The sequence below is a fragment of the Glaesserella sp. genome, from assembly GCF_041817755.1.
GTDB lineage: Bacteria > Pseudomonadota > Gammaproteobacteria > Enterobacterales > Pasteurellaceae > Glaesserella.
On sequence record NZ_JBGYBX010000034.1, the window covers coordinates 1 to 47,677 of the forward strand.

Genomic DNA, 47,677 nt, shown 5'->3' on the forward strand with positions numbered 1-47,677 from the left:
CAAGATATTGAGCAAAAAAGTAACCGAGATATGGCGTTTTTAATGCAACAAATGGAATGCCGCTTGATAATGGCGTTCAATCGGTTGTTTTTGTTTTGTTTCTAAATTTATCACTTGATTACCGTTTAAATCTGCAATCTCAGCTTGCCAATTTTCGCTACGCAAGCCGTGGTAAAAGCTGGCAATATCTGCGGTTAATGCCCAGCCAATAAATTGTGAATAGTTTAAGCCAATGCTTTCCCACTTCTGTTTTTTAGGATGAAAATAATGGACTAAACCGACTTTTTCGCCTAATCCGCCACCATTCACCGCAAAATAACCACCAATGGCATCGTCAGCAATTAATAAATGAAACGGTCTTTCGCCCGATTGTTCAAAGGTTTTACCAAAATTCCACTCAAACAAACCGCGCGGCAGTTTCTCATTACCCGAACCTAAAATGCGTAACCAGCCGTGATCGATTAAAATACCGCCCGTTTCATAAATCACCGCACCCAGTGGCGTACTTGTCGGTAACTGCATCCCAACTAATTCCGCCCCTGCATTTTCCACATCTCTCGGCAGAATTTCATAATGGTTATTGGCTTGCTTGAACCAATCTTGCATAATTGTCCAAGCGGATTTTTGTTTATCGTTCAGTTCTTCGAGGGTTTTCATATAACTTATTTTTCTATGTAGGGGCGGGGTTTATCCCCGCCCGAAAACATTAAATATATTAGTGGGTGGGGATAAACCCCACCCTACGGATTTTTAGAACTATCAAAGTTGAACTATTTCCATTTTGGAAATGGTTAAAACTCAAACAACTTCTCTTCTACTCGTTCAACTTCTACCAATAATTTTTTAATAAAACGAAGTTTGTCGTTAATGGCTAATGCGTCCGCCCATTGTTGTGCATTGAGAGCTTGCTCAAGTTGTTGCAAAATGGCTTTTTGTTGTTTCTCAATCTCTTGGGTGAAAGCGGTGAGATCCGCTTCGTTTTTTGCGATTTCAATACTTTCTAAGGTTTCACGCCATTCCATTTGTTGCATTAAAAACGCCATATCTCGGTTACTTTTTTGCTCAATATCTTGCTGTTCACCCGTATGAATGGCGATGATCGCTTCCGCACGCAAAATCGGATCTTTGAGAATATGCAACGCATCATTAATTTCCGCCGATTTCTGCATTGCTAAACGATGTTCTGTCGCAGAACTTGCCGCAAAATTATCGGGGTGAAGCGATTTTTGTAAGGCTAAATAACGCTCAGAGAGTTGAGCGTTATCTACTTGGAATTGCACTGGCAGATCAAAAAGCGTAAATGGATTTGACATCAGAACCTCTTAGACGTTAAAACTTTCACCACAACCACATTCGTTTTTCACATTTGGGTTGTTGTACTTAAATCCTTCGTTTAATCCTTCTTTGACAAAATCTAACTCTGTGCCACTGAGGTAAACGAGGCTTTTTTCATCTACGATAATTTTAACACCGTGTTGTTCAAAAACGTGATCGTCTTCATTTAATACATCAACAAATTCAAGGACATAAGCTAACCCTGAACAGCCCGATGTTTTGACACCAAGCCTTAAACCAATGCCTTTGCCACGGTTTTCAAGGAAGGTACGAACACGATCTGCTGCGGTTTCTGTTAGGGTGATACTCATTTTTTCTCCTTGTGAATATAGCTAATTTTAAAAAGATTTCATTCACCTGATACGATAAAACCTTTTTAAAATTAACAATAAACGAAAACGCAAGCGGTCAGATTTTGCAAATTTTTTGCAAAAACCAACCGCTTGTTAAATATTACTTACCGTTTTTCTCTTTGTAATCTGCAATCGCTGCTTTGATTGCGTCTTCTGCAAGAATTGAGCAGTGTACTTTTACCGGTGGTAATTCAAGCTCTTCTGCGATGTCGCTGTTTTTGATTGCTTGTGCTTCATCTAATGATTTGCCTTTTACCCATTCAGTGATTAATGAACTTGATGCAATTGCTGAACCACAACCGTACGTTTTGAAACGTGCATCTTCAATGATACCTTGTTCGTTTACTTTAATTTGAAGTTGCATTACGTCACCACACGCCGGTGCGCCCACCATACCTGTACCGATATCTGCTGCTTTTTTGTCGAATGAACCTACGTTACGTGGGTTTTCATAGTGATCAATAACTTTATCGCTGTATGCCATATTTAAATTCCCCTATTATTAATGATGCGACCACTCAATTGAGTTTAAGTCGATACCTTCTTTGAACATATCCCAAAGTGGTGAAAGTTCACGTAATTTGGTGACTGCTTTTTTCACGATTTCGATAGTGTGATCGATCTCTTCTTCCGTTGTCCAACGACCGATTGAGAAACGGATTGAGCTATGTGCTAATTCATCGTTTAAGCCTAATGCACGAAGTACATAAGATGGCTCTAAACTTGCAGAAGTACAAGCAGAACCTGAAGATACGGCGATATCTTTTAATGACATCATCATTGACTCACCTTCAACGAAGTTAAAGCTGATGTTCAAGTTGCTGTCTACACGTTTACCTGCTTCCATTGTACCATTCACATACACTTCTTCCATATCTTTGAAACCGTTGTATAAACGGTCACGAAGTGCTTTGATACGAGGCATTTCAGTTGCCATTTCTTCTTTTGCGATACGATATGCTTCACCCATACCGACGATTTGGTGAACAGGTAATGTACCTGAACGCATACCACGCTCGTGACCACCACCGTGAATGATCGCTTCTAAACGCACACGTGGTTTACGGCAAACATATAAACCGCCGATACCTTTTGGTCCGTAAAGTTTATGGCTTGAGAAAGACATTAAATCTACGTTTAATGCTTGAACGTCCACAGGGATTTTACCCACTGATTGCGTTGCATCCACGTGGAAAATGATTTTTTTCGCACGGCAGATTTTACCGATCTCTTCGATTGGTTGAATCACACCAATCTCATTATTCACGTGCATCACTGATACCAAAATCGTATCCGGGCGAATTGCAGCTTCTAATTTAGCAATATCCACTAAACCTGTTGTTTCAGGCTCTAAATAGGTCACTTCAAAGCCTTCACGCTCTAACTGACGGCAAGTATCTAATACGGCTTTATGTTCAGTTTTAACCGTGATGATATGTTTACCTTTGGTTTGGTAGAAATGTGCCGCACCTTTAATTGCAAGGTTATCTGATTCGGTTGCACCTGAAGTGAATACGATTTCACGCGCATCCGCACCGATTAAATCCGCGATTTGATTACGGGCTACATCAACCGCTTCTTCTGCTTCCCAACCAAATTTGTGAGAACGAGATGCTGGGTTACCAAACACGCCGTCCTTTGTCATATATTCCATCATTTTTTTTGCAACACGCTCATCAACAGGCGTGGTTGCGGCATAATCCAAATAAATTGGTAATTTCATTGTTACTCCTAACTAAGAGATTTTTATAAGATTAATGGTGATGATCGTGGCAGTGAGAGGTCTCACAATCGTGATCGCTATTTTCTTCAACTAATTCGGCTAAAGTAATGGTATGTAGATATTGCTCAATTTGGTTCTCTAAACGCTCCCACAAAGAATGGGTCAAACAGCGACTATTTTTGCTGCAATTTCCACTTCCTTTACATTTGGAAACATCGACACTTTCATTGACGGCAGCAATGATCATACCGACATTGATCTCTTCAGGCGTTTTACCCAATTGGTAACCACCACCCGGTCCACGTACACTGTGAACAATTCCTTCTCGACGAAGCTGGGCAAAAAGTTGTTCTAAATAGGAAAGTGAGATTGCCTGACGATCAGAGATATCTGCAAGACTCACCGGAAGGGACTTGCCATGTAAAGCAATATCCAAAATTGCCGTTACGGCATATCGACCTCTTGAGGTTAATTTCATACTACATCCTTATTTAAGAATGATTAAGATTTGATAACAAGAATTTTATATATCCTACTAATTTAGTCAAGTATTTTAACTTATTAGAATGAAAGGTTTTATAAATGGATTGGGACATGAAAAGCAAAATATTTGGGATTCTAAACTATTTTTCCTTAAACGAAAAGAAGCTTGCGCCCATTTTTAGTGAATCATGTGTCATATAACAGAAAAGGTCTAAACCAAATGTGATTTAGACCTTATTTAATTTAGTATCAATTAATTATATTGATACTGATAGAAATCGTCTTGATTTGATGCTTTATGTCTCACTCCATTGAGAATAAACCCATTCACTTGAACACCTGCTCGCGCAAATACATCTCGAGCTTTTTCTAACTCTTTCAGAGTTGTTTTCTCAAAGAAGCCTATGAGGAATGTCGTTCCAGCATGACGACCGATAATCGCAGCATCTGTAACCGCAAGGATCGGTGGCGTATCTACAAGTACTAGATCGTATTTTTTAGAAGCCCACTCCAATAGCGATTCAAAACGGCTGCTCGCCAAAAGCTCTGATGGATTTGACGGAGTACTTCCTTTCAAAATAACATCAAAATCGCCAAATGGTACTTTTTGTACAATCTCTTCAAACGGAATACCTTTCGACAACCCCTCTGATAATCCTACACTTCTACTGACGCCCAATATTGCTCCCATATAACTCTTACGTAAGTCAGCGTCGATCAATAGTACTTTCTGCTCTGCTTTAGCTACAACATTAGCAAAATTAGATGCGATAAAGCTCTTGCCTACTTCCGGAGAAGTACCTGATAACATGACAATATTATTCTTCGCCTCTAACATTGTAAAATGTAAACTCGTTCTTAAGCTACGAAGAGCTTCAATCGACATATCTGTCGGCTCAGACTCAGATAACAATTGCGGTTTACTTTGATTACCTTTCTTGAACATAGATATATTTGTTGAGATTTTATCTTGAGTAATCGAATATGGGATCGTTGCATACGTTTGTAAGCCTATAGATTCCGCTGCGCTGGTACTTTCAATACCACGACTAAATAACACCTTAATAGCTACAACTGTTACAGAAAAAATAGCGCCTAGCATTAAAGCAAATATCACAACTAACGCTTTCTTTGGTGCTATTGGATTAACTGAAGACTGAGCAACATCTAATATACGAACATTACCGACAACCCCTGCTTTAAGTACATTAAACTCCTGCGCTCTATTTAAAAGCTGAACATAAATTTGTTGATCTACTTCTAAATCACGAGTTAAACGAACAATTTCCTTTTGTGTATCCGGTAAAGTTTCCATTTGTTTTACTAAACGCTCCCTTTCATCTAATAATACTTTACGTTGTTCAAGTAAAGAAATATATGTTGGATGTTGCTTAGTATATTTTTGAGAAATATCGCTCTCTTTAATTGTCAATTCATTTAAATCTGCTTCTAACTGAACCAATGTATCAAGAAATGATTTTGTTTCCAAATTTAAATCAACCGAACCATTTTTTTGACGATACTCGTTTAAATTATTTTCAGACTCGGCAAGTTTTTCCCTAATTTCTGGTAAACGTGTTTCTAAAAACGCTAAGCTTTTAGAGGCCTCTTCTGAGCTCCTTGCAATATTTTGTAGAATATAATTCTCCGAAATATTTTTGATAATTTGTTTAATTTGTCGCTGATTTTCACCATTTAAACTGATATCAATAACACCTGTTTGCTTACCTCTTTCAATAACTGAAAGTTTTTGTTGTAGACTTTCGATTGCTTCTAATTTATTAATCTTAGTGATATTAAAACGTTGACCAACATTACCTTTTAATATACTAACTTGGATAGCAAAATCATTATTTTCATATTTTTGATTAATGTTTCCTTCTAACAATAAACTATTGTTTTTATCAAAAAGTCGGTATTGTTGAATTGTTGGACCGATTTCTAATACAACACGTTCAAAACCTTCCATAGGCTCAAAAAGAGGTATGGATAATTCCACAATCTCTCCAGATAAACGGCTTAATCCTTTACCAATTAAAGGTATTGCATAATCTGCGCTAATCTTTGTATCCAAATTCAATTCTTCAACTGTTTTCTCCAAAATCATACGAGATTTCATAACTGTAATTTCAGTATTTGCTGAAGCATCTTGTTCGGAAATACTTGAAAACTCTTGAAAAATCCCACCAGTATTTTTTTCTTCAACTTGAATTAAGGCATTAGCGGTATAAATCGGTGTAGCTAATAAAGCATAACACACACCTAAAAATGTAAATAATAAAGTACTGGATATGATAAACCATTTATAATCCAACACTGCACCAAACAGTTTGGATAGATCAATACGATCGTTATCTTTTTCTTGAGACATTCTTTTTACCTTTAAAAGTTACTATAATTTAGATTTCCAACCTTCAGTTGCTTGTTCCATAAGTTTACAGACAGCTTCAAATATTTCTGGACTCTGCCTATAAGGATCGGGGATTTCCTTTTGTAACCAATGCCCATAAAGCATGATTTTACCTCTTGATGCCGGAGAAATATTAGCCACAACATCAATATGCTTATTTTCCATGACTAAAATTAAATCCGCATTCAAACAAAGTTCTTCAGAAAGCTGTTTCGCTACATGCTGCGTTAAATCTAAATTTGCTTTAGATGCCGTTGCAATCATTGTAGGATCTGCTGCACATCCTTCTAAACCACTATTTTTTGTGGCAATCCCTGCCGATTCTATTTGTTTATTTGGAAAAGCTTTCTTAAACAACTCTTTTCCGAGGGGAGAACGACATATATTCCCCATACAAACAATCAATATATTCCTAAACATTACCAGTTCTTAACTCTTAACATACTCTCAGTCAAACCATTAAACCCATCAATAGTCGGTACTACTTGTGAAATTACACGATTCCAGCGAGTAACCGGCGCTGTCGTAACATAGACTACATCATAAGGTTTCAAGAAGAAATCGGTTCCCAAAATATAAGATGTTGGATTCGTAACGTCTAGCTGATAAATATCTGCAATGGTTTCAATAGATTGACCATTATCCAATTGTGTAAATTTCGGTTGACCTCTGTGAGCACGAATAACAAAAATACCCGTAGCATCTGCAGATAGCTTATCAATACCACCACTTGCCGAAATCGCTTCCATTAACGTCATCCCATTTCGGTTGATCGTAAGAAATTGAGGTTGAGTAACTTCGCCTACAACAAATACTTTCTGCGTATCATTACTCGGAACATGCACAATATCACCATCGGTTAATAAACGGTTTTGAGTTAAATCACCACGCTGAATGAGAGCTTCTAAAGAAACAACCTCATCTCTTCCGTTTCTTGTAATTTTCACATTGTGCCAATCTGCATTATCAGCTAACCCACCGGCTTTATTAATAGCATCCAATAGTGTCAAAGGAATATTACTGATAAATTGCTGCCCTGGAGTTTTTACTTCTCCTGTTATATAGGTCTTTTGTGATTTATAGGATACTACAGAAACCTCAACTTGAGGACTCACAATATAATTCGCTAAACGACTGGTTAATCGTTCACGAATTTGTCCGACTGTCAGCCCGGCCACTTTAATATTGCCTACATAAGGATAAAAAATTGTTCCGTTTGCATGTACTTGGTTACCTGACTCTGCAGCAGAACGATATGAGCCGGCAGGAGTCGTCAACTCAGGATGATCCCAAACCGTTACATTAAGAACATCACCAATACCAACAACATATTGATAAGCGTTTATTTGTCGATCTAACTCTGCATTAGCCTTAGCCGTTGCTCTAATTGGCGCTAATGTCTTCAGAAGCTGAGGTGTAATAAAATAAGCGTCAACCGCTTTTTCTGTATCTAATTTTTCCCCTGTAACCTGTACATCTTTAGATCTCACTGGGTTATAAGAGCTAGGAAGGAAAATAGAGCATCCACTTAACGACAGAGAAATTCCGGTACACAAGAAAATTTTAGTTAATTTTTTCATAATCAATCATTCAAGGTTTGGTTAATAATAAAAATTTTGATAACGTTGAGGAATTAAGCCTGTTGCATTTTCCAAACGAAATCTTCAAGGTCACTAACCGGATTATAACCGGCTGGAGCCTCTAAAAGTAAGGTACGTATTTGTTCGCATTGATTTCCTACACTTGCAATACTTAATTTATCAAGTAATATTAATAACTCAGTAAGTGGTAAATACCCTTCTTGAGCCGTCATAATGCGTTGATGAGCCGTTCCCTCGACATTATCATCACCAATTAACAATTCTTCATACAGTTTTTCACCGGGTCTCAACCCCGTAAATTTAATCTCAATATCGCCACTAGGATTTTTATCATCTTTCACAGTCAATCCTGACAAACGAACAAGATTTATGGCTAAATCCACAATTTTTACCGGCTCTCCCATATCTAAAATAAAAACATCTCCGCCTTTTGCCATTGCTCCGGCTTGAATAACTAATTGGGCTGCCTCAGGAATCGTCATAAAATAACGAATAATACGAGGATCGGTAACAGTGATAGGACCGCCTTGCTCGATTTGTTTTTTGAATAACGGAATAACTGAACCAGATGAGCCCAACACATTCCCAAATCTTACCATTGAAAATGTAGTTTGATTCAATACACCATCAATCACATTTCCTTTTTCTTTGGCTAATGCCTGTAAACAAAGTTCAGCGATACGTTTTGTCGTTCCCATCACATTTGTCGGTCTAACCGCTTTATCAGTTGAAATCAATACAAAAGATTTTACTTGTGCCTTAATCGCCGCTTTAGCTGCATAAAAAGTACCAAAAATATTATTCTGAACTCCTTCTACAACATTATACTCAACCATCGGAACATGTTTATACGCTGCTGCATGATATACCGTTTCTACATTGAACGTTTTCATTATTTCCAATAATTTGGATAAATTCTGTACACTACCTAATAATGGGATAATTTCAATTTTACCAAATTGCTGTTTATCACAAATTTCATGTAGCTCTTTTTCTATTGAGTAAAGAGAAAATTCAGACACTTCAAATAGCAAAAGCTTGCGAGGTTTGTTTTTGACAATTTGTCGACATAACTCAGAACCAATAGAGCCTCCTGCACCAGTAACCATCACAATTTGATTTTTAATATTTTTACTAAATAATTCAGGAATCGGTTCAACAGGATCTCGCCCTAGTAAGTCTATAATATTCACCTCTTTCATATCGGAAAGATTAATTTTCTCATCTACTAATTGGGCTAATCCCGGAATTTCCATAATTTTAGCAGAAGATCCCGAAAGAAATTGAATAATTTCATTCCGCCTTTTTCTTTCTACCGAAGGTAATGCGATTAAAACCTGATCGATTTCATATCGCCTGATAGCTGCTAACGCTTTATTTGCCGAGTACACTTTTAAACGACCTAATCGCGTATTCTGCAAATTTTGATTATCATCAATAAAAAATATGGGGATATGTTCCTGAGAACGGAACAATAGCTGTGCAATTTGTTGCCCCGCAGCTCCTGCACCATATATTGCAATACGTTTACGAGGAATATCGGAGTGCATAACATACCGGACAAAGAAACGAATAACCGAACGGCTTCCCCACACCCAAGCAAACATAAAGAAGCCGAACATTAACGGGATTGAAGTAGGAATAAACGCAGTCGAATATTTTCCTAAAGAGAATAAACTCAAGATAGTTATTAACGTTGCTATTCCGAGTCTTGCAATGAGAGCCTCAGTAAATCCTCTAAGGACAAAATGATATACACCACAAAAAGCAAGACTAATAACCGCTAAAAGCGATACCCAAATTTCCCCATATGCCAAATCCGGAACCACCTCAGCCTTGAGATCAAATAAACGCAACGCATAACTAGCCCAAATCAAGATAGGAAAAACGATCAAATCCATAATTCCTAACCCAATTTGTTTAATGATCCTCGAGGAATACATTAATGAAGTAAAAAATGAACGTAACATAGCAAAACCACTATTGTGATAATTGTTCAATAACCTTTGAAATTGCCGCGACGGTTTTCTCCAAACTTTCCTGGCTTAATGTAGGATGCACCAAGAACATCAAACTGGTTTCGCCAAGCTGTTTTGCATTTTCTAAACGTTTTTCCGGTCGCCAAGGCGTATTATCAAACGCTTTTTCTAAATAGACTTCCGAGCAAGATCCGCTATAACATGGGATCCCCAATTCATTAATGCTATGCATAATACGATCTCGGGTCCAACCGGATGGTAGCTGCTCACTATTCACTTGCACATAACATTTATAAGCCGCATGCACATACTCTGCTGGTGTTTTATGAACAGTAAAGTACGGTGAGTTTTCAAAGGCAGCCAAAATGAGAACCATATTCTCATTACGCTTTTTCGTCCACTCCGACATTTTTCTTAATTGAATACGTCCAATCACCGCTTGAATTTCCATCATTCTCCAGTTTGTACCGAAAGAATCGTGTAACCAACGGAAACCTGGAGGGTGTTGCTTATTATAAACGGTATCATAGCTCTTACCGTGATCTTTATATGACCACATTTTATCCCACAAATCTTTATCGTTTGTTGTAACCATTCCGCCTTCACCACCAGTTGTCATAATTTTATCCTGGCAGAAAGACCATGCGGCAATATGACCGATAGAACCGGCAGATCGTCCTTTATACATTGCCCCATGAGCTTGAGCGCAATCTTCAATGACATATAAACCTTTTTCTTCCGCCAATGCCATAATCGGATCCATATCACACATTAAGCCTGCCAAATGGACACAAATAATAGCCTTAGTATTCGGTGTTAATACTGCTTCAATTGTGCGACGTGAGATATTTTGAGAATCCAACTCGACATCCGCGAATATAGGATTCGCTCCGGCTGTTACAATAGAGCTTGCCGATGCCAAAAAAGTACGGGAAGTCACAATTACATCGTCTCCGGCACCAATATTAAGCGCCTTCAATGCCACATCCAAGGCTACTGTACCATTGGTTAGTGACACGGCATATTTTGTTTGTGCAAACTCTGCAAATTCTTTTTCAAATTCACGGCATTCCTGTCCAGTCCAATAATTCACTTTATTCGAAAGAAGTGTCTTGGATACAGCATCCGCTTCTTCTTGTGTAAAAGACGGCCATGGTTCTAAATTTGTATTTAACATAAACTTCCCTTAAAAAAATCATACGTTGATAAATTGATATATCTCATCCCAGTTTAAGATGACATGTTGTGGTAAATAAATTTCGTCCAAATCAAAATTCTGTTTATGAATATTTACACCTCTGTCCTTTAAACATATTGTTTTCCAACCTAATTTCTTAGGAGTAATAAAATCTTTTTTTACATTATCGCCAATATAAGTATATTCATTACAGTTTAATGCATTTTCAACTTTTAAAAAATTAGATTCATTAGGTTTCTCACTGCCAATCTCCTCAGAAATAATAATCTCACTCATATAATCCAGCAAACCAAGTGCCTTTATTTTATTTCGTTGAGAGATCGACCTTCCATCAGTAATAATTGCAAATTTATATGAGGAACCAACCGCTTGTAAAAAACGTTCGACACCATCATACAATTTAATATCCGGCATATGATAACGGTACCAATTTAATAATTGTTCTAATGTTAATTCCGGATGCAATACAAGAATATATTCAAATACATTCCTACCAGATTTATATATTGAAAGCATATTCCTATATAATTCATCTGCATTTTCTTTTGAAATTTGAAGTGAAATATAATGATAGCCTGATTTCAGAAAATCATATTCGGAATACAATGTATCATCTAAATCAAAAACAATTGCTTTATTCTTCATAATCATGTACTAAGACTTCTGCATCATAACGCAACATCAAGAGATTATTTTCCCAATCATCATAATCTGTCACGATTTCATTAAGCAAATATTCTTGGATACACCAACGCGGATAATTTGCACCGGCTAAGTAACTTAGAGGATATCCGCCACCAAAACGAGGATTAATTTCTATCCCTAAAATTTCCTCTGTATTTTTATGGCAAAATACTTGAACCGTTAAACACCCTATTGCCCCTTCAACAAAATTAAGTTTATTTTTAAATTCACGAACAATACTATTTTTCTTCGTAACACCTTTATTAATCTCACCTGCACGGACAAAAATGCGTTTCCGAGGAACAACACATTTCAGTTGAGAGAAGCGATCAAAATAGCAATCAACGGTAAATTCATCATACGCTTCAGGTGATATATATTGCATGAACATCAGTTTTTCATTGTTTAAATGTTCTGCCTTAATATCCGAAGAACTATAAGCAATAAAAATACCTTTACTTAAACTTCCATCGAAGGGTTTTGCGAATACAGGATATTGCAAATTCTCTTTTGTATATTGTCTTGGAATATTTATCCCATAATTTTCAAATAAATGATTAGTTAATCTTTTATCTCTACATTTTTCAATAAAAGAGAAGTCACTGACAAGAAGTGTAATACCTTTTTCCGCAAAAACAGATTTATAACGACTTAATACTAATAATTCCGTATCTATTGTCGGAACAACTAATTTTATATTCTGTTCTATGCATAATTCTAATAATGCCGGAATATAATTTTCATCCGTCACTCGAGAAACTTGAAAATAGCCGTCCGAAACATGGCAAGCCGGTGCTAAAACAGGGTTGAGATCTACACTCAATACTTTGGATTCCGGAAAATATTGCTTTAGTTCTTTCTGAAACGCTTGAACTAAAGAGACACGCTGACCTGCTGAGGTAATGAGAATATTCATATTATTCCTTTTTCGTTCCTTCAAATTTTGGCATGGTTGCATCACCAGCCGCATTAATATCATCTTTTGCTACAACCTTTTTAACTGTTTTCCACAAAATCTGAATATCCAAGCAGAGTGATTGGTTTTCCACATACCAAGTATCTAATTCAAATTTTTGTTCCCAGCTAATTGCATTACGACCGTTAACTTGCGCATATCCTGTAATACCCGGTCTGACATTCTGACGCTTACGTTGTTCCTCGTTATAAAGTGGAATATACTCCATTAATAACGGGCGGGGGCCGACTAAGCTCATATCACCTTTTAAGACATTCCAAAGTTCAGGTAATTCATCCAAACTTGTCGCTCGTAACATTTTACCAAAATCAGTTAAACGCTCCGCATCCGGCAAAGGATTACCTTGAGCATCTACAGCATCTTTCATGGTTCTGAACTTAATCATTTCAAATGGCTTTCCATCCAAACCAGGTCTAATTTGACGAAATAAGACCGGGGAACCTAAATTCTTTTTCACTTTATATGCAATAAAAACATACAACGGGGAAAGTAAGATTAAACCGCATAATGAACCAATAATATCAATGACTCTTTTAAGCATTTTTACACCGTTTTTTACTTGTTATTCAATAAATCGTTATATACACTTAGTGTTTTTTTCGCCATTATTTCACTTGTAAACAACTCTAAGGCTTTTTTCTGCCCAGATTTAGAAAAACTAATTCTTTTTTGAGGATTCGATATCAGATCATTTAAATATCCGCTGAGTTGCTCAATATTTTCATTTTCAAATATATACCCTGTTTTACCATGCTCTATCTGTTCATGCGCTCCCCCGGTATTACTTCTAATTACACAGCATCCCATCAACATTGCTTCAGCAACAACTAATCCAAATCCCTCCGAACGTGCAGGAAGAACCTTGATATCAATCATTGGATATATTTCCATTAATGGTTGAAATGGTATAATTTTTACCATAGACTCCAAGTTCGTCTCTTGCATTTTTTGCTTTATTATTTTTAACCCACTTTCAGCTGAAGATCCTACGAATACTACTTCTATTTTTTCTTTTATTTCTTTAGAAAGACCAGCTATTGCGTCTAATAATATATCATGTCCTTTTCTAGGATATTCAAAAGAAGCCACTAACCCTATAATAATCTTATCCGTAGAGATACCGTGTTTAACTTTAAAAGCTCTTTTTTCTTCTTCACTTACATTCCGATAATACTTATTTTTTGAAACCCCATTATGAATTAAATATAGATCTTTCTCATCATAATTATATCTTTCTTTTAACATACCATAAACTTCCTCACTAATTGCAATTTCCTTATTAGCTGGATAATCTAATATTGGATATTTATTATCTATACCATGTCTAGTTCTAACAAACTTTATTTTCAAAAACTTTAAAATAAATGAGAGTACTGGTGTATGTAAATGAACAACATCAAACTTATATTTCTCAAAAATTTTTCTGCACTTTAAAATACATTTAATCAAATTAAAAAGATAAACAATTTTACTTGTTTTATTAATGGGAAAATCAACCTCAATAAATTTTACTCCTGTCGCCAAGAGTTGATTATACTGATCTATATTTTCTTTTGATTGGTATCTTGGTCCATAAGAGAGTAAATAAACATCATGCCCATCCTTTATTAACTCTTCCGTTAAATCAATTAAATAAGTTGTTACCCCACCGAGAAATATCACTCTAGATACCATTGCAATTTTCATACTAACCTCAACTCACTTGACACTTGACTAAAATTTCTAAACTTTTGGTTATACTCTTTCACAACACAAAAAATCACAATTAAAAATACAGGAAGCCAAACAAGCGGCAATCTAAATACCGATGAAGGAACCCAAACCAACCAACAAAAATTAACTATTAAAAATACAGAAAATGTTTTTTGCGATAAACTTAATACCGGGCTTATTAATACAATAAACAGAGAAGAAAAAATAAACAAAATATACAAAAAGAAACCCAAGAAGCCAAATGCCAAATACATATCAATAAATAAACTATGTGGATTTGTATATCCTAAAGAGTAGCTCAATGGTATTTTGTCAAAATAAGCAGAATAATCTCTTGGACCATATCCAAGCCAAAGAAATTTAAAATTATCTAGAAAAGCTGTATATATTTCTGTCCTATAGCCAACAGAATGATCCTGTTCCAAAGAAAATAAAGCCAATAACACTCTTTCTGCAGGTCTCTCCAACCAACTAATTTTAGTTAATGAATAGATAACCTGTTCTAACCACTCTAAGTTAAGTAAAAATAATGAAATTGTAAATGCTAAAAAAACATATATAATTTTCAAGAAATAGTTTGCATTCAAAAATATAACTAAAAAGAACATTATAACATAGGTTAAAAGAGCTACCCTAGATCCACTTACAAAAATCACAAATCCAGATAACAATAATAATAAATACCCAATCAACTTTATTTTATTATTTTTTTCACCCAACACACAAAAGAAAGACACAATCGAAGACAAGGCCATGACAACAACCGCCTGATCATTTGTATTAAAGAACAATCCTTTATACGTTTCATCTAGAACACTGAACTCTTCATAACTATAAACGAATTGAAAGCCGAATAACAACTCAATAGCAAAAGCCCCTAAAATTAACGAAATTAGGATAACAATAAAAATCTTAATTCTTTTTTCTATTTCATCGCTATCTAAAGAAAGATACAAATATAAATACAAAAATATAAGGTATCCAAAGAAAAACACATCAAGTATCTTCTGAACAGAAAAATTCAGTAATGTAGATAGCACTCCCAAAAAAAGAATAAACACAAATATCATTATAGAAAAAAGCATTTTTTTATCTATTTTCATTATACATAAAGTAATTAACCCCAAAAACAAATAAACTCCCGCCAGCCCCGTATCCAAACGAGGCAAGCCAATTTGAGTAGATAATGCCGGAGATATTAACAATAAAAGTAAACTTATCCATAAAACTCCGCTCTGAAAATATTTTTTACTAAACCCCATTATCTATTACCTTATGTATCAATTCACTTATCGCCAAATACGATCTTGGGCGAAAAAATCGCTCTTCCCCTAATACTTTATTAATGCTTTGCATATATTTTAATTTTTCTCTATCATTAGAAATTTTTAATAAAATATTAGACAGTCCCTTAAAATCACCACATTTATACTGAATACCACCACCTAAAGCAAGTAATGCCTTAACTTCTTGATTCTCTTGACAACTAATAATCGGTAAACCACAACAAAAATAATCAGATAATTTATTAGTCACACTTTGTTCTGCTGTTTTCTTTATTGGATTAATAGCTACATCTGACTCCACTAGAATTTTCATCGCTTGTTCATATGGATAAGTTCCGAGAAAACTAACGTGTCCACCTAATTCTTTATTTAACTTCTTCAATCGATTTTCTTCTGGTCCACCTCCGATAAATTGAATATTAACATGATTCTGACATAGTGGTGCGGCTTTCACAACAGTTTCCAAATCATAGCTGCCAGACATAGTTCCAATATAAGTTACAAGCAATTTTTGCGATACTTTTTTCTCTATAGACTTAGAATATAATTTATCTGCTCCAATAAAAACCACTTCAGTCAATGATTCTGGGATATTCCGTACATTTGCTCTATCTAAGTAAGTTTTTGAGACCGCTACTAGAGCATCTGCATATGCATATGTTTTATTTGCATATTCTGTTAAAGGTGACAGTAATAATTTTCCAATAAATGTTGACAATATAGGAATTGGTCCGGCTATAGCTTCTGGCCAAATATCTTGAACATCAATAATTAATTTATAGTCTTTTACGACCTTCAATTTGCCTAGAATATAATTTGTTTTAATCAATGGATAAGCTGAATAGACTAGATCAATATTCTTATTATAATCCAGTAGAAACTTCTCAAAATTCTGACAAAATATTCTATGACTCATAAATCGCTCTAGGCTAACATTTGTTTTATAGCCTGGTTCATCTAATAGAATAACATTTATCCCATCTAATTTGATAAGTTCAACACGTTGCTTTTTCAAAAAATGAGAAAATCTGCTTGTCACTAATGTCACATCAAACTCTCTTGAAAGTAGTTTAGCTATTGTAATAAAGCGATTAGCTCCCGGCTCATTAGGGAATGTAAGGTAAGGAGCAACAAGTAAAATATGCTTTTTACTTAACATCTGCAAATCCTTTTTTCAATTTTAATACTTTGATAAAATCATCTTTTTGGGGTACTAACATTTTGAATGCATTAGTTTTTGTTACTTTACTAAAAGCATGAGCCCGTAAAATAAGATCGAATGTGTAAGCTATTGATGTTGCAATCGCTGCACCATATATTCCCCATAGAGGAATAAATAATAAATTTAAAATGAAGTTAATTGAAAAAATCCAATAAGAATTAGAGAGATTTAAATGAGCAAATCCTCGGACAATTAAATCATTAGCAAGAACCCTCGATGGCGTCCAAGCCAATATACCTGGTAGTAAATATAACGCAATATAAAAAGAATTTAAATATTCTACACCAAAAAACCATTCAAGAATTTTCGGAAGACATATAATAAAAGCAATTCCAATTAATATTGTTACAATAAATGTATAACGTGCAATATCTAAAGTTCGATATGCTGTAACAGATTCGTCTTCACCATCACCTAATTGCTTGGACAATCTTGGCAACAAGATCGTACTTACTGCCTGAGATGGCAACCATAATTTTTCAACAAGCTGTAAGCCTACAGTATAAACTCCAACTAATGCTGGTGAAGTAAAATACCCTAATACAAATAAAGAAGCTCTATAATTTAGTAATGTGACTATATTGCTTAGATGAGCTCTAAAACTATGCCCTAAAAACTTATGAATAAATTCCTTTATAGAATAATTCTCCACCTTAAACTCTTTGAATAAAATAGCAAGCACAACAAATAATACTAACCAATTTGCGATAATAAAGGCATATACAATAGAATTAACCGTTACCCCTATTAAAATTGCCACCATCACAACAATAAACATTATTACAGGTTGAGCTATACAAGTAAGATTAAATAAATTAAACTTCTGTATCGCTTGTAATAATGATGGCAATACTGCAAAAAAAGTCAAAGGTAATAGTGATGCTATTGATATATAAAACAACTCCAACGGAATATCTTTGAAGAAAAACTCTCCCCAAAAATACAAAAATAATAAACTTAATACACTCGCAATAATAGACACAAAAAACAAAAATAAAAGATTTATATAAAAAGCTTGATTTCTATTAATCATTTTTCTACCAAGCCCCAAAATATTTGCATTCTGTATTCCAAAAGTAATCACCTGTGAAAGCATAGAAGGAATGAGTATTGCTAACGTGTATTGTCCCATTCCTTCATTACCTAAATGACGAGCAATAATAACCAAAGTAGTTACTTGTAATAACCCAACAAAAATTTGCCTAACAAAGACTGTAGATATCAATTTCAACATAATTATTTATTCTCATTTATACAATTTCGATAGACTCGCTCCATTTTTTCTACAAAAGCTTTTTCCGCAAATCGTTCAACACAACGTCTTCTAATTGATTCCACATCATAATCATCATATTTTTCCAATAATTCAATCATTCCTTTTGCCAATGCTTCCACACTATTCACATCTACAAATATTCCATCTCCTTCAACCAAGATAGATTCTGTACCACCACAGCGTGTTGATACTACCGGGAGTCCCTGTGATAATGCTTCAATGGCAACGACGCCGAAGGTTTCTATATGACTAGACACAACATAAAAAAGACTTTCTTGCATTAAGTAACATACCTCTGAACGTGATAAACGTCCTAATAACATTACTTTTTCCTGCAAATTTAATTGCTCAATTAACTGCATTAACCGCTGTCTTTGGGCTCCATCTCCGCCAATGCATAGTTTTAAATTAGGGTAATCCTGATGTATTAATGCAAATGCACTGATTAATATATCAAACCCTTTTTTCTCATGTAAAAATCCGACAGCACAAATCTGATTTTTCTTATCTTTAACCTGATAATTACTAACAAAAAATTCATCCAATAAATTAGGAATAACGTCCCAATCATCATGTGTTAACTTCTGTTTTAAAGTATCTGCCAGACTTGCACTCACTGCAATTTTTGCCTTCGCAAATCTCGCAGACTCTTCCAAAATCTTCCATTTCCAACTCTCAACTAGGTTCCTTCCAAATACAGTACTATGCTCTGTAATACAAAATGGGATTTTATATTTCTTATAAATTTTCAGAGCTAAAGGACCTGCCGAGACTATACTATGTACGTGAATAACATCTGGTTTCCCTTGTTCCTGGATATATTTTTCAAAAGCTACTAAACCTTCCTTTACCCACATATTCATGTCAATATATGGAATCCTAGGAAACCAGCGAACCCCATGTTTCATATAAGCAATAATATTGCCATCTTCCCATACTTCCGTTTGATAAGATCCTAAAATTGCTTTTTTCCCTAATGTTATAGAACGTAACTGCGGGACAACTATACCAACTGTCATCCCCGCTTTAGCCAGTGCTTTAGCCTGTTCTCTAAAAAAGGAGCCGTTTAGATCCCCCGCATTTAATGGATACCAAGACGGCAAGAATAGAATATGCATTTTTATAAATCTCTATATAAGGTGAGCAACTTACGAGCATAATCCTGTGGATCACACTCTGCCAATATAAGGTTATAAGCATTATTTACATATTCTGCTGTTTGTTCCGGATGCTCAAGCATATCTTTGATAGCATTTGCCATCGCATCAATATTTCCCGGTTCAATTAAATATCCCGTTTGCTGGTTTATGACAATTTCACCTATTGCGACAGCATCAAACGAGCATACCGGTACTTTCATAACCATAGCTTCTACGACGGAATTTGAAAGCCCTGCACCAGAATCTCCATCCATGACTAAGGAGCTTACGAAAATATCGACTTTATTCATAAATGAAGAAATATCGTTTACATTACCAGCAAACGTAATTTTATCACTGATGCCTAGCTCTACCGCCAATTCTTCTAATTCCAAACGATGTTCGCCGTCTCCACCGACTAAGAAACGAACGTTTTTATTTAATATATTGTTTTTTAAAAGGTAGTCAGCTAATCTTACAAACAAATCTACCCGTCGACTTCTTCTTAATGCCGATAACGTACCAATCACAATTTCCGGCTTATCTAGAGGCTTCATCGGATTCACTGTCGGTACCAAACGATATGCGTTATAAACATAAGAAGTGATCTCTTTAGGATATCCGTATCGAATAAGCTTCTGCTGTTCACGTTTACAGTTTCCGATTCCTCTTACTCCTAGTTTTGAGAAGAAAGGAACAACCTTCGGATATGTTTGATGATCAATACCACGACAAGTCCATAATATTTTGATTTTATTGCGATTTTTAGAAAGCAATTTAGCCAACCAAATGAAAGGAACAGGTCTTGCCATTTGCGAATGGATAATATTGATATCATATTGGTTAATCACTTTTACCATTTTCAAAATATATTGAAGTAATTTAAATGGATTACGGGTGTGACACTCCGCCTCAAACTGCCCTACTCCCATACCATCAATCATTTTTGAAACAGGTCCTTGTTTACCGAATACAAAAACTCTATCAGCTACAGCACTTAACTCTTTAGCCGCAATCATTGTCGCTATTTCTGTTCCTCCAACTTTTCCCATATCACTCACAAGAAGAACTCTGTAATCTGCTTTTTTCATATGAATATCTCTTAGAAATTTTATAAACGGAATACAGTAAAGCCTTTTGCTTGCATTTGCTCACGTTGGAATAAACTTTTTACATCAACTAAGACAGGTTTATCGCAAGAAATATAACTTAATAATTGATCTCCTGTTAATGCTCTGAATTCTCTATGACCGACGGCAACAACTAAGGCATCGACCGGATGTTTTTCATCAATTTTAGATAATTCAATACCATATTCATCCTTGACTTCTTTCGCATCCGCCCAAGGATCGTCAACCACCACATCAACGCCCCATTGTTGGAGTTCCTGAATCATATCAACAACTTTACTATTACGAATATCCGGGCAATTTTCTTTGAACGTAATACCTAAAATACCAACTTTAGCACGTGCCACATCAATACCATTTTGAACCATCAATTTAATTGTATTTTGAGCGGTATATCGTGCCATACTGTCATTAATACGACGACCGGCAAGAATCACTTGAGGATGGTAACCGACTTCTTCGGCTTTATGTGTTAGGTAGTATGGATCTACACCAATACAATGTCCACCGACTAGTCCCGGACGGAACGGAAGGAAATTCCACTTACTGCCGGCAGCTTCCAATACATCAAGCGTATCAATTCCGATACGATCAAAAATGATGGATAGCTCATTCACTAAAGCGATATTCAAGTCACGTTGAGTATTTTCAATGACTTTTGCTGCTTCTGCGACTTTAATACTTGCTGCTTTATGCGTTCCGGCTGTAATAATGCTGGAATAAAGTTCATCAACTAAATTCGCTACTTCAGGCGTACTACCGCTGGTAATTTTCTTGATTTTAGTCAAGGTGTTCACTTTATCACCCGGGTTAATACGTTCCGGGCTATAACCGGCAAAGAAATCTTGGTTAAACGTTAAACCTGATACTTTCTCTAATACAGGAATACAAACTTCCTCCGTTGCCCCCGGATAGACTGTAGATTCATAGACCACCACATCCCCTTTTTTCAAGACTTTACCGATAGTTTCACTTGCTTTTAATAAAGGAAGTAAATCGGGACGATTTGCTTGATCGATAGGTGTCGGAACGGTCACGATAAAGAAATTACATTCACGAAGATCCGACAACTGAGTCGTATAAGTCAGGTGCACCGCCTTTCTCAATTCATCCGGATACACTTCGAGCGTATGATCTTGATATTGATTTAACTCATCTACGCGTTTTTGGCTGATATCAAACCCAGTAGTCCGTCTTGATTTTCCGAACTCCACTGCCAATGGTAAACCGACGTAACCCAAACCGATAATACCTAATTTCACTTCATTTAATTTCATAATATGCTTACCTTAAAAAGACAAAAATAATACGTTGATAAAATAATTCATATTTATAGGATTCAAATTTAAGCATAACATTATTTGTTATAACATAAATTATAAAAAATCCTATTCATTAAGATTTATTCCCTGAAAAGAATTTGCGATGCATTAGTATGGTATAGATTAGTACATTGCTCTAACTATTTCCATATAAATCACATTATATCTTGTTAACATTACCATAGCCAACATTAGCCTTAATATGATTTAAACAAAAACACACAAAATTACAAAAAAAAGACAATTAAGCTAGAAATGTTCAGTTTCATACAGACACCTACGATCTACCGCCAACCATATTTACAAAGCCAAGAATATCGAAAAAGCAACAATTCGATTAATAACCATTTAATTGTTTAATAAGATGAATATATACTTTTTAATCTCAGCAATAAAATAATAAAAGGGATTATAAATGTGAATAATCCCTTTATAAAAAATCCATATTTTAAAATACTAACGTATCGCAAGTTGAAAAATTAACGTTTCCGCTTGATAAGCAAATTCAAATTGTGCGGTTAATTCATAACCGTTATTCACTGCTTTGATTTCGCTTTGAATTTTACAAGGTTCCGATTCGGCAGCCCGGGCTTTACTTATTAAATAATTTAATGCATCTTGTGCTTCGGCTTCGGTTGCGTAAACTTGGTTAAAATCCGCTACGCGATCACTATTATCAATAATAGTGCCGACATCACAGCAACATGTTGATTCTTTTTCAGTCATCTTTTACTCCATTGAATTCAAACTAACAGAGCTTGTATTTTACTCACTTATGACTCAAGTTGAAACGTAAGAAAACAATATTTCTAAAAAGTTCCTCCTAACTGGTCGGAACTCTGATATTTACACATAAATTTCATTGATTTATAAATGTTGCGCCGTAGAATCCCACACGCTTTCATTTTGTAACAAAATTTACATAAATGGTGAGACAAAATAACTGCATTATAAGCATTTTTTTATGAGGAATATCCTAATGACTAAATTCACAAAAACTACACTTGTATCCATTCTGACATTTTCTGCCACAGGGGCTTCCGCCGCCGCATTCCAATTAGCCGAAGTATCGACCTCCGGTTTAGGTTTGGCATACGCGGGCAATGCTGCCGTTGCGGATAATGCCTCCGTTGTAGCAACTAACCCTGCTTTAATGACCAAATTCAAACAGATTGAAATTTCAGCCGGCGGTATCTTAGTAGATGCCGATGTGGATATTGAGGGCTCTTATCTCGGTCAAAATGCAGATGCTAAAAATATTATTCCGAGTGCCGTTGTTCCGAATCTCTATATTGTGGCACCGATTAATGATCGCTTAGTGATTGGTGGCGGTCTCAATGTGAACTACGGTTTGAAATCCAATTTTACGAAAGAATACAGCGCCGGGCTTTTTGGCGGTAAAACCAAGCTGACCGCTGCAAACTACAATTTCAGTGCCGCCTATGATTTAGGTTATGGTTTCAGCTTCGGCGCCGGTTTCAATGCCGTCCATGCGAAAGCACAATTAGAGCGTTACGCCGGTTATACCAGCAATCTCATCAATGCTCGCGCAGGCGGACTTCCTGTGACAAACAACGCTACAATTATGGGTAAACTAAAAGGTGATACCTGGGGCTTCGGTTGGAACGTCGGCTTAAACTACGATATTAACGAAAGAAACCGTTTGGGCGTAGCTTACCATTCATCAGTGAAACTCGGTTTTGACGGTGAATACTCCAACGAATTACCCGTCTTATTGGGCGGTTTGGGTGGTGCGACCGTTGACGGAAGCTTAGATCTTACACTACCGGCATACTGGGAAGTGTCCGGTTATCATAAATTGACCGACAAATTTGCCGTACAGTACAGCTATAAACGTACCGACTGGAGTAAATTCCAAGAACTTCACGCCACTAATAATGCCAGCGTAATATTACTGCATAAAGATGAAAAATTTAGTGATGCTTCACGTATCGCAATCGGCGCATCTTATGATGTAAACGACGCATTCACCTTACGCGCCGGTATCGCATTCGATGAAAGTGCCAGTGTCGAAAAACCGTCTATTTCTATCCCGGATACCGATCGTACATGGTACGCACTCGGTGCAACATATCGCTTTACACCGAATTTATCCGTTGACGTTGCTTATGCCCACTTACGCGGCAGCAATACCCGTTTTACCGAAACCGAAACCACCCGCTTAGGTTCGGTTAGCGGCTCGTTTAAATCCAAATCAACGGCAAACCTTTACGGCTTAAACCTCAACTACAAATTCTAATTTTCGTTTGATGTAACTTCAAAGGCGTGTACACTAAGTGGCACGCCTTTTTCTATGGAGATCACAATGAAATCCGCTATTTTTTATCAATTTTATCCTTCTCCTGTCGGTAAATTGTTGCTGATAGCAAACTCAAAAGGACTACTCGGCATTGAATTTGAACAAGAACAAAATGCCGATATGGTTCAAGATTGGCAATCTGCCGAACATGCAAGCGGTGAGATCCAAGCCGTTTTTTGCAAAACGACGGATAGCTTGAATCGCTATTTTGCCGGCGAAACCTTAGACTTCAGCCAATTAGATTTCTTAGCGCCACAAGGTACCGCCTTTCAACAAGCGGTATGGAAAAAATTGCTGGCAATTCCTTACGGCAAAACCACCAGCTACGGAGAAATTGCCTTATCGCTTAATAACCCGAAAGCGGTCAGAGCCGTGGGCGGAGCGGTCGGCAGAAACCCGATTTCGATTTTAATTCCCTGCCATCGCGTTTTAGGAAAAACGCAAAATCTCACAGGGTTTGGCGGCGGACTGCCTGCCAAACGTTTTTTACTGCAACTTGAAAAAATTGAATATAAAGATAAAGGTATTGAATTCGTTCAACATAAAAATAAAAAATGGTCTTAATTTGTAATATTTTTGACGAATCTGACCGCTTGTAATAGAAAGGAAATAGAATGACAAAACACAACTTAGCCACCAAACTCGTCCATGCAGGACGCAAATCCCGCTATACACAAGGCTCGGTAAACAGCGTGATTCAACGAGCCTCTTCTCTTGTTTTTGAAACCGTTGCCGATAAAAAAGAAGCGACACGCAACCGCTATAAAGGTGGATTGTTTTATGGCAGGCGTGGCACCTTAACCCATTTCGCCCTGCAAGATGCCATGAGCGAATTGGAAGGCGGAGCCGGTTGCTATCTTTACCCATGTGGCGCCGCCGCTGTCAGTAATAGTATTCTCGCCTTTGTGTCTCAAGGCGATCATGTGTTGATGAGCGGTGCAGCCTACGAGCCGACACAAGACTTCTGTAACCAAATCCTCAAACGGATGGGCGTGGAAACCACCTACTATGATCCGCTGATTGCCGACGGTATTGCGGCGTTAATTCAGCCGAATACCAAAGTACTTTTTTTAGAGTCGCCGAGTTCATTGACTATGGAAGTGCCGGATATTCCTACAATGGTTAACGCTGCGAGAGCAAAGAATCCGGACATCGTGATTATGATCGATAATACTTGGGCGGCAGGCGTACTCTTCCCTGCTTTGGAATACGGCATTGATATTTCCATTCAAGCGGGAACCAAATATTTGGTCGGGCATTCCGATGCCATGATTGGCACGGCGGTTTCTAACGCCCGCTGTTGGGATCAGTTGCGTGAAAATTCTTATCTGATGGGGCAAATGGTCGATGCCGATACGGCTTACGTGACTGCTCGTGGCTTAAGAACGCTAGGCATACGGTTGAAACAACATGAAGAAAACAGCCTTCAAGTCGCCAATTGGCTGGCGCAACGCCCTGAAGTAAAAGCGGTGTATCATCCTGCCTTGCCAAGTTGTCCCGGTCATGAAAACTTCAAACGTGATTTTAAAGGATCAAGCGGTCTGTTTTCGTTTGAACTTTGCAAAACCCTTTCCGATAATGAACTGGCGAATTTCCTTGACCATTTTGAGATCTTCTCCATGGCGTATTCTTGGGGCGGTTTTGAATCGTTAATCTTGGCCAATCAGCCTAAAGAGATTGAACGGATTCGCCCTGCCATTGAACGGAAATTAAGCGGCACGCTGATTCGCGTACACATCGGTTTGGAAGCGGTGGAAGATTTGATTGCCGATCTTGAAGCCGGATTCGGGCGGCTTCATCTCACCGCTTAGCGCAAACCTTCCGGCACCCCACGACATCGAAAGACAAGCGGTCAGTTTCCAATAAAAATTTGCAAAATTTCAGAGATAACCGACCGCTTGTCAACTTCCCCCCTCGCCGTTCTTTCAATAAAGCTTATCATGCAAACGTTTGCCTTGCGCCTTATCTTTGTGTAAAATCCGCCATCTTTTTTCAGTGAGGTTTTACTATTATGTCTTTTCTTTCTCGTTTCCAACTGGCTGAACGTGGCTCAAACGTTCGTCAAGAGGTTATCGCAGGTTTAACCACCTTTTTAGCGATGGTTTATTCGGTTATCGTTGTACCGAATATGTTGAGTGCAGCCGGCTTTCCGGCAGATTCCGTGTTTATCGCCACCTGTTTAGTCGCAGGTTTAGGATCAATCTTAATCGGCTTATGGGCAAACGCACCAATGGCGATTGGCTGTGCGATTTCACTCACTGCTTTCACCGCATTTAGCTTAGTATTAGGTCAAGGCATCAGTATCCCAGTGGCATTAGGTGCGATTTTCTTAATGGGTGTGGTCTTTACCCTTGTGTCCGTCACGGGTATTCGTGCTTGGATTTTACGTAATCTGCCGTCAAGCATCGCGCACGGTGCGGGTATCGGTATCGGTTTATTCCTATTATTAATTGCAGCAAACGGTGTCGGATTAGTGGTAAGTAACCAAGCGGGCTTGCCAGTAAAAATGGGTGAATTTACCTCATTCCCTGTGATGATGTCATTAATCGGTTTAGCGGCAATCATTGGTTTAGAACGCTTACAAATAAAAGGCTCTATCCTTTGGGTAATTATCGCGATTACAATTATCGGCTTAATCTTCGATCCGAATGTAAAATTTGGCGGTGAAGTGTTCAAATTACCAACCTTCGGCGAAAACTCCCAATTCTTAAATTTAGACATTATGGGTGCATTGAATACCGCGATTTTACCGGTGGTATTTGCACTTGTTATGACAGCGATCTTTGATGCAACGGGTACGATTCGTGCCGTTGCAGGTCAAGCAAACTTATTAGACAAAGACGGACAAATCATCAATGGTGATAAAGCATTAACGTCTGACTCTTTAAGTAGCGTACTTTCTGGTTTATTCGGTACTGCACCGGCGGCAGTATATATTGAATCCGCAGCAGGAACAGCAGCAGGCGGAAAAACAGGTTTAACAGCGATTGTTGTCGGTGTGTTATTCCTATTTATGCTGTTCTTCCAACCATTAGCTTTCTTAGTACCGGGTTACGCAACTGCACCTGCGTTAATGTATGTGGGTTTATTAATGTTAAGCAACGTGTCTAAATTAGACTTCGATGATTTTATCGGTGCAATGTCCGGTTTAGTGTGTGCGGTATTTATCGTCTTAACGGCAAATATCGTGACAGGTATTATGTTAGGCTTCGCAACGTTAGTGATTGGACGAGTTATCTCCGGCGAATTTAACAAATTAAATGTCGGCACTATCGTCATTGCCGTTGCACTTGTTGCATTCTATGCTTTAGGCTACGCCATTTAATTAATCTTAAATGCGAAAAAGGCGAACAATGTTCGCCTTTTTTATCGAATAAAAATGAGAAAAACGCTAACAAGCGGTCGCTTTCTTCATATTTTTTACAAATTCCCCTAGTTCCGCTAACAACTTTTCTTGATTATCCAAATTCCGCTCAATGATTTTCACGATGGCGGAACCTGAAATAGCCCCATCCGCCCCCATGGCTAACGCCTGTTTAACCTGTTGCGGTTCGGCAATGCCAAAGCCCTGTAAAATCGGTGCGGCATTCGTCTGTTTGAGTTGAACAATCAAATTATCAAGATTCACTGCATGGCTTTGATTTTCTGCGCTGGTCACGCCCGCACGGGATACTAAATAGGTATAGCCTTCGGTTTTGGTTGCTATCTGCTGAATTGTATCTGCATCAGCATTTGGCGGACAAATAAAGACCAATTGAATCCCATATTTTTTAGCACTTTCATCAAATTCAGCGGAATAGGCAACCGGTACATCGGCGACTAACACCGCATCGACACCTGCTTTTTGGCAACGGGCAAAGAAAACATCTGCCGTCGGCACATAAATTAAGTTGGCACACAGTAATAACCCAATCGGTATCGTCGGATATTTTGCTCTTACTTTTGCCAATAGTTCAAAACAAGCATCAGTGCTAAAACCGCCGTCTAATGCTCGTTTATTTGCCGCTTGAATAACGGGTCCGTCTAATAACGGATCGGAAAACGGGAAACCTAATTCTAAGGCATCTGCACCGTTTTCAATCAAGGTTTCAATAATCTCAAAAGAACGATCAAAATCGGGATCACACAAGGTGACAAACGGCACAAACGCCCCTTCGTTTTTCGCTTTTAATTGCGGAAAAAGTGTGTCAAAACGGCTCATTGTGCCCCCCATTTAAAATTTTATCCACTGTGAAAATATCTTTATCGCCCCTGCCTGACAAATTAACGACTAACAACTGCTCTTTGTCAGGGTTTTGTCGAATTAATTTCAGTGCATAAGCCAAGGCGTGCGAAGATTCCAACGCAGGAATAATCCCTTCGTTACGGGCTAATAATTGGAAAGCATCGAGCGCCTCTTGGTCAGTAATTGACACATAATCCGCTCGACCAATCGCATTGAGATGTGCGTGTTGCGGACCAACGGAAGGGAAATCCAACCCTGCCGAAATCGAATAAGATTCTTCAATCTGCCCATCTTTATCTTGCATAATCGGGGATTTCATACCGAAATAGATACCGACAGAACCGTGTTTTAACGGCGCTCCGTGTTCGCCTGTTTCAATGCCTTTGCCTGCGGGTTCCACGCCAATCAGCTTCACGGTTTCTTCGGCAATAAAATCGGTAAACATACCAATCGCATTTGAACCGCCACCCACTGCCGCAATCACAGCATCCGGCAAACGCCCTTCTTTTTCCAAGATTTGACGTTTAGTTTCTTCGCCAATCATCTTCTGAAACTCACGGACAATGGTCGGAAACGGATGTGGTCCTGCGGCTGTTCCAAGCAAATAATGAGTGGTTTCATAGTTTGCCGCCCAATCCCGCATTGCTTCACAACACGCATCTTTTAAGGAACACGAGCCTTTTTCGACCGGAATCACTTCCGTCCCCATTAAACGCATACGAAACACATTCGGCGATTGGCGTTCTACATCTTTCGCCCCCATATACACCACACAAGGCATATCTAACATGGCACAGGCAAGCGCCGTTGCCACACCGTGTTGTCCTGCTCCTGTTTCCGCAATGATGCGGGTTTTGCCCATCCGTTTTGCCAATAAAATTTGTCCTAACACTTGGTTAGTTTTATGTGCACCACCGTGTAGCAAATCTTCCCGCTTTAAATAGAGTTTGGTTTTTGAGCCTTTGGTCAAGTTACGACATAACGTTAATGCCGTCGGACGACCTGCGTAGTTTTTGAGTAAGTCGGTAAATTCTTTTTGAAATTCAGGATCTTGCTGTGCTTCAACAAACGCTTGCTCAAGCTGTTTCAACACCGGCACAAGAATTTCGGGTACATACATTCCGCCGAATTCGCCAAAGTAGGGATTAAGAAGTGTAGTCATATGGCATCCTTTAAAAAAACAGACACGGCACAAGTGTACTACTAAACTAGTGCAAAATCAAAAGCTATTTAAATGACTGTCTTTTTGGTGTCTCTAATTATGGCACACATAAATGTTTTCCATAATCATAGCTTTGATTCGGTTCACACACCGTAAATGTCATCGAAATATTTTCAGTGATGATGCTACCTCCGGGATAATGTACATGCATTACCCCCGTTGCGGTGTTTTCCCCTGAATCCGGAGAATGTCCGACACCAACCCGACAACCGAAAGATTTGTTAACAACACCTTGCGGAATCGGTGGGCGTTTTTCCAAAACCAAATAATAGGTTTCACAAATTGCCGCCGCAGTGATCTTATCATCCTTGCTTTTCTTACGATAAGCGGCTTCGATCATGGTTATCCGTAAATGGCTCTTCGTCGTAAACCTCACACTGGGAATAAATAAAATTTCCTGATCATTTAACGGTCGATCTTTTTTAGGAAACCACTTCCATTCGTTATTGTCCTTGTCAAAAGCATTTTTCGCAGTGCTATTGATGGACACCAAGGCTATCAAAAACCCTAATAGAACGGTTTTTATCTGCATTCGTTTTAACCTCTTTTAGCCACCGGCAACGGTGCAAAGCTTTGTGCCACCGGCATGACTTCAATACGATTAATATTGACATGTGGCGGTTGTTGATTAAGCCACAGCACAATATCGGCAATATCCTCAGGCTTCACATATTGTACGTTTTCGTACACTTTTGCCGCTTTATCATCATCACCTTTAAAACGCACATTAGAGAACTCCGTACCACCGCATAAGCCCGGCTCAACATTGCTGACTCGAATCGCTGTTCCCGCTAAATCCGCTCGCAAGTTCAAACTAAACTGTTTCACAAAGGCTTTGGTACCACCATATACATTACCACCAGGATAAGCATAAGTGCCTGCAATCGATCCTAAATTGATAATATGCCCAACATTGCGTTCAACCATTTCAGGCAAAATCAAGCGAGTGACCGTCACTAAGCCTTTGATATTGGTATCAATCATTTGATACCAGTCGTTTAAATCGGTTTTGTGTGCCGGTTCTAACCCCAACGCTAACCCTGCATTATTCACCAATAAATCGACTTGTTGCCAACCTTCAGGGCGATTGTTCAGTGCTTGTGTGGTCTGCTCAACATCGCTGACATCAAATGCAAGCGGTAAGAAATGCTCACCGAATTCCGCTTTGAGTGCATTCAACCGTTCAATACGTCTGCCTGTGCCGATCACTTTATAGCCTGCTTGAATTAATTTTCGACAAGTCGCCAAACCAAAACCCGATGTTGCACCGGTTACGAGTGCTGTTTTCATCTTTTTCTCCTGTTCTCTTAATACTTTTTAAACTAGATAACACAAGCGGTCTGATTTTGCAAAAAATTTGCAGAATCAGACCGCTTGTTACACTTCATCTATCACAAACTCAAACCAATCAATCACATCTTTTTCATGAATGCCGTTGGGGATTAACACCCCTGCTCTTTTCACTGAATTAGGATCTTGTGAAATCAGCGGATGCCAATCAAACAACGGCTTGCCTTCATAAATCAGTCGATAAGCACAGGTTTTCGGCAACCAACCAAAATCGGGCAAGTTCTTTTTGGTGAGCTTGGTGCAATCTTTTTCAATTTTGAAACGCTCAGCGTAGTTAGTACAACGCCCTGTATTCACATCAAGCAAATTACAGGCAACGGACGTGTAATACAACCGTTCCCGTTTGCCTCTGCCTTGAATATATTTGCGGTAGCAACATTTACCGCAACCGTCGCACAGGGCTTCCCACTCTGCTTCATTCATCTCAAGCAGTGTTTTGGTTTGCCAAAAAAGCGGTGTGATTTGAAGATTTTTTTGCAACATTAGCGAATCACAACCGCTGTGCCGGTCGCAACGACAATAAACATCCCTTTGTCACCGCCCATAGATTGATATTCCATAGACACCCCGACAACTGCATTTGCACCGACTTTTTTCGCTTCTTTCTCTAATTCTTGCAAGGCTTCTTTTCTCGCACTATTTAATTTGCTTTCATAAGCACCTGAACGTCCGCCAATCACGTCAGTGATACTCGCTAAAAAATCACGGATAAAGTTTGCACCTGACACGACTTCACCAAAGACTAAGCCTTTGTACTCAACGATTTGGTGATTTTCAATATTTGGGGTTGTGGTAATAATCATAATTTTCCTATTTTAGTTGTTGTTTAAGAGATTGTAGCGCAATCGCTCTATGGGAGATTTTTTTCTTCTCGACAGTTTCAAGTTCTGCAAAGGTGCAGTTTTTAGGCGGATAGAAAAATAGTGGATCGTAACCAAAACCGTTTGAACCACGTTCCTCGCGTAAAATTTGTCCGTAACATTCGCCTATGGCAATTTTCGGAGTAGGATCGGTCGGGTGCTGTAACATCACAATACAACTGACAAATTTTGCCGTGCGATCTTCATCGGCAACATTTGCCATTTCAGCCAATAATTTTTGGCGATTGGCTTGATCGTTCCCTTCTTCACCTGCATAGCGAGCAGAATAAAGCCCCGGCTCACCGCCCAGTGCTTCAACCGCTAAACCAGAGTCATCAGCGATTGCGGGTAAACCTGTCATTTGTGCGGCATAACGAGCCTTAATCAATGCATTTTCCACAAAGGTTAAGCCTGTTTCTTCCGGGCTTTGAATGCCAAATTCACTTTGGGCAATCACGTCAAAGCCAAATTCGGCTAACACATCAGCCATTTCTTTCACTTTGCCTTGATTGCCTGTGGCAAGGACAATTTTGGTTTTGTTCATTCTATTTTCCTGTTTTTGCAAAATTTTTATCAAATCAGACCGCTTGTCTTAATACAAACTCGGATCACTTTCATTCGGTCGGGTTTTAAAACGACGATGTAGCCACATATATTGGCTCTGAGCTTGCATAATCTCGCTTTCTACCACCTTATTCATCAACGTTGCGGTATCAACGTCATTTTCACACTGACTAAAATCCACCGCAGGGCTGATTTTAACGGTATAGCCTGAAAAATCTTCATTTCGCATTGGGGTGAACGGCACAACGATACTATTTGGGGCGGAACGTAATAACATTCTTGTTCCAGCTGTTGTACACGCCTCTTTCACCGCAAAAAACGGCACAAAGACGCTGTTTTTACGTCCGTAATCGTGATCGGGAGCATACCAGATAGTTTCTCCTGCCCGAAGTACTTTAATCATACCGCGTAAATCTTTGCGATCTAGCATGGCTTTGTTAGAACGTACCCGTCCACGAAATTGAATCCAATCTAACAGCGGATTATCATTCGGGCGATACACGCCGATACCTTGATGATGAAGCCCGACAATTCTTGCCCCCAGTTCAAGGGTTAAAAAATGCACACCGACAAAAATAATCCCCGTGCCTTCAGGCTGATTTTTCAGATGTTCCAACCCTTCTATTTTTGACCATTTCAGAATGCGTTCATCTGACCAAAACCACGCCATCCCTGTTTCAATAATCGCCATGCCGACAGATTCGGCGTTTTTAGCTAAAATTTCATCAATTTGACCAGCGGTATAATCCGGGAAGCAAAGTTCCAAATTCCGTTTGGCAATACGCATACGACGTTTACCAAAACCTAATCGGAGAAACAGTTTGCTTAAGCCTTTACCTATTTTCACTAAAATCGGATAAGGCAGTGCCAAGATCAGTTTAAAAATCCCCAATCCGAGCCATAATCCCCAATATTTCGGGTGCAAAAATGCGCGTTGGAAAGGGGGAAGTTGCTTAATTTCTGTCATCGTCTTTTCGCCTGTTACAAGAGAAGGTGAGATTATAATCAATAACACAATAAAAGTGTTAAGTAGATCAAATTTTTGAGTTTTACTTCATTTTAGGGGTTGATATTTTGGAGTGAAAAGCATAATTTGAAGTCAAGATTAATTCGACCGGAATTGGTCCATAACAAAAAGAGGAAAATGCTATGACAATCAATATTTCAAGCAAACAAATGGAAGTTACACCTGCAATTCGTGCTCACATTGAAGAACGCTTGGCAAAACTAAATAAATGGCAAACCCAATTAATTAACCCGCATTTTATGATCCATAAACAACCGAATACTTATCAAGTGGAGGCATCTATCGGTACCCCTGTAGGAGATTTATTTGCGAAAGCGGAGGACGCGGATCTTTACAAGGCAATTAACGAAGTCGAAACAAAATTGGAAACGCAGTTAAATAAACAAAAACATAAAGGAGAAGCCCGCAGAGCGGATGAAAGTATCAAAAAGCTCAATGAAAATAACTAATTCAGTCTATTGATACACAAGCCAAGCAACATGCTTGGCTTTTTTGTTATTCGTCACCTAAAAACAGAGGCCCTAATCTTCCTTTCGGAATGGCAAAATGCTCAGGATAGCTGACATCCACCAAATACAATCCTTCCGCTTTGGCGGTTGCCGCCGCCAAGGTGCGGTCTTTCTGTTCAAGCAGCCATTTCATCCATTCGATCGGTTGTCTGCCCTGCCCGATGTCAATCAAACTGCCGACAATATTACGCACCATATGATGAACAAAGGCATTTGCCTGAATATCAACGACAACATAATCCTGATAACGCGTTACCGTCAAATGATGCACATTGCGCCACGGTGTATGGGATTGGCATTGTGCGGCGCGAAAACTGCTGAAATCGTTTTCACCCAACAAGTACTGCCCAGCAAGATGCATTTTTTCATGGTCCAATTCATGATAATAATGCGATACACCGTAAGGCAAAATGGCGGGACGCAATTTATGGTTATAAATGATATAACGATAACGGCGCGCCGTTGCACTGAAACGGGCATGGAAATCGTCACTGACATTCACCGCCCACTTGACCGCAATATCCGCCGGCAAATGGGTATTTGTCCCGAAACACCAACTTTGTAGCGGGCGGTTCGTCTCCGTTTCAAAATGCACGACCTGCCCGGTCGCGTGTACGCCTGCATCTGTTCTACCGGCACACAGCACTTCAACGGGTGTATTGGCGATAACGGAAAGCGCCTCTTCCAACTTTTGTTGAACGGAATCGACGTTCTGTTGACGTTGCCAACCGAAATAACGGCTTCCGTCATATTCAATGCCCAGTGCGATTTTCATTATTTGTGAATGAGAGATAAAAATTCTTTACGCGTATCACGATCTTGTAAAAACACACCACCAAATGCCGAGGTAATGGTTTTACTGTTTGTGTCTTTCACACCGCGGCATTTAACGCAGAAATGGGTTGCTTTGACATACACCGCGACATCATCCGTTTCCAAAATGGTTTGAAACGCCGTCAGAATTTGTTCCGTAAACCGTTCTTGAACCTGAGGACGTTGAGCGAAAAACTGCACGACGCGATTAATTTTAGACAAGCCGATCACCCAGTCTTTCGGATAGTAAGCCACGGCAACCGTACCGTCAATCGTCACAAAATGGTGTTCACACGTGCTGGTTAACGTGATCTCGTCTACCAACACCATTTCGCTGACTTTCATCCGATTCTTAATTTTAGTGATTTTCGGAAACGTCTCATAATCCAAACCGCTGAAAATTTCATCCACATACATTTTTGCCAGACGCTGAGGTGTTTCTTCCAAGCTGTCATCACGTAAATCCAACCCTAACAGCTCTAATACCGAACGCATATGCTGTTGGATCTCTGCGCGACGAACGTCTTTATCTTTACGATGTGCCACGGTTGGCGTTTCGATACCCTTTAACAAGAGTGCGTCTCTTACGCTTCGGGCTTCCGGGGAAATATTACTCATGGGGGTTCCTTTAAAATTTTAGGCGAAAGATTCTATCAAATTACCCTAAAAATACAACGAACCAAGCCAAAATCGTGTAAAATCATGTGGCTTTCAGCAAAAAAGAAGAATCATATGAATTATTACCACTTTAATCACAAGCTTGTTTCCGACGAACAACAGTCGTTTGTACAACAATTATTGGATTGCAAAACATTCAACGGATCCGACCGCTTGTTGGGCTGCGCAAAAGGCAGAGGGACCACATGGTTTCTCAATACCCAAGCGGAATTCAGTGTAAACAGCGTATTGCGTCATTATTATCGTGGCGGATTGTTCGGAAAATTCGTCAAAGACCGCTATTGGTTTAACGGTAATGAAAATACCCGTGCAATGAAAGAGTTTGCCTTATTACAACAACTACACCGTTGGAATTTGCCCGTTCCCCGCCCGATTGCAGTGAAAATCACACGGCAATGCTGCGTTTATCAAGCGGATATTTTGTTGGAAAAAATTGACGAGACGCAAGATCTCAGCCAATACTTACAAACACAATCCCTAACCGGCGAGCAATATCAACAAATCGGCGCCCTCATTCGGCAGTTACACGATCATCACGTTCATCATTCCGACCTCAACATTCACAATATCTTGCTCGATCAACAAGGCAAATTTTGGTTAATCGATTTTGATAAATGCCGAATTCAGCAAGGCGACGGCTGGAAGCAGGCGAATTTAGACCGCCTGCTGCGTTCGTTCCATAAAGAACGACAACGCCTTTCCATTCATTTTGAAGTGCAAGACTGGAAACACTTAATAGCCGGTTATTTGCAAAAAACCGATACGAACTGACCGCTTGTATCATAAAAAATGCGACCGTTCGGTCGCATTGTAACGTTATTTCGAATAAGTGACTTTCCCGGAAGTATTTATACCTATTTTCTTATGTTGAATCAGTAATTGAATAATCCCTTCTGCATTATCTATCTTTAAATGTGAGCTAATTGCATTCGATAATTTCACTTTATTACTCGGTTTATTTTTCCATTTATTCATAAAACCCAGTATTTTCTTTAATTTTTCATTATCTTCTTTAACTAATACAGTTTGATTCTTCTCCTCGGTTTTAAACGGTGCATACTCTATTTTCGAATCATTTTCTCTTAAAATATTATCCTGTTTTAATAATTGAATAATCGATTTTGTCTCTTCATTATCCAATACCACATAACGTCCCTTTGCACTATTTACAATTACATTTTTCAACGCCGTTGATGTTTTTGCCTTAGAGATAAGCACACGCTCTTTAATAAGAGAAAAAAACTCATTAAACGTTATTAATTTATAATTACCTTTCTCCGACAACTCTGTTAATACGCCTTTACCCAATAGTTTTTGGAGAATGTTGTCCAATATTCTATTTACCACAGATTGGCTAAAATCGGAAAGTTCATCTCTTAAAATATGTTGAGTAATAAAACTATTCAAATACAAATTATCGACCTTTCCACCATCTTCAGAAAAAACGATCCACTTTCCGACTTTATTGGCAAAGGCTAACAATGTATTTTCATTCGGCTCTTCTAATAACTTTGGTTCTTGTTCTTGTTCAGGTTCAGCTTTAACGACACTGAGTAATGCCTGATTCCCCGTTTCCGATTTATTTTCTTCCGATAATTGCTCTAATCTTACAATACTCTGACAGAGTTGATTTTCAGAGATATGATCAATAACGACATCAAATCCACCGTCTCGCGATAAAATACAAATTTCTGCGTGATGATCTTTTTCCGTGATTTTTCCCAAATAATAAGTCAAATAAAAATCCAGTGCATTTCTTCCAATTTTGGCGATTCGAATAAAATGAACATTTTTACCGAAACGACATAATGCTTCACAAAATTCTACCGGTAACGTTTTTTGCTGGAGCTTACCGAGAAACAACCAAATATGGCAGTGGTCATCCAATGAATTAAAATGGGCAGGTTCAGGCTGGACATTTTCAAAATCAATTAAAATATGTTTCATGTGTTATTCTCTTTTTATTATTAATATATTCGGCAAATAACAAATAAAAGAACCGAATATACTTATATTTAACTCATAGATATTCACTAATGAGTTAATGCGTCTCCTAAAATAACACCCTAATGAGTGGTAACATGCTCTCTTATTAGGGTGTTTTTAATATGATATCCTTAGATTGCAAAATATTTGCGCAAAGTCACCGCTTGTAGATTATTTAATAACTTCTACACCCCCCATATACGGTTTCAACACTTCAGGTACGGTAATTGAGCCATCTGCATTTTGGTAGTTTTCAAGTACGGCAACAAGCGTGCGTCCGACCGCTAAACCTGAACCGTTTAAGGTGTGTACTAAGCGAGTTTTCTTATCCCCTTTCGCTTTGCAACGTGCTTGCATACGGCGAGCTTGGAAATCCCACATATTTGAGCAAGATGAAATCTCACGGTAGGTGTTTTGTGCCGGTAGCCACACTTCTAAATCGTAGGTTTTGCTGGAACCAAAGCCCATATCACCGGAGCAAAGTAACATTTTACGGTATGGAAGATTGAGCAACTGCAATACTTTTTCTGCGTGTCCGGTTAATTCTTCAAGGGCTTCCATGGATTTTTCAGGGGCAACGATTTGTACCATTTCCACTTTGTCGAACTGGTGCATACGAATTAAACCGCGTGTATCACGACCGTAAGAGCCTGCTTCTGAGCGGAAGCACGGGGTGTGAGCGGTCAGTTTCAGTGGTAAACTTTCTTCGTCTAAGATCTCATCACGCACAAGATTAGTGACCGGCACTTCAGCCGTTGGGATTAAAGCGTACGGTTTTTGTACCGCATTTGGATCTTGTCCTTCTAACGGTTGAGTATGGAACAGATCTTCGCCGAATTTTGGTAATTGCCCTGTGCCGTAAAGGGTATCGTGGTTGACAAGATAAGGCACATAGGTTTCTACATAGCCGTGTTGTTCTGTGTGTAAATCCAACATAAATTGAGATAAAGCACGGTGTAAACGTGCAATACCGCTTTTCATTACGACGAAACGGCTTCCCGTTAATTTAACACCCGCAGGAAAATCCAAACCGCCTAAGCCTTCGCCAAGGGTAACGTGATCTTTGATGTCAAAATCAAATTGACGTGGCGTACCCCAGCGAGATACTTCAAGGTTTTCGCTGTCGTCTTTACCCACAGGCACTTCATCGGCAGGTAAGTTAGGAATGTTTAATAACAGTTCACGAATTTCCGCTTGGACTTTATCTAATTCCACTTTTGCTGCATCTAATTCACTACCCATCGTATCTACTTCTGCCAGTAACGCAGAAATATCTTCGCCACGTGCTTTTGCTGCGCCGATACTTTTAGAACGGGCATTGCGTTCCGCTTGAAGATTTTCCGCTTTGACTTGCAATGCTTTGCGTTGTTCTTCAAGGCCGGTAACACGAGCAACATCAAGGTTGAAGTTACGTTTGAGTTTTAAAATTTGTGCGACTTCATCAAGATTCGTACGCAGCAGGTTTTGGTCGATCATTTTAGTATCCTTTCTTTTTACAAAATATTGGTTAAATCTTACCGCTTGTAACGGTTTTAGCCTCGATTCGCATTCTTCATAATGCGCTGTTTCGCCACTTGCCATTCGCGGTCTTTAATGTCTTCACGTTTATCGTGCAGTTTTTTCCCTTTTGCCAAGCCGATTTTGATTTTCGCCCACGCATTTTTCCAATAAAGAGAGAGGGCAACGACGGTAAATCCGTCACGACTGACTTTACCGTAGAGAGAATCTAATTCACGCTTATTTAACAATAACTTACGCGTGCGGGTCGGATCGCATACGATATGGGTTGAAGCGACATTTAACGGCGTAATCGTACCGCCGAATAAAAAGGCTTCACCGTTGCGAAAGGTAACATAACTGTCGCCGATGTTCGCCTTACCCGCTCGTAGGGATTTCACTTCCCAGCCTTGTAATTCTAAGCCTGCTTCAATTTCTTCTTCGATAAAATACTCGTGTCTGGCTCGTTTATTTAAGGCGATCGTATTGGACGCTACTTTTGGTTTTTTACTCATTGTGTTGTTCTTTTAAGAAAAAATTGGCGGGAATTGTACCTTAAATGGAAAGAAGTTTGAATGACAAGCGGTCGGTTCCGCCGAATAATTTGCAAAAAATCCGGCAAAAACGACCGCTTGTAAGAAAACGGAAAGCATACTTTTCCGTTTAAACAAAAAACCCCACAAGCTTGGCTTATGAGGTTTTTCTCTACTGCATTCAGATAAAGGGATTAACCCATACCGTATTTTTTCAGTTTTTTGCGTAACGTGCCACGGTTGATGCCTAACATCGTTGCTGCACGGGTTTGGTTACCGCGGGTATATTGCATCACCATGTCTAACATCGGATGCTCAATTTCAGATAACACCAACTCGTACAATTCTGTTGGATCTTCACCATGTAACTGAGATAAATAATTCTTTAATGCTTGTTTTACATTGTCACGAAGTGGTTTGTTCACTTGTTGAGCTTGAGCGTTAAGCATCGCTACTGTTAATGGGTTTTGTGTAGATTGCTGTTCTAACATGTCCTTTATCCGGCTTATTAAGATTCCTGATGAATCGATTTCACAAAATCTCTCAATGCACTGAGCTGCTCCGTGGTGGAATCCAGCGCATTAAAAGTACGTCTAAAATTTGAATTTGGTTTAAATTGCTCGACATACCAACCAACATGCTTGCGGGCAATTCGATAGCCTTTCTCTTCCCCGTAGAATCGGTGGAGATCTTCAATGTGCCTAAGCATGATGCGGCATTTTTCATCAAGCGATGAAGTCGAAACGAGAAGTCCTTTCTCTAAGAAATATCCTATTTCCGAAAATAACCAAGGGCGACCTAAGCAGCCCCGCCCAATCATCACTGCATCAGCCCGTGTATAGTCAAGTACCTGTTTTGCTTTTTCGGCGGAGGTAATGTCACCGTTTGCAATAATCGGTAACGATACCGCTTCCTTTACCGCTTTGATGCTGTCATATTCGGCTTCGCCTTCAAATAAGCAACTTCTGGTACGACCATGAATGGTTAATGCAGAAATACCCGCTTGCTCCGCTATTCGGGCGATGTCAAGGCAATTTCGGTTTTCAGGATCCCAACCCGTTCTAATTTTTAGTGTCACTGGTACATCAACGGCATTCACCACGGCATCCAAAATGCGAGCGACCAAATCCGGTTCACGTAGCAGGGCGGAACCTGCCATTTTTTTGTTTACCTTCTTCGCCGGGCAGCCCATATTGATATCAATAATGTCTGCACCGTACTCGACATTGACTTTTGCCGCCATCGCCATTTCCGTAGGATCAGATCCCGCAATTTGCACGGCATTGATACCGATTTCATCATGATGCGCCAAGCGCAATTTTGATTTTTCGGTATGCCATACCTCTGGGTTCGTGGACATCATCTCCGAAAAAGTCAAACCTGCACCAAGCTGACTGCATAATCGTCGAAAAGGCTGGTCGGTAATACCCGCCATCGGAGCAAGGAAAATACGGTTTTGAATGTCATATTGTCCTATACGCATTAATTCGTCCGTTTGGTTAAATTTAAAACAATTTTTACGAGAGTGATTTCCAAATAAAAAGTACGGCTGAAAACCGTACTTTATTGCCGTCCCATGGTCAGTTATTCATCAAAGAACTCCTGACGAAGGAGGCGTATCATACGCATTTTTTTCGGCTTTTGGAAGCCTATTTATTCAGCAATTTTGATAAAGTTCAAAAATTATCAAATTATCGCCTTTTCTTACAACAAGGAAGAGCGATTTTTATTCAAAATATGCCCGATCAGGTTGACTACGCTGGATTCCACTTGTTCACCCAATCTTTGCGATAGCTTTTTCTTTTGATGATATTTGACTTCTACCACGTCTTTGTCTTTAACGGCTTGTAGAATTAAATCGTCACTGGTTGAAATCGCATCAACCAAATTTAACGCCAACGCCTGTTGACCGAACCAATGTTCGCCCGTGGCAATTTTGTCAATCTCCAACTGCGGTCGGTGTTCCGCAACAAACTGTTTGAACAAGGTATGCGTTTCTTCCAATTCTTGTTGGAATTTTTGTTTACCTTTTTCGGTATTTTCACCGACCAACGTGACGGTACGTTTGTATTCTCCCGCCGTCATGACGTCCACATCAATATCATGCTTTTTCAGCAAACGGTGGATGTTCGGCACTTGCGCCACCACACCGACGGAGCCGATCACCGCAAACGGTGCCGAAACAATGCGGTTCGCCACGCACGCCATCATGTATCCGCCGCTTGCCGCCACTTTATCGACGGCAACCGTCAGCGGAATCCGAGCATTCTTTAATCGTTGCAGTTGGGAAGCGGCAAGCCCGTAACCGTGTACCACGCCGCCCGGGCTTTCCAATTTCAGCAACACATCGTCCTTTTCCGGGTCGGCAAGGGTCAAAATCGCATCAATTTCTTTGCGTAATGCGCTAACACCGTGAGCCTGTATGTCGCCGTGGAAATCGATGACGAATAAACGAGGCTTACTCTTTTCCGCAGCAGATTCACCACCTTCTTTCAAGCGTTTTTTCTCGGCTTTCGCTTTTTCTTTTTCCGCTTTCTTTTCCAGTTTTTCCTGATGTTTTTGCTCCGCTTCGCTCAGAAAAAAACCGGCAAGCGCTTTATGCTGATCACGATATTTTTCGGTCAAATTGGTGATTTCAATTGCACCTTTTTCCGGTTGTTTACGACTGTCTAAAATGAGCATCACGACAACAGCGATAATGCCGAAGACCGTCAGTAATTCCAATAAAAAAATCCCGTAATTCAGTAAGACTTCTTTCCACATATACATTTCCTCTTTTATTTTTGTTTATACAAGCGGTCACTTTTTTGCAACATTTTGCAAAGATCAGACCGCTTGTATTAATAGCCCGTTTCGATCGGTAATTCGGCTCTCACCCAGCCTTCAAATCCGCCCTTTACGCTATATACCCGTTCATAACCTTGCTCGACCAAAAATTGCGCAGTGCCGCGGCTGCTGACACCGTGATAACAACTGACAATAATCGGTTGATCAAAATCATATTCGTCCTGAAAAACGCCGTAGCTGTGATTCGTCAAGTGAAACGCGCCTTGAGGGCGGCTGTAGCTAAATCGAATCGCATCCCGAATATCCACCAACACGGCATCTTCGCTTTGCATCATGTCCCACGCTTGTTGCGGGGTTATTTCAATGAATGTTTCTTCCATTTTGAGTCCGAATGAATTTCGAAAGGCGCGAATATAGCACTAAATTATGAATTGTACATCGATTCCGCTCAGAATTTATATTGAAATATCGATTCAATCCTATATAATAAGAACAATTCTCAAATGCGTGCATATTATCTTTTGCACGCATTTTTATTCCGATTTGTCTTATTTAGGGGAGCATGCTATGGCGCAACTTTTTGACTTTTTACAACGTTATATTGATTACATTATTCTCGGTTTATTGGCCTTGATGAGCGTCGTTTTGTTCGCTAAAGTTATTGAACGGGTACTGTTTTATAAAAAAGTCGATGTGAATAATTACGACACGTTGCAAGAGTTGGAAATTGATCTCACCCATAATCTCACTACTATTTCAACCATCGGTTCTAACGCTCCTTATATCGGCTTATTAGGTACCGTAATCGGGATTTTGTTAACCTTTTACCAACTCGGCAATTCGGGTGGTGAAATTGATGCGGCCTCCATCATGGTGCATTTATCGCTGGCGCTGAAAGCAACCGCCGTCGGTATATTGGTCGCCATTCCGGCAATGATGTTTTACAACGGATTCGGGCGTAAAGTAGAAGAAAATAAACTGAAATGGCAAGCCAATGCCGCCCGCCGAAACGCCTAAGCGGTCTGTGTCGACAACCTATTTATCGATTCGGAGAAATTGCCATGAAGAAATTTGACGAAATCAACATTATCCCCTTCATTGATATTATGTTGGTCCTTTTAGCCATTGTCCTCGTCACAGCATCATTCATTTCGCAAGGAAAAATTCCGGTCAATGTACCGAAAGCCTCGACGACTCAAGCGATGAAAGCCGATGAGTTGGCGAAACTACTGACACTTACCGAAAATAACGAATTTTTCTATAACGATAAGCCCATCACGAAAGAGGCGCTGAATACGGAAATTGCCACTTGGGATAAAACCCAAAAGGTGACGCTAAAAGTGGATGCGGCGGTGACATTTGAAAAATTTGTCGAACTGACCGATTTACTTGCGACCAATAATATTAAAAATGTCGCGATCGTAACGAAAAAAGAGAACGCCAAATAGGATGGGTCAATGAAAAAACGTTACTCCCGTATCGGCTTGGTTAGTTCGCTTGTTTTACACGGTACTGCATTTGCGGCGATCTTCGGTATGGTTTATACCTCAACGCCGCAGCCGCCGACGGAAGAAGTTACCAGCCTTTCTATGGAAATGCTTGCCGCCCGTTTGGAACAGGAGCAAGTTGCCGTTGCCGCCGAAGAACCTGTTCAAGAAGAGGTTAAAGAGCCTGAGCCGGTAAAAAAACCTGAGCCTGTTCCGGAAGCCGAACCAATTCCGGAACCAAAACCGGAGCCGCCTAAACCGAAAGAGAAGCCGAAAGAAAAACCAAAGGAAAAACCGAAAGAAAAGCCTAAAGAGAAACCAAAGGAAAAACCGAAAGAGAAACCAAAGGAAAAACCGAAAGAGAAACCGCCGGTGAAAGCGCTGGAAAAAGGTCCTGAGGCAAAACAAGGCGTTGTCGCCAAAGCAATCCCGAATGCCGTACAGGGCACAAAAAATCAAGAAGGAGTGGCTAACGGCTCTCCGAAAGGCAGCGGGACGCTAAACAGCGGTTCGGCAAGCGGCGGAGAAATCAATGCCTACAAAGCCCAATTGCAGCGCATGTTGCAACAACGCGCCAACAATGCTTATCCGCAGCGTGAAAAAATGATGCGCAAAACCGGTGTGGTGACGTTATCGTTCCGACTTTCTCCTTCCGGACAAGTCACGAGCGTGCAAGTGGTTAACTCATCGGGCAACGGCAACTTGGATGCCGCCGCAACGAAAGCAGCGCAAAGCACCAAAATGAATTCGCCACCGCCGCCGGGATTCCCGACCTCCTTAACGGTGCCGGTCAAATTCTCGATTCAATAAACGCAAAGCCCTTAGTTTTCAGCTAAGGGCTTTTCTTTTTAACTAAATATTTTGTCTCGGTACGGCATTTGGATAACCGAATTGCCGCCAAGCCTCGTAAACCACTACCGCTACGGCATTGGATAAATTCATGCTACGGCTGTCTTTACACATCGGTATGCGGATTTTTTGCGACATCGGTAGCGTATCCAAAATGGCGCCGGGAATCCCACGGCTTTCCGGCCCGAACATCAGAAAATCCCCCCGCTCATACTGTACGTCGCTATGGTTCGGCTCCCCTTTCGTCGTCAAGGCAAACAGACGTTTCGGTTTTGCTCTTTCTAAGAAATCATCAAAATTTTTATATTTCCGAATATCCACGAACTCATGATAATCCAAGCCCGAACGGCGTAATTTTTTATCGTCCCAAGCAAAGCCGAGGGGTTCGATCATATGCAAACGGAAACCACAATTGGCGCAAAGGCGGATAATATTCCCACTGTTTTGCGGGATTTCAGGTTCATATAACACAATATCTAACATAATCATCCTAGCGAAATCATTTTGCTTAAATTATGAAGTGAAATCCGCTTTAACGCAATGCAGACAATCCGTTATGCGTAACAAGCGGTCTGATCTGCGCCGTTTTTTGCAAAATAATGCCGACAACCGACCGCTTGTTACGAAAACTTAACCCGAACGAGAATACTACGGCTTCGGCCCTTTTCATCCGCCACGGAAAGTTGGTATTGACCACTGCTTTGGGGTTGCCATAATAATGGTTGATTCGGACTGCTGTCGCCTAAATAGCGGTTGTTCACAAACCAATACAAGGTGCTGACTTCCCCTGTCGTACTTGCCGTCAATGGGATCTTATCGTGACCGCCGCGGGTGAGAATATATTCTCGTTGCTTTTGAGGCGAGGTGATATTTAAGTGGTTATCCGTCAGTAATTGCAGGCTTTGATTATGCTGTAAATACGGGCACTGCGGATTAATAATCGGCTTGCGTTTCACTATGCCCGCTTGAGCAAATATTTTTTCAAATTCACTACTCCATATCTCATAGATCTTTTGTTCGCTTTTATCGGCTTGAAACGGCGGACAAGCCAATAAGTCGGTTCCGCGTTCCACTTGAAACGCTTGGTGAATTTGGCTAACTTTAATCGGTGATTTACCGGGAATAAATAATGTATTCATACTCTGTGTGCAATATTGATTCGGCAAATTACCGTCCGCCGCGCATACTTCCAGCGTTTTTAAATTCAAATCTTTATCACGGCGGATATCCGACATCGTCGGATAGCGCGCGATAATGTTATCGGCTAACTGTAAAAACAATGGTGTTGCCAACTCTCGCCCGATAAAGTGCGGGTTCGTTTTATTATTAAAATTTCCAAACCACACGACTAAAGTGAAATCACCGAAATAACCGACCGTCCAAGCATCACGCAAACCGTTGGAGGTGCCGGTTTTCCAATAAATCGGCAAAGAGGCGATAACGGATTTATTCTGTATATCCGTTCTCGGCGTCTTACTCAAGATATCGCTAACCATGACGGCACTTTCCCGACTGAACAACAGTTTCGCCAATGACGGCGGGCTGTTTTTCAGCCATCGTAACCGTTGCCACATGCCTTGATTCGCCAAAGCGGCATACAACTCCGCCAATTGTTGCGCCGTGAGTTCCGCACCGCCCAATACGAGCGATAGACCGTAGTGTGATTTGGCTTTCGGCAACGGCATATCCGCCTGTTGCAACAAATCGTAAAGGTCAAACGAGGTCAATTTGCTCGCCATGTCGATTGCCGGGATATTACGACTTTGAATTAAGGCATGTTCAAGGGTAACCGGGCCTAAAAAGTTACCTTCATAGTTTTCCGGCGTATAGTCATTGAATGAGGTCGGTAAGTCTTTCAATACGGTTTTCGGATGCGCTAATCCCTGATCAAACGCCAATGCATAAATAAATGGCTTTAGCGTCGAACCGTAAGAACGCTTCACTGCCGTACCGTTAATCTGCCCTGACATCTGCGGGTTCAAATAATCTCCCGAGCCGATTAGCGCTTTCACTTCCATATTGCGATGATTGAGCAGTAACACCGCTGCATTATTTACCCCTTTTCGGCTTTGCTGAGCCAAATAACGCTGTGTGATACGTTCGATTAAACCTTGCAATTGAGTATTTAGCGTCGTATGAAGCTGCGTTTCACTCGGGTACTGCTGCAATAGCTGATCGGTTAAATGCGGAGCGATAAACGGCAGTTTTTCTAACGGGCGTAACGGATAATTGAGTTGAAAATCACTCTGCCATTGACGATCTGTCGGGTGCGCCGTCAACCAACGTTGATAAAGCTGATTGCGCGCCTGCCATAATGCCGGGTTAAGCTGGTGATTATGTTGACGAATGTAAGCGGTCGGATTCTTGGGCAAAATTGCCAACGTCATCGCTTCGGCTAAATTCAGTCGTGAATTGGCTTTATTAAAATAAATCAAACTCGCCGTGCCGGCACCTTCGATATTGCGTCCATACGGAGCAAAATTGAAATAGGCTTCCAAAATCTCGGCTTTGGAATATTGCAATTCTAATTGTATCGCTCTGACTATTTGCTCGATCTTTCCCGTTAAAGTACGGCTGTCAATCCGCCATAAAATACGGGCCAGTTGCATGGTTAACGTTGAGCCGCCTTGCGGAGAATTCCCCAATAAATAGGTCTGTACGGCACCACGCGCTAAGCCGTACGGGTTTACGCCCAAGTGCCAATAAAACCATTGATCCTCTTGAAACAAGACGGCATTGACTAAATACGGAGAAATCTCGCTGAGCGGTGTCCATAAACGGTAGCGCTGATCATCCGCAGTGGTTAACCGGATTAGCTGATCTTGTTCGTCATAAACCGCCGTTGAGTAATCGAACCGCGCTTTTAACGGCGGATGAGGCAACAGGCGCACTATGACTGCAAAACAGAAGCCGCATAACAGGGCGTAGCCTATTCGACGAAACGCTTTTTTAAACCGAACGGATTGCATCATCATATTTGCAAAAAACTAAGCGAAACCGACCGCTTGTTGATCTGCCCCCCAAAAGTTGGACAGGTTACTCACGTAAATATTGAGCTCGGTATTGTGCCGGGCTCAATCCTTTTAAGTCGGGTTTAATTCGTTTTTGGTTGTAATACACCAAATATTCTTCAATTTCTG

The 47,677-nt window shown here is 39.7% G+C and carries 51 protein-coding genes; 9 read left to right on the forward strand and 42 right to left on the reverse strand.

Annotation, left to right across the window (positions count from 1 at the left end; all coding sequences use genetic code 11):
• Positions 1–39: 39 nt before the first annotated feature.
• From ACEYKX_RS04415 to ACEYKX_RS04520, 22 genes are all read right to left on the reverse strand, one after another.
• Positions 40–657, reverse strand: a complete 618-nt coding sequence (locus ACEYKX_RS04415; RefSeq protein ID WP_373780546.1) for a DUF2625 family protein — start codon at positions 655–657, stop codon at positions 40–42.
• 134 nt (positions 658–791) lie between these two features.
• The gene (gene hscB / locus ACEYKX_RS04420; RefSeq protein WP_373780547.1) at positions 792–1,313 is read right to left on the reverse strand and encodes a Fe-S protein assembly co-chaperone HscB; all 522 of its coding nucleotides are present in this window, start codon (positions 1,311–1,313) and stop codon (positions 792–794) included.
• A 9-nt stretch (positions 1,314–1,322) separates the two neighbouring features.
• Positions 1,323–1,646, reverse strand: coding sequence for an iron-sulfur cluster assembly protein IscA (gene iscA, locus ACEYKX_RS04425; RefSeq protein WP_010785898.1), 324 nt, complete (start codon positions 1,644–1,646; stop codon positions 1,323–1,325).
• 142 nt (positions 1,647–1,788) lie between these two features.
• Positions 1,789–2,172 (reverse strand): Fe-S cluster assembly scaffold IscU, encoded by a 384-nt coding sequence (gene iscU, locus ACEYKX_RS04430; RefSeq protein ID WP_135674867.1) that lies wholly within the window; start codon positions 2,170–2,172, stop codon positions 1,789–1,791.
• 18 nt (positions 2,173–2,190) lie between these two features.
• Positions 2,191–3,411 carry an IscS subfamily cysteine desulfurase gene (locus ACEYKX_RS04435; RefSeq protein ID WP_373766316.1) on the reverse strand — a complete coding sequence of 407 codons (1,221 nt, stop codon included), beginning with the start codon at positions 3,409–3,411 and terminating at the stop codon, positions 2,191–2,193.
• 31 nt (positions 3,412–3,442) lie between these two features.
• Positions 3,443–3,889, reverse strand: a complete 447-nt coding sequence (locus tag ACEYKX_RS04440) for an Rrf2 family transcriptional regulator (protein WP_373766315.1) — start codon at positions 3,887–3,889, stop codon at positions 3,443–3,445.
• Between the two features lie 258 nt (positions 3,890–4,147).
• A complete protein-coding gene (locus tag ACEYKX_RS04445) occupies positions 4,148–6,265 on the reverse strand; it encodes a polysaccharide biosynthesis tyrosine autokinase (protein ID WP_373766314.1) in 2,118 nt (705 codons plus the stop codon).
• Positions 6,266–6,286: 21 nt separating this feature from the next.
• The gene (locus ACEYKX_RS04450; protein WP_373766313.1) at positions 6,287–6,724 is read right to left on the reverse strand and encodes a low molecular weight protein-tyrosine-phosphatase; all 438 of its coding nucleotides are present in this window, start codon (positions 6,722–6,724) and stop codon (positions 6,287–6,289) included.
• Complete coding sequence (locus ACEYKX_RS04455) at positions 6,724–7,884, reverse strand: polysaccharide export protein (protein WP_373766312.1); 1,161 nt, start codon at positions 7,882–7,884, stop codon at positions 6,724–6,726. The genes ACEYKX_RS04450 and ACEYKX_RS04455 overlap by 1 nt, the downstream gene beginning before the upstream one ends.
• Positions 7,885–7,937: 53 nt before the next feature.
• On the reverse strand, positions 7,938–9,875 hold the full coding sequence (locus tag ACEYKX_RS04460; protein ID WP_373766311.1) for a polysaccharide biosynthesis protein: 1,938 nt from the start codon (positions 9,873–9,875) through the stop codon (positions 7,938–7,940).
• Between the two features lie 10 nt (positions 9,876–9,885).
• Entirely contained in the window at positions 9,886–11,061 is a 1,176-nt protein-coding gene (locus tag ACEYKX_RS04465) for a DegT/DnrJ/EryC1/StrS family aminotransferase (protein ID WP_373766310.1), read from the reverse strand.
• Positions 11,062–11,079: 18 nt separating this feature from the next.
• Entirely contained in the window at positions 11,080–11,727 is a 648-nt protein-coding gene (locus ACEYKX_RS04470) for an HAD family hydrolase (protein ID WP_373766309.1), read from the reverse strand.
• Entirely contained in the window at positions 11,717–12,682 is a 966-nt protein-coding gene (locus ACEYKX_RS04475) for an ATP-grasp domain-containing protein (protein ID WP_373766308.1), read from the reverse strand. Before ACEYKX_RS04475 ends, ACEYKX_RS04470 begins: the two co-directional genes overlap by 11 nt.
• A gap of 1 nt (position 12,683) precedes the next feature.
• Positions 12,684–13,283 carry a sugar transferase gene (locus ACEYKX_RS04480; RefSeq protein ID WP_373766307.1) on the reverse strand — a complete coding sequence of 200 codons (600 nt, stop codon included), beginning with the start codon at positions 13,281–13,283 and terminating at the stop codon, positions 12,684–12,686.
• Positions 13,284–13,297: 14 nt separating this feature from the next.
• Positions 13,298–14,428: a glycosyltransferase family 4 protein gene (locus ACEYKX_RS04485; RefSeq protein ID WP_373766306.1), complete on the reverse strand. Its 1,131-nt coding sequence runs from the start codon at positions 14,426–14,428 to the stop codon at positions 13,298–13,300.
• Complete coding sequence (locus tag ACEYKX_RS04490; RefSeq protein WP_373766305.1) at positions 14,425–15,717, reverse strand: O-antigen ligase family protein; 1,293 nt, start codon at positions 15,715–15,717, stop codon at positions 14,425–14,427. The genes ACEYKX_RS04485 and ACEYKX_RS04490 overlap by 4 nt, the downstream gene beginning before the upstream one ends.
• Entirely contained in the window at positions 15,707–16,900 is a 1,194-nt protein-coding gene (locus ACEYKX_RS04495) for a glycosyltransferase (RefSeq protein ID WP_373766304.1), read from the reverse strand. The genes ACEYKX_RS04490 and ACEYKX_RS04495 overlap by 11 nt, the downstream gene beginning before the upstream one ends.
• Positions 16,890–18,197, reverse strand: coding sequence for an oligosaccharide flippase family protein (locus ACEYKX_RS04500; protein WP_373766303.1), 1,308 nt, complete (start codon positions 18,195–18,197; stop codon positions 16,890–16,892). The genes ACEYKX_RS04495 and ACEYKX_RS04500 overlap by 11 nt, the downstream gene beginning before the upstream one ends.
• Positions 18,198–18,199: 2 nt before the next feature.
• The gene (locus ACEYKX_RS04505; protein WP_373766302.1) at positions 18,200–19,357 is read right to left on the reverse strand and encodes a glycosyltransferase; all 1,158 of its coding nucleotides are present in this window, start codon (positions 19,355–19,357) and stop codon (positions 18,200–18,202) included.
• Positions 19,358–19,359: 2 nt separating this feature from the next.
• On the reverse strand, positions 19,360–20,469 hold the full coding sequence (locus ACEYKX_RS04510) for a glycosyltransferase (protein ID WP_373766301.1): 1,110 nt from the start codon (positions 20,467–20,469) through the stop codon (positions 19,360–19,362).
• A 20-nt stretch (positions 20,470–20,489) separates the two neighbouring features.
• Positions 20,490–21,785, reverse strand: coding sequence for a Vi polysaccharide biosynthesis UDP-N-acetylglucosamine C-6 dehydrogenase TviB (gene tviB, locus ACEYKX_RS04515; RefSeq protein ID WP_373766300.1), 1,296 nt, complete (start codon positions 21,783–21,785; stop codon positions 20,490–20,492).
• A gap of 501 nt (positions 21,786–22,286) precedes the next feature.
• Entirely contained in the window at positions 22,287–22,556 is a 270-nt protein-coding gene (locus ACEYKX_RS04520) for a YfcZ/YiiS family protein (RefSeq protein WP_373766299.1), read from the reverse strand.
• 253 nt (positions 22,557–22,809) lie between these two features.
• Here ACEYKX_RS04520 and ACEYKX_RS04525 point away from each other — a divergent pair, with 253 nt between their 5' ends.
• From ACEYKX_RS04525 to ACEYKX_RS04540, 4 genes are all read left to right on the forward strand, one after another.
• Positions 22,810–24,090, forward strand: a complete 1,281-nt coding sequence (locus ACEYKX_RS04525) for a porin (RefSeq protein ID WP_373766298.1) — start codon at positions 22,810–22,812, stop codon at positions 24,088–24,090.
• Positions 24,091–24,156: 66 nt separating this feature from the next.
• The gene (locus ACEYKX_RS04530; protein WP_373766297.1) at positions 24,157–24,714 is read left to right on the forward strand and encodes a methylated-DNA--[protein]-cysteine S-methyltransferase; all 558 of its coding nucleotides are present in this window, start codon (positions 24,157–24,159) and stop codon (positions 24,712–24,714) included.
• 50 nt (positions 24,715–24,764) lie between these two features.
• Complete coding sequence (metC, locus tag ACEYKX_RS04535; protein WP_373766296.1) at positions 24,765–25,961, forward strand: cystathionine beta-lyase; 1,197 nt, start codon at positions 24,765–24,767, stop codon at positions 25,959–25,961.
• 200 nt (positions 25,962–26,161) lie between these two features.
• Complete coding sequence (locus ACEYKX_RS04540) at positions 26,162–27,475, forward strand: NCS2 family permease (protein ID WP_373766295.1); 1,314 nt, start codon at positions 26,162–26,164, stop codon at positions 27,473–27,475.
• A gap of 66 nt (positions 27,476–27,541) precedes the next feature.
• Here ACEYKX_RS04540 and trpA read toward each other — a convergent pair whose 3' ends face one another.
• The 8 genes from trpA to ACEYKX_RS04580 form a co-directional block, all read right to left on the reverse strand.
• Positions 27,542–28,351 carry a tryptophan synthase subunit alpha gene (gene trpA, locus ACEYKX_RS04545; protein WP_373766294.1) on the reverse strand — a complete coding sequence of 270 codons (810 nt, stop codon included), beginning with the start codon at positions 28,349–28,351 and terminating at the stop codon, positions 27,542–27,544.
• Positions 28,338–29,537: a tryptophan synthase subunit beta gene (trpB, locus tag ACEYKX_RS04550; RefSeq protein ID WP_373766293.1), complete on the reverse strand. Its 1,200-nt coding sequence runs from the start codon at positions 29,535–29,537 to the stop codon at positions 28,338–28,340. Before trpB ends, trpA begins: the two co-directional genes overlap by 14 nt.
• Positions 29,538–29,634: 97 nt before the next feature.
• Positions 29,635–30,129 carry a hypothetical protein gene (locus ACEYKX_RS04555; RefSeq protein WP_373766292.1) on the reverse strand — a complete coding sequence of 165 codons (495 nt, stop codon included), beginning with the start codon at positions 30,127–30,129 and terminating at the stop codon, positions 29,635–29,637.
• A gap of 5 nt (positions 30,130–30,134) precedes the next feature.
• Entirely contained in the window at positions 30,135–30,887 is a 753-nt protein-coding gene (locus ACEYKX_RS04560) for an SDR family oxidoreductase (RefSeq protein WP_373766291.1), read from the reverse strand.
• Between the two features lie 87 nt (positions 30,888–30,974).
• Positions 30,975–31,430 (reverse strand): YcgN family cysteine cluster protein, encoded by a 456-nt coding sequence (locus ACEYKX_RS04565; protein WP_373766290.1) that lies wholly within the window; start codon positions 31,428–31,430, stop codon positions 30,975–30,977.
• Positions 31,430–31,750, reverse strand: a complete 321-nt coding sequence (locus ACEYKX_RS04570) for a YbjQ family protein (RefSeq protein ID WP_373766289.1) — start codon at positions 31,748–31,750, stop codon at positions 31,430–31,432. Before ACEYKX_RS04570 ends, ACEYKX_RS04565 begins: the two co-directional genes overlap by 1 nt.
• A 7-nt stretch (positions 31,751–31,757) precedes the next feature.
• The gene (locus tag ACEYKX_RS04575) at positions 31,758–32,351 is read right to left on the reverse strand and encodes an XTP/dITP diphosphatase (RefSeq protein WP_373766288.1); all 594 of its coding nucleotides are present in this window, start codon (positions 32,349–32,351) and stop codon (positions 31,758–31,760) included.
• A gap of 48 nt (positions 32,352–32,399) precedes the next feature.
• A complete protein-coding gene (locus tag ACEYKX_RS04580) occupies positions 32,400–33,338 on the reverse strand; it encodes a Kdo(2)-lipid IV(A) acyltransferase (protein WP_373766287.1) in 939 nt (312 codons plus the stop codon).
• Positions 33,339–33,520: 182 nt separating this feature from the next.
• On the opposite strand from ACEYKX_RS04580, the gene hpf reads away from it, so the two are divergent.
• The gene (hpf, locus tag ACEYKX_RS04585) at positions 33,521–33,847 is read left to right on the forward strand and encodes a ribosome hibernation-promoting factor, HPF/YfiA family (RefSeq protein WP_373766286.1); all 327 of its coding nucleotides are present in this window, start codon (positions 33,521–33,523) and stop codon (positions 33,845–33,847) included.
• 46 nt (positions 33,848–33,893) lie between these two features.
• On the opposite strand, the gene truA is transcribed toward hpf, so the two are convergent.
• Together truA and folE are read right to left on the reverse strand one after the other, a co-directional pair.
• Complete coding sequence (gene truA, locus ACEYKX_RS04590; protein WP_373766285.1) at positions 33,894–34,682, reverse strand: tRNA pseudouridine(38-40) synthase TruA; 789 nt, start codon at positions 34,680–34,682, stop codon at positions 33,894–33,896.
• Entirely contained in the window at positions 34,682–35,338 is a 657-nt protein-coding gene (folE, locus tag ACEYKX_RS04595; protein WP_373766284.1) for a GTP cyclohydrolase I FolE, read from the reverse strand. The genes truA and folE overlap by 1 nt, the downstream gene beginning before the upstream one ends.
• Before the next feature lie 114 nt (positions 35,339–35,452).
• Between folE and ACEYKX_RS04600 the strand changes: the two genes are divergently transcribed.
• Positions 35,453–36,169: a 3-deoxy-D-manno-octulosonic acid kinase gene (locus tag ACEYKX_RS04600; RefSeq protein WP_373766283.1), complete on the forward strand. Its 717-nt coding sequence runs from the start codon at positions 35,453–35,455 to the stop codon at positions 36,167–36,169.
• 45 nt (positions 36,170–36,214) lie between these two features.
• Here ACEYKX_RS04600 and ACEYKX_RS04605 read toward each other — a convergent pair whose 3' ends face one another.
• The 7 genes from ACEYKX_RS04605 to glpE form a co-directional block, all read right to left on the reverse strand.
• Complete coding sequence (locus ACEYKX_RS04605) at positions 36,215–37,345, reverse strand: PIN domain-containing protein (protein WP_373766282.1); 1,131 nt, start codon at positions 37,343–37,345, stop codon at positions 36,215–36,217.
• Between the two features lie 210 nt (positions 37,346–37,555).
• Positions 37,556–38,860 (reverse strand): serine--tRNA ligase, encoded by a 1,305-nt coding sequence (gene serS / locus ACEYKX_RS04610; RefSeq protein ID WP_373766281.1) that lies wholly within the window; start codon positions 38,858–38,860, stop codon positions 37,556–37,558.
• Positions 38,861–38,916: 56 nt separating this feature from the next.
• Entirely contained in the window at positions 38,917–39,396 is a 480-nt protein-coding gene (smpB, locus tag ACEYKX_RS04615; RefSeq protein WP_373766280.1) for an SsrA-binding protein SmpB, read from the reverse strand.
• 212 nt (positions 39,397–39,608) lie between these two features.
• Positions 39,609–39,905: a DNA-binding transcriptional regulator Fis gene (fis, locus tag ACEYKX_RS04620; protein ID WP_373766279.1), complete on the reverse strand. Its 297-nt coding sequence runs from the start codon at positions 39,903–39,905 to the stop codon at positions 39,609–39,611.
• 17 nt (positions 39,906–39,922) lie between these two features.
• On the reverse strand, positions 39,923–40,897 hold the full coding sequence (gene dusB / locus ACEYKX_RS04625) for a tRNA dihydrouridine synthase DusB (RefSeq protein ID WP_373766278.1): 975 nt from the start codon (positions 40,895–40,897) through the stop codon (positions 39,923–39,925).
• 221 nt (positions 40,898–41,118) lie between these two features.
• On the reverse strand, positions 41,119–42,177 hold the full coding sequence (gene sohB / locus ACEYKX_RS04630) for a protease SohB (RefSeq protein ID WP_373766277.1): 1,059 nt from the start codon (positions 42,175–42,177) through the stop codon (positions 41,119–41,121).
• 77 nt (positions 42,178–42,254) lie between these two features.
• Entirely contained in the window at positions 42,255–42,581 is a 327-nt protein-coding gene (glpE, locus tag ACEYKX_RS04635; RefSeq protein WP_373766276.1) for a thiosulfate sulfurtransferase GlpE, read from the reverse strand.
• A gap of 187 nt (positions 42,582–42,768) precedes the next feature.
• Between glpE and exbB the strand changes: the two genes are divergently transcribed.
• From exbB to ACEYKX_RS04650, 3 genes are read left to right on the forward strand one after another with little or no spacing between them, the layout of a single operon-like run.
• Positions 42,769–43,218: a TonB-system energizer ExbB gene (exbB, locus tag ACEYKX_RS04640; RefSeq protein ID WP_373766275.1), complete on the forward strand. Its 450-nt coding sequence runs from the start codon at positions 42,769–42,771 to the stop codon at positions 43,216–43,218.
• 44 nt (positions 43,219–43,262) lie between these two features.
• Complete coding sequence (exbD, locus tag ACEYKX_RS04645; RefSeq protein WP_373766274.1) at positions 43,263–43,649, forward strand: TonB system transport protein ExbD; 387 nt, start codon at positions 43,263–43,265, stop codon at positions 43,647–43,649.
• A gap of 9 nt (positions 43,650–43,658) precedes the next feature.
• Positions 43,659–44,498 (forward strand): energy transducer TonB, encoded by an 840-nt coding sequence (locus ACEYKX_RS04650; RefSeq protein WP_373766273.1) that lies wholly within the window; start codon positions 43,659–43,661, stop codon positions 44,496–44,498.
• Positions 44,499–44,540: 42 nt separating this feature from the next.
• On the opposite strand, the gene trmL is transcribed toward ACEYKX_RS04650, so the two are convergent.
• From trmL to ACEYKX_RS04665, 3 genes are all read right to left on the reverse strand, one after another.
• A complete protein-coding gene (gene trmL, locus ACEYKX_RS04655; protein WP_373766272.1) occupies positions 44,541–45,020 on the reverse strand; it encodes a tRNA (uridine(34)/cytosine(34)/5-carboxymethylaminomethyluridine(34)-2'-O)-methyltransferase TrmL in 480 nt (159 codons plus the stop codon).
• Between the two features lie 137 nt (positions 45,021–45,157).
• Positions 45,158–47,512, reverse strand: a complete 2,355-nt coding sequence (pbpC, locus tag ACEYKX_RS04660) for a penicillin-binding protein 1C (RefSeq protein ID WP_373766271.1) — start codon at positions 47,510–47,512, stop codon at positions 45,158–45,160.
• 61 nt (positions 47,513–47,573) lie between these two features.
• Positions 47,574–47,677: IS3 family transposase (locus tag ACEYKX_RS04665; protein WP_373766557.1), on the reverse strand; the 104-nt coding region annotated here is incomplete at its 5' end.

What these genes read in the sequence shown, in the direction of transcription:
- ACEYKX_RS04415 (WP_373780546.1), bottom strand. Translation starts at nt 657, where the DNA reads ATGAAAACCCTCGAAGAACTGAACGATAAACAAAAATCCGCTTGGACA.
- hscB (WP_373780547.1), bottom strand. Translation starts at nt 1,313, where the DNA reads ATGTCAAATCCATTTACGCTTTTTGATCTGCCAGTGCAATTCCAAGTA.
- iscA (WP_010785898.1), bottom strand. Translation starts at nt 1,646, where the DNA reads ATGAGTATCACCCTAACAGAAACCGCAGCAGATCGTGTTCGTACCTTC.
- iscU (WP_135674867.1), bottom strand. Translation starts at nt 2,172, where the DNA reads ATGGCATACAGCGATAAAGTTATTGATCACTATGAAAACCCACGTAAC.
- ACEYKX_RS04435 (WP_373766316.1), bottom strand. Translation starts at nt 3,411, where the DNA reads ATGAAATTACCAATTTATTTGGATTATGCCGCAACCACGCCTGTTGAT.
- ACEYKX_RS04440 (WP_373766315.1), bottom strand. Translation starts at nt 3,889, where the DNA reads ATGAAATTAACCTCAAGAGGTCGATATGCCGTAACGGCAATTTTGGAT.
- ACEYKX_RS04445 (WP_373766314.1), bottom strand. Translation starts at nt 6,265, where the DNA reads ATGTCTCAAGAAAAAGATAACGATCGTATTGATCTATCCAAACTGTTT.
- ACEYKX_RS04450 (WP_373766313.1), bottom strand. Translation starts at nt 6,724, where the DNA reads ATGTTTAGGAATATATTGATTGTTTGTATGGGGAATATATGTCGTTCT.
- ACEYKX_RS04455 (WP_373766312.1), bottom strand. Translation starts at nt 7,884, where the DNA reads ATGAAAAAATTAACTAAAATTTTCTTGTGTACCGGAATTTCTCTGTCG.
- ACEYKX_RS04460 (WP_373766311.1), bottom strand. Translation starts at nt 9,875, where the DNA reads ATGTTACGTTCATTTTTTACTTCATTAATGTATTCCTCGAGGATCATT.
- ACEYKX_RS04465 (WP_373766310.1), bottom strand. Translation starts at nt 11,061, where the DNA reads ATGTTAAATACAAATTTAGAACCATGGCCGTCTTTTACACAAGAAGAA.
- ACEYKX_RS04470 (WP_373766309.1), bottom strand. Translation starts at nt 11,727, where the DNA reads ATGAAGAATAAAGCAATTGTTTTTGATTTAGATGATACATTGTATTCC.
- ACEYKX_RS04475 (WP_373766308.1), bottom strand. Translation starts at nt 12,682, where the DNA reads ATGAATATTCTCATTACCTCAGCAGGTCAGCGTGTCTCTTTAGTTCAA.
- ACEYKX_RS04480 (WP_373766307.1), bottom strand. Translation starts at nt 13,283, where the DNA reads ATGCTTAAAAGAGTCATTGATATTATTGGTTCATTATGCGGTTTAATC.
- ACEYKX_RS04485 (WP_373766306.1), bottom strand. Translation starts at nt 14,428, where the DNA reads ATGAAAATTGCAATGGTATCTAGAGTGATATTTCTCGGTGGGGTAACA.
- ACEYKX_RS04490 (WP_373766305.1), bottom strand. Translation starts at nt 15,717, where the DNA reads ATGGGGTTTAGTAAAAAATATTTTCAGAGCGGAGTTTTATGGATAAGT.
- ACEYKX_RS04495 (WP_373766304.1), bottom strand. Translation starts at nt 16,900, where the DNA reads ATGTTAAGTAAAAAGCATATTTTACTTGTTGCTCCTTACCTTACATTC.
- ACEYKX_RS04500 (WP_373766303.1), bottom strand. Translation starts at nt 18,197, where the DNA reads ATGTTGAAATTGATATCTACAGTCTTTGTTAGGCAAATTTTTGTTGGG.
- ACEYKX_RS04505 (WP_373766302.1), bottom strand. Translation starts at nt 19,357, where the DNA reads ATGCATATTCTATTCTTGCCGTCTTGGTATCCATTAAATGCGGGGGAT.
- ACEYKX_RS04510 (WP_373766301.1), bottom strand. Translation starts at nt 20,469, where the DNA reads ATGAAAAAAGCAGATTACAGAGTTCTTCTTGTGAGTGATATGGGAAAA.
- tviB (WP_373766300.1), bottom strand. Translation starts at nt 21,785, where the DNA reads ATGAAATTAAATGAAGTGAAATTAGGTATTATCGGTTTGGGTTACGTC.
- ACEYKX_RS04520 (WP_373766299.1), bottom strand. Translation starts at nt 22,556, where the DNA reads ATGACTGAAAAAGAATCAACATGTTGCTGTGATGTCGGCACTATTATT.
- ACEYKX_RS04525 (WP_373766298.1), top strand. Translation starts at nt 22,810, where the DNA reads ATGACTAAATTCACAAAAACTACACTTGTATCCATTCTGACATTTTCT.
- ACEYKX_RS04530 (WP_373766297.1), top strand. Translation starts at nt 24,157, where the DNA reads ATGAAATCCGCTATTTTTTATCAATTTTATCCTTCTCCTGTCGGTAAA.
- metC (WP_373766296.1), top strand. Translation starts at nt 24,765, where the DNA reads ATGACAAAACACAACTTAGCCACCAAACTCGTCCATGCAGGACGCAAA.
- ACEYKX_RS04540 (WP_373766295.1), top strand. Translation starts at nt 26,162, where the DNA reads ATGTCTTTTCTTTCTCGTTTCCAACTGGCTGAACGTGGCTCAAACGTT.
- trpA (WP_373766294.1), bottom strand. Translation starts at nt 28,351, where the DNA reads ATGAGCCGTTTTGACACACTTTTTCCGCAATTAAAAGCGAAAAACGAA.
- trpB (WP_373766293.1), bottom strand. Translation starts at nt 29,537, where the DNA reads ATGACTACACTTCTTAATCCCTACTTTGGCGAATTCGGCGGAATGTAT.
- ACEYKX_RS04555 (WP_373766292.1), bottom strand. Translation starts at nt 30,129, where the DNA reads ATGCAGATAAAAACCGTTCTATTAGGGTTTTTGATAGCCTTGGTGTCC.
- ACEYKX_RS04560 (WP_373766291.1), bottom strand. Translation starts at nt 30,887, where the DNA reads ATGAAAACAGCACTCGTAACCGGTGCAACATCGGGTTTTGGTTTGGCG.
- ACEYKX_RS04565 (WP_373766290.1), bottom strand. Translation starts at nt 31,430, where the DNA reads ATGTTGCAAAAAAATCTTCAAATCACACCGCTTTTTTGGCAAACCAAA.
- ACEYKX_RS04570 (WP_373766289.1), bottom strand. Translation starts at nt 31,750, where the DNA reads ATGATTATTACCACAACCCCAAATATTGAAAATCACCAAATCGTTGAG.
- ACEYKX_RS04575 (WP_373766288.1), bottom strand. Translation starts at nt 32,351, where the DNA reads ATGAACAAAACCAAAATTGTCCTTGCCACAGGCAATCAAGGCAAAGTG.
- ACEYKX_RS04580 (WP_373766287.1), bottom strand. Translation starts at nt 33,338, where the DNA reads ATGACAGAAATTAAGCAACTTCCCCCTTTCCAACGCGCATTTTTGCAC.
- hpf (WP_373766286.1), top strand. Translation starts at nt 33,521, where the DNA reads ATGACAATCAATATTTCAAGCAAACAAATGGAAGTTACACCTGCAATT.
- truA (WP_373766285.1), bottom strand. Translation starts at nt 34,682, where the DNA reads ATGAAAATCGCACTGGGCATTGAATATGACGGAAGCCGTTATTTCGGT.
- folE (WP_373766284.1), bottom strand. Translation starts at nt 35,338, where the DNA reads ATGAGTAATATTTCCCCGGAAGCCCGAAGCGTAAGAGACGCACTCTTG.
- ACEYKX_RS04600 (WP_373766283.1), top strand. Translation starts at nt 35,453, where the DNA reads ATGAATTATTACCACTTTAATCACAAGCTTGTTTCCGACGAACAACAG.
- ACEYKX_RS04605 (WP_373766282.1), bottom strand. Translation starts at nt 37,345, where the DNA reads ATGAAACATATTTTAATTGATTTTGAAAATGTCCAGCCTGAACCTGCC.
- serS (WP_373766281.1), bottom strand. Translation starts at nt 38,860, where the DNA reads ATGATCGACCAAAACCTGCTGCGTACGAATCTTGATGAAGTCGCACAA.
- smpB (WP_373766280.1), bottom strand. Translation starts at nt 39,396, where the DNA reads ATGAGTAAAAAACCAAAAGTAGCGTCCAATACGATCGCCTTAAATAAA.
- fis (WP_373766279.1), bottom strand. Translation starts at nt 39,905, where the DNA reads ATGTTAGAACAGCAATCTACACAAAACCCATTAACAGTAGCGATGCTT.
- dusB (WP_373766278.1), bottom strand. Translation starts at nt 40,897, where the DNA reads ATGCGTATAGGACAATATGACATTCAAAACCGTATTTTCCTTGCTCCG.
- sohB (WP_373766277.1), bottom strand. Translation starts at nt 42,177, where the DNA reads ATGTGGAAAGAAGTCTTACTGAATTACGGGATTTTTTTATTGGAATTA.
- glpE (WP_373766276.1), bottom strand. Translation starts at nt 42,581, where the DNA reads ATGGAAGAAACATTCATTGAAATAACCCCGCAACAAGCGTGGGACATG.
- exbB (WP_373766275.1), top strand. Translation starts at nt 42,769, where the DNA reads ATGGCGCAACTTTTTGACTTTTTACAACGTTATATTGATTACATTATT.
- exbD (WP_373766274.1), top strand. Translation starts at nt 43,263, where the DNA reads ATGAAGAAATTTGACGAAATCAACATTATCCCCTTCATTGATATTATG.
- ACEYKX_RS04650 (WP_373766273.1), top strand. Translation starts at nt 43,659, where the DNA reads ATGAAAAAACGTTACTCCCGTATCGGCTTGGTTAGTTCGCTTGTTTTA.
- trmL (WP_373766272.1), bottom strand. Translation starts at nt 45,020, where the DNA reads ATGTTAGATATTGTGTTATATGAACCTGAAATCCCGCAAAACAGTGGG.
- pbpC (WP_373766271.1), bottom strand. Translation starts at nt 47,512, where the DNA reads ATGATGATGCAATCCGTTCGGTTTAAAAAAGCGTTTCGTCGAATAGGC.